Source organism: Leptotrichia shahii, from assembly GCF_008327825.1.
GTDB classification, from domain to species: domain Bacteria; phylum Fusobacteriota; class Fusobacteriia; order Fusobacteriales; family Leptotrichiaceae; genus Leptotrichia; species Leptotrichia shahii.
This window is the reverse complement of sequence record NZ_AP019827.1, coordinates 1730143-1787813: the sequence shown is the minus strand read 5'-3', so window position 1 is coordinate 1787813 and position 57671 is coordinate 1730143. Positions and strand designations below refer to the sequence as shown.

At 28.8% G+C, this 57671-nt stretch carries 64 protein-coding genes (2 of these 64 only partly in view); 41 read left to right on the top strand and 23 right to left on the bottom strand.

Features of this window, described 5'->3' with window-relative positions; all coding sequences use genetic code 11:
* The 13 genes from ileS to F1564_RS08210 all read left to right on the top strand — a co-directional run.
* Positions 1-139 carry the 3' end of an isoleucine--tRNA ligase gene (ileS, locus tag F1564_RS08275; protein WP_018450529.1) on the top strand. The gene continues 2654 nt to the left of window position 1, outside the view, so the window shows 139 of its 2793 coding nt (coding positions 2655-2793); its start codon lies off the left edge, out of view; the stop codon is at positions 137-139.
* 20 nt (positions 140-159) lie between these two features.
* Positions 160-618, top strand: coding sequence for a signal peptidase II (gene lspA / locus F1564_RS08270; RefSeq protein WP_018450530.1), 459 nt, complete (start codon positions 160-162; stop codon positions 616-618).
* 649 nt (positions 619-1267) lie between these two features.
* The gene (gene glyQ / locus F1564_RS08260; RefSeq protein ID WP_018450532.1) at positions 1268-2140 is read left to right on the top strand and encodes a glycine--tRNA ligase subunit alpha; all 873 of its coding nucleotides are present in this window, start codon (positions 1268-1270) and stop codon (positions 2138-2140) included.
* Positions 2141-2274: 134 nt separating this feature from the next.
* Positions 2275-4311, top strand: a complete 2037-nt coding sequence (glyS, locus tag F1564_RS08255; protein WP_018450533.1) for a glycine--tRNA ligase subunit beta — start codon at positions 2275-2277, stop codon at positions 4309-4311.
* A 356-nt stretch (positions 4312-4667) separates the two neighbouring features.
* Positions 4668-5762, top strand: a complete 1095-nt coding sequence (locus tag F1564_RS08250; protein WP_018450534.1) for an OmpA family protein — start codon at positions 4668-4670, stop codon at positions 5760-5762.
* A gap of 209 nt (positions 5763-5971) precedes the next feature.
* Entirely contained in the window at positions 5972-6409 is a 438-nt protein-coding gene (locus F1564_RS08245; RefSeq protein WP_018450535.1) for a CGGC domain-containing protein, read from the top strand.
* A gap of 21 nt (positions 6410-6430) precedes the next feature.
* On the top strand, positions 6431-6751 hold the full coding sequence (locus tag F1564_RS08240) for an HPr family phosphocarrier protein (protein WP_018450536.1): 321 nt from the start codon (positions 6431-6433) through the stop codon (positions 6749-6751).
* Positions 6752-6802: 51 nt separating this feature from the next.
* The gene (locus tag F1564_RS08235; protein ID WP_026231246.1) at positions 6803-8605 is read left to right on the top strand and encodes a S1 RNA-binding domain-containing protein; all 1803 of its coding nucleotides are present in this window, start codon (positions 6803-6805) and stop codon (positions 8603-8605) included.
* Positions 8606-8791: 186 nt separating this feature from the next.
* Positions 8792-9733, top strand: a complete 942-nt coding sequence (locus tag F1564_RS08230; protein ID WP_018450538.1) for an aminotransferase class IV — start codon at positions 8792-8794, stop codon at positions 9731-9733.
* A gap of 293 nt (positions 9734-10026) precedes the next feature.
* Positions 10027-10518 carry a transposase gene (locus tag F1564_RS08225; protein ID WP_051074859.1) on the top strand — a complete coding sequence of 164 codons (492 nt, stop codon included), beginning with the start codon at positions 10027-10029 and terminating at the stop codon, positions 10516-10518.
* A gap of 54 nt (positions 10519-10572) precedes the next feature.
* Positions 10573-11256 carry a transposase gene (locus tag F1564_RS08220; RefSeq protein ID WP_083917101.1) on the top strand — a complete coding sequence of 228 codons (684 nt, stop codon included), beginning with the start codon at positions 10573-10575 and terminating at the stop codon, positions 11254-11256.
* The gene (locus F1564_RS08215) at positions 11150-11602 is read left to right on the top strand and encodes a transposase (protein ID WP_083917102.1); all 453 of its coding nucleotides are present in this window, start codon (positions 11150-11152) and stop codon (positions 11600-11602) included. Before F1564_RS08220 ends, F1564_RS08215 begins: the two co-directional genes overlap by 107 nt.
* Before the next feature lie 283 nt (positions 11603-11885).
* Positions 11886-12113, top strand: a complete 228-nt coding sequence (locus F1564_RS08210; RefSeq protein ID WP_018450539.1) for a DUF1304 domain-containing protein — start codon at positions 11886-11888, stop codon at positions 12111-12113.
* 652 nt (positions 12114-12765) lie between these two features.
* Here the strand turns inward: F1564_RS08210 and F1564_RS08205 are convergent.
* A complete protein-coding gene (locus tag F1564_RS08205; RefSeq protein WP_018450540.1) occupies positions 12766-13047 on the bottom strand; it encodes a hypothetical protein in 282 nt (93 codons plus the stop codon).
* Positions 13048-13532: 485 nt separating this feature from the next.
* Between F1564_RS08205 and F1564_RS08200 the strand changes: the two genes are divergently transcribed.
* The 4 genes from F1564_RS08200 (at position 13533) to F1564_RS10345 (ending at position 14982) form a co-directional block, all read left to right on the top strand.
* Complete coding sequence (locus F1564_RS08200; protein ID WP_018450541.1) at positions 13533-13877, top strand: hypothetical protein; 345 nt, start codon at positions 13533-13535, stop codon at positions 13875-13877.
* A gap of 68 nt (positions 13878-13945) precedes the next feature.
* Positions 13946-14377 (top strand): hypothetical protein, encoded by a 432-nt coding sequence (locus F1564_RS08195; protein ID WP_018450542.1) that lies wholly within the window; start codon positions 13946-13948, stop codon positions 14375-14377.
* A gap of 33 nt (positions 14378-14410) precedes the next feature.
* A complete protein-coding gene (locus tag F1564_RS10350) occupies positions 14411-14593 on the top strand; it encodes a hypothetical protein (protein ID WP_018450543.1) in 183 nt (60 codons plus the stop codon).
* A gap of 56 nt (positions 14594-14649) precedes the next feature.
* Positions 14650-14982 carry a lysozyme inhibitor LprI family protein gene (locus F1564_RS10345; protein WP_018450544.1) on the top strand — a complete coding sequence of 111 codons (333 nt, stop codon included), beginning with the start codon at positions 14650-14652 and terminating at the stop codon, positions 14980-14982.
* Between the two features lie 569 nt (positions 14983-15551).
* Here F1564_RS10345 and asnA read toward each other — a convergent pair.
* Positions 15552-16568, bottom strand: coding sequence for an aspartate--ammonia ligase (asnA, locus tag F1564_RS08185; protein WP_018450545.1), 1017 nt, complete (start codon positions 16566-16568; stop codon positions 15552-15554).
* Positions 16569-16956: 388 nt separating this feature from the next.
* Between asnA and F1564_RS08180 the strand changes: the two genes are divergently transcribed.
* The 21 genes from F1564_RS08180 to F1564_RS08080 all read left to right on the top strand — a co-directional run bounded on the left by F1564_RS08180 (position 16957) and on the right by F1564_RS08080 (position 35640).
* On the top strand, positions 16957-17922 hold the full coding sequence (locus tag F1564_RS08180; RefSeq protein WP_018450546.1) for a thiamine pyrophosphate-dependent dehydrogenase E1 component subunit alpha: 966 nt from the start codon (positions 16957-16959) through the stop codon (positions 17920-17922).
* Positions 17923-18114: 192 nt separating this feature from the next.
* Positions 18115-19107, top strand: a complete 993-nt coding sequence (locus F1564_RS08175) for an alpha-ketoacid dehydrogenase subunit beta (protein ID WP_018450547.1) — start codon at positions 18115-18117, stop codon at positions 19105-19107.
* Positions 19108-19125: 18 nt separating this feature from the next.
* Complete coding sequence (locus tag F1564_RS08170) at positions 19126-20160, top strand: dihydrolipoamide acetyltransferase (protein ID WP_018450548.1); 1035 nt, start codon at positions 19126-19128, stop codon at positions 20158-20160.
* Between the two features lie 52 nt (positions 20161-20212).
* Positions 20213-21985, top strand: a complete 1773-nt coding sequence (gene lpdA, locus F1564_RS08165) for a dihydrolipoyl dehydrogenase (RefSeq protein ID WP_018450549.1) — start codon at positions 20213-20215, stop codon at positions 21983-21985.
* Positions 21986-22006: 21 nt separating this feature from the next.
* Entirely contained in the window at positions 22007-22999 is a 993-nt protein-coding gene (locus F1564_RS08160; protein WP_018450550.1) for a lipoate--protein ligase, read from the top strand.
* Positions 23000-23059: 60 nt separating this feature from the next.
* Complete coding sequence (locus F1564_RS08155; RefSeq protein ID WP_018450551.1) at positions 23060-23284, top strand: DUF6290 family protein; 225 nt, start codon at positions 23060-23062, stop codon at positions 23282-23284.
* Between the two features lie 421 nt (positions 23285-23705).
* On the top strand, positions 23706-23975 hold the full coding sequence (gene rpsP / locus F1564_RS08150) for a 30S ribosomal protein S16 (RefSeq protein WP_018450552.1): 270 nt from the start codon (positions 23706-23708) through the stop codon (positions 23973-23975).
* A gap of 211 nt (positions 23976-24186) precedes the next feature.
* Entirely contained in the window at positions 24187-25500 is a 1314-nt protein-coding gene (locus F1564_RS08145) for a bifunctional folylpolyglutamate synthase/dihydrofolate synthase (protein WP_018450554.1), read from the top strand.
* 260 nt (positions 25501-25760) lie between these two features.
* Positions 25761-26363, top strand: coding sequence for a DUF2278 family protein (locus F1564_RS08140; RefSeq protein WP_018450555.1), 603 nt, complete (start codon positions 25761-25763; stop codon positions 26361-26363).
* Between the two features lie 20 nt (positions 26364-26383).
* On the top strand, positions 26384-27046 hold the full coding sequence (locus F1564_RS08135; protein ID WP_018450556.1) for a DUF4240 domain-containing protein: 663 nt from the start codon (positions 26384-26386) through the stop codon (positions 27044-27046).
* Between the two features lie 124 nt (positions 27047-27170).
* On the top strand, positions 27171-27773 hold the full coding sequence (locus tag F1564_RS08130; protein ID WP_018450557.1) for a histidine kinase: 603 nt from the start codon (positions 27171-27173) through the stop codon (positions 27771-27773).
* 26 nt (positions 27774-27799) lie between these two features.
* Positions 27800-28555: an energy-coupling factor transporter transmembrane component T gene (locus F1564_RS08125; protein WP_018450558.1), complete on the top strand. Its 756-nt coding sequence runs from the start codon at positions 27800-27802 to the stop codon at positions 28553-28555.
* On the top strand, positions 28537-29376 hold the full coding sequence (locus F1564_RS08120; RefSeq protein ID WP_018450559.1) for an energy-coupling factor ABC transporter ATP-binding protein: 840 nt from the start codon (positions 28537-28539) through the stop codon (positions 29374-29376). The genes F1564_RS08125 and F1564_RS08120 overlap by 19 nt, the downstream gene beginning before the upstream one ends.
* A 61-nt stretch (positions 29377-29437) precedes the next feature.
* Complete coding sequence (locus F1564_RS08115) at positions 29438-30001, top strand: macro domain-containing protein (protein WP_018450560.1); 564 nt, start codon at positions 29438-29440, stop codon at positions 29999-30001.
* A gap of 26 nt (positions 30002-30027) precedes the next feature.
* Complete coding sequence (locus F1564_RS08110) at positions 30028-30825, top strand: energy-coupling factor ABC transporter ATP-binding protein (protein ID WP_018450561.1); 798 nt, start codon at positions 30028-30030, stop codon at positions 30823-30825.
* A gap of 329 nt (positions 30826-31154) precedes the next feature.
* Positions 31155-32132, top strand: a complete 978-nt coding sequence (locus F1564_RS08105; protein WP_018450562.1) for a type I phosphomannose isomerase catalytic subunit — start codon at positions 31155-31157, stop codon at positions 32130-32132.
* Positions 32133-32434: 302 nt separating this feature from the next.
* Positions 32435-33109, top strand: coding sequence for a 5'-methylthioadenosine/adenosylhomocysteine nucleosidase (locus F1564_RS08100; RefSeq protein WP_018450563.1), 675 nt, complete (start codon positions 32435-32437; stop codon positions 33107-33109).
* Positions 33110-33186: 77 nt separating this feature from the next.
* Positions 33187-34008, top strand: a complete 822-nt coding sequence (locus F1564_RS08095; protein ID WP_018450564.1) for a cell envelope integrity protein TolA — start codon at positions 33187-33189, stop codon at positions 34006-34008.
* Between the two features lie 51 nt (positions 34009-34059).
* Positions 34060-35076, top strand: coding sequence for a DHH family phosphoesterase (locus F1564_RS08090; RefSeq protein WP_018450565.1), 1017 nt, complete (start codon positions 34060-34062; stop codon positions 35074-35076).
* 43 nt (positions 35077-35119) lie between these two features.
* Complete coding sequence (locus F1564_RS08085; protein WP_018450566.1) at positions 35120-35338, top strand: hypothetical protein; 219 nt, start codon at positions 35120-35122, stop codon at positions 35336-35338.
* Complete coding sequence (locus F1564_RS08080; protein ID WP_018450567.1) at positions 35338-35640, top strand: hypothetical protein; 303 nt, start codon at positions 35338-35340, stop codon at positions 35638-35640. Before F1564_RS08085 ends, F1564_RS08080 begins: the two co-directional genes overlap by 1 nt.
* 151 nt (positions 35641-35791) lie before the next feature.
* Here the strand turns inward: F1564_RS08080 and F1564_RS08075 are convergent, their stop codons facing one another.
* The gene (locus tag F1564_RS08075) at positions 35792-36667 is read right to left on the bottom strand and encodes a TetR/AcrR family transcriptional regulator (protein WP_018450568.1); all 876 of its coding nucleotides are present in this window, start codon (positions 36665-36667) and stop codon (positions 35792-35794) included.
* 104 nt (positions 36668-36771) lie between these two features.
* On the opposite strand from F1564_RS08075, the gene F1564_RS08070 reads away from it, so the two are divergent.
* Complete coding sequence (locus F1564_RS08070) at positions 36772-37968, top strand: MalY/PatB family protein (RefSeq protein ID WP_018450569.1); 1197 nt, start codon at positions 36772-36774, stop codon at positions 37966-37968.
* A gap of 290 nt (positions 37969-38258) precedes the next feature.
* A complete protein-coding gene (gene msrA, locus F1564_RS08065; protein ID WP_018450570.1) occupies positions 38259-38762 on the top strand; it encodes a peptide-methionine (S)-S-oxide reductase MsrA in 504 nt (167 codons plus the stop codon).
* 65 nt (positions 38763-38827) lie between these two features.
* Here msrA and F1564_RS08060 read toward each other — a convergent pair whose 3' ends face one another.
* From F1564_RS08060 to F1564_RS07990, 15 genes are all read right to left on the bottom strand, one after another.
* Positions 38828-40708, bottom strand: coding sequence for an acyltransferase family protein (locus F1564_RS08060; protein ID WP_018450571.1), 1881 nt, complete (start codon positions 40706-40708; stop codon positions 38828-38830).
* Positions 40709-41030: 322 nt separating this feature from the next.
* Positions 41031-41714: an SGNH/GDSL hydrolase family protein gene (locus F1564_RS08055; protein WP_018450572.1), complete on the bottom strand. Its 684-nt coding sequence runs from the start codon at positions 41712-41714 to the stop codon at positions 41031-41033.
* 172 nt (positions 41715-41886) lie between these two features.
* Entirely contained in the window at positions 41887-44151 is a 2265-nt protein-coding gene (gene glgP / locus F1564_RS08050) for a glycogen/starch/alpha-glucan family phosphorylase (protein WP_018450573.1), read from the bottom strand.
* A 343-nt stretch (positions 44152-44494) separates the two neighbouring features.
* A complete protein-coding gene (locus tag F1564_RS08045; RefSeq protein ID WP_018450574.1) occupies positions 44495-44782 on the bottom strand; it encodes a hypothetical protein in 288 nt (95 codons plus the stop codon).
* A gap of 55 nt (positions 44783-44837) precedes the next feature.
* Positions 44838-45953 (bottom strand): hypothetical protein, encoded by a 1116-nt coding sequence (locus tag F1564_RS08040; RefSeq protein ID WP_018450575.1) that lies wholly within the window; start codon positions 45951-45953, stop codon positions 44838-44840.
* A gap of 75 nt (positions 45954-46028) precedes the next feature.
* Positions 46029-46454, bottom strand: a complete 426-nt coding sequence (locus F1564_RS08035; RefSeq protein WP_018450576.1) for a hypothetical protein — start codon at positions 46452-46454, stop codon at positions 46029-46031.
* A 58-nt stretch (positions 46455-46512) separates the two neighbouring features.
* Positions 46513-47280 (bottom strand): hypothetical protein, encoded by a 768-nt coding sequence (locus F1564_RS08030; protein WP_018450577.1) that lies wholly within the window; start codon positions 47278-47280, stop codon positions 46513-46515.
* A 16-nt stretch (positions 47281-47296) separates the two neighbouring features.
* A complete protein-coding gene (locus F1564_RS08025) occupies positions 47297-47959 on the bottom strand; it encodes a DUF6683 family protein (RefSeq protein ID WP_018450578.1) in 663 nt (220 codons plus the stop codon).
* A gap of 33 nt (positions 47960-47992) precedes the next feature.
* Positions 47993-48727: a hypothetical protein gene (locus F1564_RS08020; RefSeq protein WP_232053362.1), complete on the bottom strand. Its 735-nt coding sequence runs from the start codon at positions 48725-48727 to the stop codon at positions 47993-47995.
* A gap of 85 nt (positions 48728-48812) precedes the next feature.
* Positions 48813-49625: a TraX family protein gene (locus F1564_RS08015; protein WP_018450580.1), complete on the bottom strand. Its 813-nt coding sequence runs from the start codon at positions 49623-49625 to the stop codon at positions 48813-48815.
* Positions 49626-49716: 91 nt separating this feature from the next.
* A complete protein-coding gene (locus F1564_RS08010; RefSeq protein ID WP_018450581.1) occupies positions 49717-50499 on the bottom strand; it encodes a DUF6683 family protein in 783 nt (260 codons plus the stop codon).
* Between the two features lie 97 nt (positions 50500-50596).
* Positions 50597-51373 (bottom strand): DUF6683 family protein, encoded by a 777-nt coding sequence (locus tag F1564_RS08005; protein ID WP_018450582.1) that lies wholly within the window; start codon positions 51371-51373, stop codon positions 50597-50599.
* Positions 51374-51463: 90 nt separating this feature from the next.
* Positions 51464-52291: an META domain-containing protein gene (locus F1564_RS08000; protein ID WP_018450583.1), complete on the bottom strand. Its 828-nt coding sequence runs from the start codon at positions 52289-52291 to the stop codon at positions 51464-51466.
* On the bottom strand, positions 52278-52541 hold the full coding sequence (locus tag F1564_RS10340) for a hypothetical protein (protein WP_018450584.1): 264 nt from the start codon (positions 52539-52541) through the stop codon (positions 52278-52280). The genes F1564_RS08000 and F1564_RS10340 overlap by 14 nt, the downstream gene beginning before the upstream one ends.
* A gap of 496 nt (positions 52542-53037) precedes the next feature.
* Positions 53038-53556 (bottom strand): hypothetical protein, encoded by a 519-nt coding sequence (locus F1564_RS07990; protein ID WP_018450586.1) that lies wholly within the window; start codon positions 53554-53556, stop codon positions 53038-53040.
* 235 nt (positions 53557-53791) lie between these two features.
* On the opposite strand from F1564_RS07990, the gene F1564_RS07985 reads away from it, so the two are divergent.
* Positions 53792-54388 (top strand): CPBP family intramembrane glutamic endopeptidase, encoded by a 597-nt coding sequence (locus tag F1564_RS07985; protein ID WP_018450587.1) that lies wholly within the window; start codon positions 53792-53794, stop codon positions 54386-54388.
* A 67-nt stretch (positions 54389-54455) separates the two neighbouring features.
* On the opposite strand, the gene F1564_RS07980 is transcribed toward F1564_RS07985, so the two are convergent.
* The 5 genes in view from F1564_RS07980 to F1564_RS07960 are tightly spaced (at most 2 nt apart) and all read right to left on the bottom strand, a layout consistent with a single transcriptional unit that may run on beyond the window.
* Positions 54456-55067, bottom strand: coding sequence for a PepSY domain-containing protein (locus tag F1564_RS07980; RefSeq protein ID WP_018450588.1), 612 nt, complete (start codon positions 55065-55067; stop codon positions 54456-54458).
* Positions 55064-56428, bottom strand: a complete 1365-nt coding sequence (locus F1564_RS07975; RefSeq protein ID WP_018450589.1) for a sensor histidine kinase — start codon at positions 56426-56428, stop codon at positions 55064-55066. The genes F1564_RS07980 and F1564_RS07975 overlap by 4 nt, the downstream gene beginning before the upstream one ends.
* The gene (locus F1564_RS07970) at positions 56415-57098 is read right to left on the bottom strand and encodes a response regulator transcription factor (protein ID WP_018450590.1); all 684 of its coding nucleotides are present in this window, start codon (positions 57096-57098) and stop codon (positions 56415-56417) included. Before F1564_RS07970 ends, F1564_RS07975 begins: the two co-directional genes overlap by 14 nt.
* 2 nt (positions 57099-57100) lie before the next feature.
* Positions 57101-57322 (bottom strand): hypothetical protein, encoded by a 222-nt coding sequence (locus F1564_RS07965; protein ID WP_018450591.1) that lies wholly within the window; start codon positions 57320-57322, stop codon positions 57101-57103.
* A protein-coding gene (locus tag F1564_RS07960) for a hypothetical protein (protein WP_018450592.1) crosses the window boundary here: on the bottom strand, positions 57313-57671 show its 3' portion. It continues 331 nt past the right edge of the window; the window shows 359 of its 690 coding nt (coding positions 332-690); the start codon falls outside the window, past its right edge — the gene reads right to left on this strand; the stop codon is at positions 57313-57315. The genes F1564_RS07965 and F1564_RS07960 overlap by 10 nt, the downstream gene beginning before the upstream one ends.

Genomic DNA, 57671 nt, shown 5'->3' with positions numbered 1-57671 from the left:
AGGAATAAACATCGCTGTGGAAAAAGCGTCTGGAGAAAAATGTGAAAGATGCTGGAAATACGATGAGGAAGTTGGACACAACCACAATCATCCAGATGTATGTCCAAGATGTGCAAATGTTCTGGAAAAAATGCAATAAAAAAATGTGAGGAGAAAAGAATGCCTTATATAATTATTATTTTGGTTTTAGCTGCATTAGATCAGATTACAAAGCAGTTAATGTACAACATAGCAGGTGGAACGCAAGGTTTTTCAATACCATTAATAAAAAGATTTTTTCATTTGACTTATGTTGAAAATCATGGCGGAGTTTTTGGTCTATTGCAAGGAAAAATCAATTTATTTACAATAGCAAGTGCAGTTTTAATTGTATACGTAATTGCTGCAGAATACAAAAATTTTAAGAACTATAGCAAATGGACAAAAATAGGAGCAGCAGTAGTTGCCGCAGGAGCTATGGGAAATATGATTGACAGAATTTTTCGGGGATATGTGATTGACATGATAGATTTTCGAGGAATTTGGGTTTTCGTATTCAATGTAGCAGATATGTATGTGCATATTGGAATTTATATTATTATAATTGATTATTTGGCGAGAAAATATTTTAAAAAATAAAAAGTAATTTTATAAAATGAATTTTGTTAATAAATGTTATCCCTGTATTTTTATATTTTTTATTTTTTTGAAAGCAAGGGAAATCAATCGCCATTTCCCTTGCAACCCTGGCTTGTCTAAGCATTTTTTGAAAACAAAAACGAAACTTGCTACGTAAAACTTCGCTCAAACAGTCGTTTTCATTTCCAAAAAATCACGACAATTTTTATTTAATTATACAAAGGCAATTTGGTTAAATGAATTTCCAAGCAAAATTTTGTTAGAAGAAAAATAGTTATTTGAGCTTTTGGAAAACACTTTAAATTAAATAAAGTTATTTAGATTAAAATAACTTTTATTCAAAAGCGAGTTCTATTTTTCTTTTATAAGAAAGTTTTGCGTAAAGCGGGAGTAGTTCGTAGAACTTTCGCCATAACTTTTAAGTGATAATCAGTTAAAGATGTTAAAATAATTGTTATTGCGAAAAGGGAGGTATGGCGTTTGATACCTCTGCGTCAAAAAACTAAAATAAATAAAATAAGAGTAATAATTATTAATCAAAATAATCTAAAATGAAAATTTAGTAAGATTAATGTATTATGAGCAGATTTAATTTAGTAAAGATATTTTAGATAGAAAAATAGGAAAAATAGAGAAAGGATAGAGAGAAATGACTTTTCAGGAAATTATATTAACTCTTCAAAAGTTTTGGGGAGATAAAGGATGTATAATATCAAATCCGTACGATATTGAAACAGGTGCGGGAACGTTTAATCCAGACACTTTTTTAATGTCACTGGGTCCTGAACCTTGGAATGTTGCCTATGTTGAGCCATCACGTCGTCCAAAAGATGGAAGATACGGTGAAAATCCCAACAGAGTGTATCAACATCATCAGTTTCAGGTAATTATGAAACCATCGCCAGAAAATATTCAGGAACTTTACTTAGAAAGTTTGGTGGCATTAGGAATTAATCCTAAGGAACATGACATAAGATTTGTGGAAGATAACTGGGAAAGCCCTACACTTGGAGCGTGGGGATTAGGATGGGAAGTTTGGCTGGATGGAATGGAAATTACACAGTTTACATATTTCCAGCAAGTTGGAGGACTGGAAGTTGACATTGTTCCATCTGAAATAACTTACGGACTTGAAAGAATCGCACTTTATTTGCAAAATAAGGACGATGTAAAAGATTTAGAATGGACAAAAGGTGTAAAATACGGAGAAAGAAGATTTCAGTTTGAGTATGAATTGTCAAAATACAGCTTTGAAGTAGCAGACGTTCCAATGCACTTCCAACTTTTTGATATGTACGAAAAGGAAGCCCAAAACTGCCTAAACAACGACTTAGTATTCCCAGCCTACGAATATGTTCTAAAATGCTCACACACATTCAATAACCTTGACGCAAGAGGAGCAATCAGTACCACAGAAAGAATGTCCTATATTTTAAGAATTAGAGATTTGGCTAAGAAGTGTGCAGAGAAATTTGTGGAGGCAAGGGAGAAATTGGGATTCCCATTGCTGAATAAAAAGTAAATGGGAAATATTTTTTCAGTAAAACAAATATTTAATTACTAAAGAAAAATTTCTTAAAAAATATAATATTATAGATATTATTTAGAGAAAAAATAGTTAAAAAAAATGTAAATTTGTAAAGGAGAGAATTAATTATGAATTTTCTTTTTGAAATAGGATTGGAAGAATTGCCTGCACGATATGTGGATAAGGCGGAGAAAGATCTGAAAAAAATAATAGAAAATGAGTTAAAGGCTGAAAGAATCAAGTTTTCAGAAATTGAATCGTTTAGTACGCCTAGAAGAGTTACTGCGATTATAAAGGATTTGGCTGAAAAACAGGATGATTTGGATAAAAAAAGCGTAGGGCCTTCGGTTGAGATTGCTTATAAGGAGGGTCAACTTACAAAAGCTGGAGAAGGTTTTGTGAAATCGCAAGGTGCTACGATTGATGATATAAAGATTATTGAAAATGAAAAAGGAAAATATATTTCGATTGAAAAATTTATTGCAGGAAAGAATACTAAGGAGATTTTGCCTGAAATATTGAAAAATGCGATAAAGAAAATAGAGTTTGAAAAGTCAATGAAATGGGCGGACAGAACATTTAGATTTGTAAGACCGATTAAATGGTTTGTAACTTTGTTTGATAATGGAGAAATTTTGCCTTTTGAGTTTGAAGGTCTAAAAGGTGGGAATAAGACTCGTGGAATGAGATATTTTGCTTCTCAGGACATTGAAATTAACAATCCGCTTGACTATGAGAAAATATTGCTTGAAAATTTTGTTGTTGTAGATGGTGAAAAAAGAAGAGAGGAAATTTTGAAAAGCATAAGGGAAAATGGTGAAAAGGATGGAGATACTGCTATAATCAATAAATATTTATTGGATGAAGTGGTTAATGTGGTAGAATATCCTTATGCAATAAAAGGTGAATTTAGCAGGGATTATTTGCAGCTTCCTGAAGATATTATCACGATTACATTGGAAACTCATCAAAGATATTTTCCAGTAAAAGATAAAGATGATAGATTATCTAATAAATTTATTGTTATAAGAAATGCGCCTGAATATTCGGAAACTGTGAAAAAAGGGAATGAAAAGGTTGTAGAGCCAAGACTTGCTGACGCGAAATTCTTCTTTGATGAGGATTTGAAAAATAAATTTGCAGATAATGTGGAAAAATTGAAGGAAGTTACTTTCCAGAAGGATATGGGAACAATTTTTGAAAAAGTTAAAAGAAGTGAGAAAATTGCTGAATATCTGATTTCAGAGTTAAATTTGAGTGATAAGAAGGAAAATATCATAAGAACTGTGGATTTAGCAAAAGCGGATCTTGTTTCAAATGTAATTGGAGAAAAGGAATTTACAAAATTACAAGGATTTATGGGTTCAGTTTACGCTGAAGAGCAAGGCGAAGAGAAAGATGTAGTACTTGGAATTTTTGAACATTATTTGCCACGTTATCAAGGAGATGAACTACCTACAACTATGGAAGGTGCCATTGCTGGAATAGCTGATAAGATGGATACAATAATTGGATGTTTTTCAGTTGGATTAAAACCGACAAGTTCTAAAGATCCTTATGCATTAAGACGTGCAACGCAAGGAATTATCCAAGTTGTATTAAATTCAAAATTATCCTTTGACTATAAAGAATTAATTGAGAAGTCTTATGAAATTTTTTCGAGTGATAAAAAAGTGCTGGAAAAAGATGTTGTAAAAGACGTGACAGAATTCTTTAAGCAAAGAATAATTAATGTACTTTCTGAAAAATATAAAAAAGATCTTATAAACTATGAGATAAATCTTGAAAGCAATATTGTGGAACTTGATAAAAAATTGTCTGAACTTCTAAAATTATCACAAACTGAAAACTTTGAGATTTTAATTAATCTTTTGAAACGTGTAAAAAATATTGTTAAAGATGAAAAAAATGAAAATCTAAATATTGACAGTACATTATTTGAATTGGATGAAGAAAAGGCATTGTATAATTTTGCGAATCAATTGGAAAGTATGGAAAATAAAGATTTTTCAAGTTATATTGAAACATTGTTAAATAATGCCGATACAATTAATCAATTTTTTGATAATGTAATTATTAATGCTGATGATGAAAAATTAAAAAATAATCGTATCGCATTATTGAAAAAACTAGAAAATTCTATTGATAAAATGATAAATTTATAATTTGAATTTTCGATTCCTATATAAAATATTAAAAATGCTAGAAATTGTTTAGTTTCGATTGTTTTATCGTCAGAGAGTTTAAAATTCTAAATGACTAATAAGTCAGGATAAATTAGTGTTTTGTAGTGAAGAGATGTACTAAATATAAAGGCTGAAGGAAAATATTATTGATTTTTTTATTGACTTTTTATTAAAAAAATGATATCATAAATTGTAAATAAAAATTTAGTTAGAAGATTTAATTTTAGCTAAAGCATTGATTTTTCTTTTAAAATGTTGTATAATCTAAGAGAGGATTAGGAGAAAGAAGTGCTAATTTAAAAAATTTAGAAAATAAAATTTCGGGAGGAATTAAAATGAAAAAGTTAATTATTTTAGGAACAGCTTTATTGGCTTTAAATGCAGTAGCATCTGAAATACAAATTAAAAGTGGATATGATTTCTACAGAAAATTTAAAGCAGGATCAAGCGAATTTAGTAATGATTACAAACTTAAGAATGGACCAACTCTTGGTTTAGAATATATTGTTGATAACCAAGGTGAATTTGAATGGGGATTAGGAACAGAATATAAATTATCATCTCATTCTGGAAAATTAATAAGAAAAGATGATAAAGCTAAATTAATGAGAAGTGTTCCAGTTTATGCATTAGGTAAATTTAACTTAATCACAACTAACAATGGTAATGATGCTTTATACGTATTAGGAAGAGCAGGATATAACTTTGCTCACGAAACTAAAAATGTAGATGGTAAAGTTAAAGGTGGATTATATACTGCAGCAGGAATTGGTACTGAATTTGGACCAGTTTCATTAGAAGCTATTTACGAAAGATCAGGAGTTAAAGTTAAAACATCTGATGCTTTAGGAAATACTGAAAGATCAAGAAATTATAATGATGCAGTAGGAGTTAGAGTAGGATATAGATTTGGACAATTGAAAAATGACAGATCACCTAAAATCATAACTCAAACTGTTACAGTACCTGTACCAACTCCAGTGCCAGCTCCAGAACCAGCACCAATTGTTAAACCAAATACTGCAGTATTACCATTTAGTTGTGAAACTGATACAAAAAAATGTGTAATTAGAGGATTTAAAGTAGACGGTAGAGTACCTAACGAAGGTGAAGCTGCTGACTTGAGAACTATTGCAGGTGTAATTAACCAATTTGCTGATGGTGGATCAATTGATTTCGTTGGACATACAGATTCAACTGGATCAGATGCTTATAACCAAAAATTATCAGTAGCAAGAGCACAAAACGTAGCTAGATTATTAAGAGACTATGGATTGAAAAACTCTATTTCTTACGGAACAATTACTGGTCAAGGAGAAAGCAACCCAGCTGACACTAATGATACAGTTGAAGGAAGATACAACAACAGAAGAGTTGAATTATTCTTCCAAAACGTTGACTTCACTAACGTAAAATTCATTAATCAATAATCTTTAAAATAAAAGGTTTAAAATATAAATTTTGGGGGAGACATTTAGTTATGTCTCTCTTTTTTACTATATAAAAAAATTACTAAATAGACTTAATATTTAATTTTTATTTTTACAGAAAAAAATTAGATAAATATTGATTTTTAATCTAATAAATGATATTATTTAAATAGGTTTTAAGAGTTTCAAATATATTTTGAGGTGGTGTTATGGATTTATCAAAAATTAAACTGGTTGTAATAATTCAATGTGAAATTGCAAAAAGACGTTGCAGCGGATATCATTGCAGCCAGTCATTTTACGAGAGAAGTGGTGGATTTTTAAAATATCCAATGGAGCAGGATATGAGAGTTTTGATGTTTCAGTGTGGAGGATGTAATGGGAAAGGAGTTAATTCTCTTTTGTCAAATGTAAATAAATGTTTGAAAAAAGAAGGGAAGATTACGCCTGAAGAAGTGGCTATACACTTTGCTTCTTGTATTACGCTTGACAATCATCATTCTTCCAGATGTATGTTTTTAAATTATATGAAACAGCAAGTTTCTAAAACTCCATTTAGAGATTCACTTATTTTGGAAGACACCTGGCATTCTAAAACTGCTACTAGAAGACGTGCAGAAGGGATTTACAAAACAAATAAAAACTAGAAAAATCAGGAAAGGAAAGCTATGAAGGAAATCATTGTAGAGATAAAAAACGAACAGGGAGTCCATGCACGACCATCAGGACAGATTGTCAATATTGCAAAAAAGTATAATGTGGCTTTGGAAATAGAAAAAGTTTTGGAAAATAAGCAAACAAAAGATAACAAGGAAGAAAATGAAAAAATTGATGGTAAAAATGTATTTGGAGTTATGATGCTTGGAGCTGAAAAAGGAGAAAAATTAAAACTTAGGGCAATTGCAGAAAATGGAGAAAATCCAGAAGAAGAGGAGAAGTTGCTGGAAGAATTAAGACAATTAATAGAAGTTAATAAATTTTTTGAATAAATATAAAGAAGGGAGAAGAACTGGCTTTTGCAGGCAGTTCTGAAGTACAAAATGAACGAAAAAGAATTTGAGACATTATTAGAGGATTATTTACCTGAAGAAAAGAAATCTGGAGATGTAGTTGAAGGAATTATTACAAGAAAAGAGATGGATTACGGATTTCTTGATTTAAATGCAAAAAAAGAAGGAAGAATTTATGCTAGCGAAGTTAAAGACTTTGAAATTGGAGATAAAATTGAAGTAAAAGTTTTGAGAGAAGATGAGGATAATATCATTGTTTCAAAATTTGTGCTAGATAGGGCTAAAGAATTGGCATCATTTAATGTTGATGACATTGTAACAGGAGAAATTGTTAAGAAAATCAAAGGGGGATATACTGTAAGAATTGGAAAAAATGAGGCATTTTTACCATTTTCTCTTGCTAGATTTGAAAAGGATAAAGATTATGCAGGACAAAAATTTAAATTTATTATAAAAGAAAAAAATAAAAGTAATATAACTATTTCAAGAATTGATTTGATAAAAATTGAAGAGGAAAAATACTTTGAAAGTGTTAATGTTGGAGATGTAGTTGTAGGAAAAGTTAAGGAAATATTTGACTTTGGAATTATTTTGGATTTAGGGGTTACGAGCGGATTTATTCATATTTCTGAAATTTCTTGGGATCAAGTGGATAGTTTACATGAAAAATATAAAATTGGAGATGAAGTAACTGCTAAAATTATTGAGAAAGATGTTGAAAAAAATAGATTAAAATTAAGTATAAAACAATTATCGGAGGATCCTTGGGTTGAATTTGAAAATAGTCATAATGTTGGAGATGTAGTTGAGGCTGTTGTTAAGGACGTGCTTGATTTTGGAGTAGTTGTAACTGTTAATAGAAATTCTGGGTTTGTGCATGTTTCGGAACTTGCTTGGCATAATGGATCTAAAGAATTTAAAAATTATAAGGTGGGAGATAAATTTTCAGCAAAAATTATTCAAATTGAAAATGAAAAGAAAAATGTTAAATTAAGTGTAAAACAGCTTTCAGAAAATCCTTGGGATACGGTAAAGGAAAAATACCATGTAGGAGATATTATTGAAAAGCCAATAACAGAAGTGTTTGATTTTGGATTACTAATCTCGCTTGAAAAAGATATTGATGGACTTTTACATGTTTCTGACTTATCATATAAGAGAGAATCTAATTTGACTTCAAAATATAAAGCTGGAGATTTGATTAAATTTAAAGTAGTTGACTTTAATGATGAGAAAAATAGAGTTACTTTAAGTGCAAAAGCGTTACTTGATGATAAATGGGATGTTCTTGAAGAAACTTATGACTTTGATAAATCATATAAGGGAAAAGTTATGAATGTTCAAGATTATGGAATTTTTGTTGAGCTTGAAAAGGGAATAGAAGTATTTATTCACAAAAATGAATTTTCTTGGGATAGAAGAGAACATAAGGAATATAAAGTTGGCGATGAAGTTGAATTTAAAGTAATAGTAATTGACAAAATTGAGAAAAAATTGTCTGGAAGTATTAAACAGCTGGAAAAATCACCTTGGAAGGAAGTCACTGAAAAATATAAAAAGGGAAATATTGTAAATACTGAAATTGTGGAAATTCAGGAAAATTTTGCACTTGTTAAATTAACAGACAGATTTAATGGAATTATACCAAAAAGAGAATTGACAGAGGAATTTTTGAAGGATATTTCTGAAAAATTCTCAATTGGAGATAAAGTTGAAGCTGTAATCACGGATATTAATGAAAAGAGAAAATCTATTGCATTATCTGTAAAAAAAGTTCAGGAAATGGAAGAAAAAAAAGAGATGGATGAACTTATGAAAGTTTACGGAGTTTAATTTTATAAAATAAATTTAACAATAGTCAGAAAAATGCTGTTTGAAAGGGATAAAGATTTCATATTATTTGTAAAGCATATATTGAATATATAGTTATGTATAAAAAATAAATTTTACATAATTAAAAAAAAGTGCTAAAATATAATAGTAAATATACAATGTTGAAATTATATGGAGGTAAATTTAATGGCAGGTAAAACTGAATTTATGAAATACGCATATTTCGATAAAGAAATAGTGGAATTTGAGAAAGCGACAGTAAGTATTGCAACTCACAGTTTACAATATGGAACAACTTGTTTTGGAGGTGTCAGAGGATATTACAGAAATGGAAAAGTATCAATTTTTAGACTAAAAGACCATTATATAAGACTTATGACAGCTTCAAAAATGCTAGGTTATGAATTTTTTATGGAATGGGATGAATTTAAAAATATCGTGACAGAATTGGTTAAAAAGAATGACATAAAAGAAGATTTTTATATGAGACCGTTTATTTTCTGTAAAGAACCAAGATTATCACCTAAAAAAGCAGGACTCGATTTTGATTTAGCAATTTATATGTTGCCACTTGCAGATTATGTAAGTACAAAAGGTGGATTAAAATTAATGAGTTCAACTTATAGAAAATATAACGATTCATCTATCCCAACTAAAGCAAAAGCAGGCGGATCTTATGTTAACTCATTCCTAGCAACAAGTGATGCACAAAGAAATGGCTATGATGATGCGTTAATGTTTGATGATACAGGAAATGTGGTGGAAGTTTCTGTTGCGAATATCGTATTAATTTACAGAGACCAAGTAATTATCCCTGATACAGGAAATGCAGCTCTTGAAGGAATTACAGTAAGATCAGCATTAGAATTACTGGAATATAACGGATATAAAGTTAATCGTGGAAAAATTGACCGTTCAATGGTATTCACAGCAGATGAGCTGCTAGTAACAGGAACAGCAATGAAAATTACTTATGCTGAATCATTAGACCAAAGACCAATCGGACAATTGGACTTTAATGCAGCACCAAAACCTGGTAAATTCTATGAATTGTTAAAAGGTGAATATGAAAAAGTAATTAATGGAGATCATGAATTATCTAAAGAATGGTTATTTGTTGTTGAATAAATTTATAGTTCTTTCAAAATTAGATGATTATAACAATATAAATATTCTAAAATAAGAGATTTTATCTCTTTAACAAAATAAAAATACACTGAGAATACTAGAAAAAAGTATTGAAGGTGTATTTTTTTATTTATTTATAAGGAAATTAAATTTATATTTTTAGATATTTACTGATATATTTGATAATTTTAAAGGGGCTGTCTCAAAACGTTTAAAATTTTGAGTTCAGCTTCTTTTTTTCTGAAAAAAGAAAAAACCGAGATAAAATCTCGGCAAAATGGTATAATTGAATTATGACAGACAAAAATAACCATTCAACTAATTGTACTACATTTTTTCCAAATTATCAATTGTTTTTTCCTATGGATATTGGAGTTAATATCTCCAAATCAGTACCTGTTAGAGTAATTAGCAAATTATTGGAGGGATTGGACTATAGATATTTAATGCAAGCATACTCTAAAAATAAAGGTCGTGGGCATAAAATTGAAGCTAATAAGATGTTTTTTATCATTGCATATGCTATGTTTGACGGTGTTAATACTACTAGAGCTGTAGAGAAAAATTGTAGGGAAAATATTAATTACATGTGGATCTTAAGGCGAAGCTCTGCCCCTGATCATAACACAGTTGCCAGATTTATTGACAACTATAAAATTCAAATTGAAGATCTGTTCTATCAGCTGATAAATAAATTAATCGAATTAAATGAAATTGATTTGGAAAATGTATTTATTGACGGTACAAAAATTGAATCCAATGCAAATAAATATACATTTGTATGAAAGAAAGCAGTTAATAAATTTTATGAAAAATTAAAAATTAAGGTAAATGATTTCTTGCATTCATTTAATGAAAATAACAATACTGAATTTAATGATATTTATGAAATAGAAAAGTATCTGGAAAAAGAAATCTTAGATAGGAATATTGAATTTGTTTATGGAAAAGGAGTCCGTAAAACTCAACAGCAGAGAGATTATGAAACTGTAACTTCCTACATAGCAAAAGAAAATGAGTATAATATGCACCTTAAAATTTGTGGTAATAGAAACAGTTACTCTAAAACAGACAAGGATGCAACGTTTATGAGAATGAAGGAAGACTACATGAGAAATGGTCAGCTGAAACCGGCATACAATTTACAGATAGGTGTAAATTCTGAATACATTGTAGGTCTGGATTTGTTTCCTAATCCTACAGATGTAAGAACGCTTATTCCATTTTTATCAGGATTGGAAAATAAAAACTTAAAATTTAGAAATATTGTTGCAGATGCAGGATATGAAAGTGAAGAGAACTATGAGTATCTCTTTAACAATAACTATACTCCATATATAAAGCCACAAAATTATGAAAAGCAGAAAAGCAGAAAATTTAAACAGGATATTTCAAGGGTAGAAAATATGTCATTTAATGAAGAAACCGATACATATACATGTGCAAATAATCAGAAACTTGAATTCAGGTATACGTCAAAACAAAAAAATAGAAGCGGATATATCGGAAAAGAAAGTATATGAATGTAACAACTGTGAAGGATGCCCTTTTGCAGTAAAATGTAAAAATACATCTCATAACAAAAAACTTTATGTAGCAGATAATTTTTTAAGGTTTAGAAAGCAGTCACAGGAAAATATAGCGACAGAAAAAGGAATAATGCTTAGGATGAACAGGAGTATTCAGGTAGAAGGGGCATTCGGAGTGTTAAAGCAGAACATGAACTTTAAACGCTTTAAATACCGTGAAAGATCTAAAACTAAAGTTGAAGCTTTACTATTTGCTATTGGATATAATTTAAGAAAATATTTTCATAAAAAAGTGCAGGGACGTGAAGGCATGAAACTTCATAAATTAACTGTTAACTAAGTTTTAAGAGAGAGAAGGTTCTCTAATTTTTTAGTGCAGTTTTTCTTTGATTAGAAAAAATTCTAATCAGATAACTGTAAAAAATTTAGAGAGCTTTTAATTTGGAGAAAAAAAAAGAAGCTGAACTCAAAATTTTAACCATTTTGAGACAGCCCCTTTTGTTAAATACTAGAGAGTGTACAGAATTTTGTGTAAACTCAAAATATAATATATGGTACAGGATGGTAGTTTTATCATCCTGTTTTTAAAGTCTTCCTTCAAAATAAATGGGTGTGTAAAAAAAATGATGTCAAATCAAGGACTATACAATGGTTTTCTTGCTTCAGGATTAATGTGGAGTTTAACCGAAACTGGAGAATTTCAATTTCAGATTGCAATTTTCTTCCTGATTTGTATTGTTTGTGCAGCTATTTATGGTTCTGAAACAGTTTCAAAAAAAATATTTTTACTGCAGGGAATACCTGCTTTACTAGCGATTACGTCGCTATTGCTACCATTATTATTCTGGTAAAAAATACTTTAAATAAAATTTTCCAATACACCTTAAATTTAATGATAAAAATTAAAAGTTTTCAGGTGTATTTTTTTATAAAAAAAGAGAAATAATTCTAATTTTTTAAAATTATTTCTCTATAAAAAAGTTATTTATACTAAACCCCATTTGAAAATAGGAATAAATTTTTATAATAGGGTTATTTGATAGCTATTTCATAATCATTCAACTAATTACTATGTTTTTTTTTATTTTTGTAGGATTGCTCATCGCCGCAAATCCTACAACCTATGGCTAGTCTACGACATTTTTCTGCATTGATAAAAAACTCGCTATACTCAAACAGTTTTGCCAGCACAGAAAAATGCTCCGACGGATCAGTTTATATTAGATTCTGTTTAAAAAGTAAAAATTATATTTTAATTATTTGAAAATATTAGGTTTTTATCCTTTCCTAGAAAAGTTTGTAATAAATTCGTTATTTAAATGGAGTTTAGTATAAGATTATCGTATCTTCTTGCTAATTCTATAGCTCTATCTGCTGTCCATCCTGTCAATCATATCAGTTCTATAACCAGCAAAAACTATCGAACCTCCAATTTAATGTTAAAAGTAAAATCCATTTCTTCATAAACTATTCCTTTTCTTAAAAATTTTATTATTTGTAAATTTATCTTATTTTTATAAGCCTTGGATTGCTCTCGTCAAACAGACTTACCCCATCCACTTCTTCTAACTGCCAGTCATCTCCATCAATTCCAGTTCCTTCTGTTTTTTCAACTATTTTTTTGCCATTTTTACAATAAGTAACAGTTTCTTTATTGACATCATGGATTATCTTATCTGATGTACAAGCCTTAGCTTTATGTCCTCCACTTTTTCTTGTTTTTCCTTTTGCAAAACTTAATGTTCCCATTACGAGAATTAACAATACTAGTAATACTTTTTTCATAAAAATTAATAAATTCCTTTCTTAGTTGTAATATTTTTCGCTAAATTTTATCATACTAAACTAAGATTTTCCTTTTTTTTTTGAGTTTAAAAAATTAAAATTTAATAAATAGAATATACATTAACTGTTTTAAGGAGATAAACAAAAAAATTTCAATATTATTGAAAAAATTTTTATAGGAAAATTTCTTTAACTTCATTTAGGTTTGCTGGTTTAGAATTTTAGGGATTTAGAAGGTTAGGAGGTATATTAAGATTTAGTTTTCGTATATAATAAGTAGCGAATAACAGACATTTATAATATTAACAACTTTTTAATTCGTTTAAAATTGTAATCAAATCAAAATAAGATATAATGTATATTAGATTTTCGATATCAAAAATTGTGAAGAAAATTTGTTTTTTATGATTTTTGATAAAAATTAATCGAAAAATTAGAATTATTGAATGTTTTTATTTGAAAATTTATGAAGGAGTAATTAATTTATGAAAAAATTAGTACTAGGAATATTTTTATTAGGGATAATTGTATTTGGTCGTTCTGGAGAAGTTGGGAAAAAGGATATTGGGGAAACAAACGGGTATTGTCAGAATGGTGTTATTTTAAAGAAATGGGAAATTGAAAGAGGAGATTTTTCACCGATAACAAAAGCGAGAGTAAAATATGAAGTTTGCGTACTGGATGGATTAAGATATAGAAATATTATTGCTGAATTAGAAGGAAGAGATGATTTTCAAAATTCAGAATTGAGAAATTATATTCAAATAGTTGACAGTCCAACGACAGTAGATTACGATAAAAGAATTCTTTATTTAAGAATATGGAATTAGTTAAGTTGTAATTTAAGAATTCGATTGCAGAGTTAAGTATAAAAAATATTTTTAAAAGGAGATTTGAAATGAGAAAAATACTACTATCATTGTTTTTGGTAGCCACTTTGTCATTTGCAAGAAGTGTAAATGAAACAGTTGCACAGATAAGAAGAGATTATAATGAGACTAATAGTTATAAAAATTATCGTGTTGAAACAGATGAGTTTGATATGAGTGAAGGAGCAGTTGAAAAAAGATATTATAGAAATGGTGATTTAAGAAAAGTTGTTACTGAAATGTATACAGGTTGGGGAAATATTATAACGGAATATTATTTAAAAAATGGAAAAACATATTTTAAATATCGTACACAATATGTATATCCAGCAAAGAGTACTTCCAAAGAAAGATTTTACTACAATGAAGATGAAGTTTTAGTAAGATATATTGATGAGAATGGAAGAACTTATGATGATGAAGATGGGTTATATGGTATTGATAATAGTGAAATTTATTAATAGTAGTAATAAAAAATAAAAGGGAGATTACCTATGAAAAATAAAATACTGATTTTAGCCTGTGTTGCAGTATTTGCATTTTTTCTAGGCGGAGCTTTTTTAGTGTACAGTTCGTATATAAAAACGCAGGAATTGCAAGCGAAAGTGAAGCTAGAACAAGAAAAGACAAAACAGGAAATGATAAAAAGTCAGAACGAACAACAACAAATGGCATAAGTAACAACTTCACTGGAAACCTTGACACCAGCGGCTGCTAAAAAAAGGCTGAGTTAATGGATAGAATGAGCTCCGTTCCAGAAAATAATATGATAACTGCAGGTGAAGTATTTGAGGCTTGGGATAAAGAATTGAATAAAATTTATAAACTTATTATGTTTGAATTACCAGAAAGCCAAAAAATAAAACTACGAAATGAAGAAAGAGCTTGGTTAAAAAGAAAAGATAAAGAAATGGATAAAGCAGCGGAAGAAATGGCGATGGGAAGAGATGAAAATGGAGAATTGGTAGGCTGTGGAACAGGTTGTGGACATGCTTCAAGAGCAATGAATATTGAAATGACAAAAGAAAGAACGATAAGAATGTATGATAAGTTGCATGCTAATTAAATTATGGGAAATAGACAAAAGCTAGGAGTGATTCTTTTATAAAAGATTATATTAGATAGTGAGTATAAAGCAATATATTACGATGAAAATACAAGATATGTATTACTGAAAGCTCAAAACGTTCAGAAAGAATAGTAACTATAAGTTGTAGATGTAGCAGGTTATGTTAAGGTTTACGATTTTCCAAATGAATCAAATCAAAGATTGTATAGTTAAAATTAAAAAGGCTGTTTTAAAATTGACAGCCTTATTTTTAGTAAAAGACACTTTAGCTATTTCAAAATTAAATAATATTATTCTCAATTTAAATAAAAGATTTATTATAAATTTCAAATTAATGTTGAAATATTCTCATCATAAACTTATTTTTTTTATTTTAAAAAAAACTTGTAATTGAATAAAATTAGGAGTACAATAAAATTGAAAGAAGGGGGAAAATAGTAATTTAAATGAAATTTGAACGATAATTAAAAATGGACAAGAAAGTAAAGTTACTGGGAAATTAAATAGTGATGTAAAATTTGGGAGAGAGATGGTTATTAAAAATCATCTCTCTTTATTATCTTTATTTAATACCATAAAAGATTAATCCCGTTTTCCTTACATATTTTTACAATTTCAGGTGTCCATACCGAAGCTTGAACTTCTCCAATATGAGCCTTTTGTAATAGAAACATACAGATTCTCGATTGTCCGATTCCTCCACCAATTGTCAATGGTAATTCATCGTTTAGAAGCATTTTATGGAAATCAAGATTTTTTCTTTCTTCTAGGTTTAATTCTTTTAATTGACGTTCTAATGCGACTTTGTCAACACGGATTCCCATTGAAGATAGTTCTAATGATCTGTCTAAAACTGGATTCCACATAATTAGATCTCCATTTAATTCCCAGTCATCATAATCTGGAGCACGTCCATCGTGTCTTTTTCCAGAATTTAACACTTTTCCAATTTGCATAATGAAGATTGCTTTATGTTCTTTTGCAAATTTATCCTCTCTTTCGGTTGGAGTTGAATCAGGATATAAATTTTCTAGTTCTTGTGAAGTAATAAAAGTAACTTCTTTTGGCAAGAATTTTTCAAATTTTTCAAATTTTTCAGTCAATTCTTTTTCTGTATTTAAAAAGGCTTGATATATTTTTTTAACAGTTGCTTTTAAAAAGTCAACATTTCTGTCTTTTTTTGAAATAACTTTTTCCCAATCCCATTGGTCAACATAAATTGAATGTGTATTATCCAAATCTTCATCTCTTCTGATGGCATTCATATCCGTATAAATGCCTTTTCCATTTTCAACACCATACTGCTTTAATGCGATTCTTTTCCATTTTGCAAGTGAATGTACAATTTCCAATGTCACATCTGGCATTTCTTTCATTTCAAAAGCCACAGGTCGTTCAATACCATTTAAATTATCATTTATCCCAGCAGCCCTTCTAACAAACATCGGTGCTGAAATTCTCGTTAAATCCAATGCTTTTGCAAGTTCTTTTTCAAAGCAATCTTTTGTTGCTTTTATAGCAATTTCTGTTTCCATGATTCCATATTTTGGATCATAATTTTTTGGAATTATAGTTTTTGACATATACTCTCCTTCTTTCTCAATTTTTTTATTCTACCTTTAGATGTTATCAAAATTATTATTTATTGTCAAATTTTTTTAAATTTATTCTATTTAATACAGATTTTATAAGAAATAATTCTTTTTTTGCCCCATTTTATAGTAAATTTTTATGAAAAAGATAAAAATCATTATTTGCAACAGTTTCCTAGAAATTTTATTATTTTAATGCTGAGATTAGTAAGTTATAAATAAATATTGTAATGATTATAAAATTATGATAAAATTAAATAAAGAATTCTGAATAATAAATTATTAATGGATTATACATAAAATTATGCGTATTTAGAATTATAGCAAAATTATTTTAAAATGAAACTAAAAAGTTAAAATATAAAAATGGAGGAGAATTATGGGATTATCAAAGGGAAAATTGTTAAATATTTATGAGCGAATGCTAAATATTAGAGATTTTGATTTGAAAGTGAATCAGCTTGTAAAAAGAGGAATGGTGCCTGGAATGACACATTTGTCAGTGGGAGAAGAAGCTGCGAATGTTGGGGCAATTGAGGCTTTAAATGCTGATGATCTGATTACGTCTAATCATAGAGGACATGGACAAGTTATTGCGAAAGGGATTGACTTGAATGGAATGATGGCTGAAATTATGGGAAAAGCTACTGGAACTTGTAAGGGAAAAGGTGGTTCAATGCATATTGCAAATCTGGAAAGTGGAAATTTGGGAGCTAACGGAATTGTAGGAGGTGGACACGGAATGGCAGTTGGTGCGGCTTATAGCCAAAAAGTGAAAAAAACTGGAAAAATTGTAGTTTGCTTTTTTGGAGATGGGGCTACAAATGAAGGGAGTTTTCATGAGGCTATGAACTTGGCTTCGATTTGGAAAGTGCCTGTAATTTTTTATTCGATTAATAATGGTTATGGAATTAGCACTTCAATTAAAAAGGTTACGAATGTAGAACATCTTTATCAAAGGGCTGCTGCTTATGGAATGCCGGGATATTTTATTGAAGATGGAAATGATGTACTTTCAGTTTATGAAACTTTTGAAAAGGCTGTGGAATATGTAAGGGAAGGAAACGGACCCGTTTTTGTCGAAAGCGTAACTTACAGATGGTTTGGGCATTCTAGTTCTGATCCAGGTAAATACAGAACAAAAGAGGAAGTTGACGGATGGAAGCTGAAAGATCCTAATGTAAAATTGAGAAATTATTTACTTGAAAACAATATTGCGACAGAGGAAGAATTGACAGAACTTGAGCAAAAATCGAAAAAACAAATTGAAGATGCAGTGGAATTTGCCAAAAATAGTCCAGAACCTACGCTAGAGTCTGCATTTGAAGATGTATTTGCAGATTAAAGATTAAATTATAAGTGAATATAAAATGAAAGATTATAAAATTTGAATTAATCTAGTAATTGTAAAAACAGAAGTTATGGAAACAGTAAAAAATAGAGAAAAATATCAAAAATTAAAATTGTAAAATGTAGTATTAATCAAGTTTTAAATTTTACAAGTGGCTAAAAAAATTAGAAAAAAGGGAGATAAAGAATGGAAACAAAGTTGATGTCTGTAAAAGAGGCAATTATTACGGCGATGTCAGAGGAAATGAGAAGAGATGAAAATGTATTTTTAATGGGAGAAGATGTTGGAATTTTTGGTGGAGATTTTGGAACATCTGTTGGAATGTTGGAGGAATTTGGGGAAGAACGAATAAAAGATACTCCAATTTCAGAATCTGCAATTTCTGGAACTGCGATTGGAGCTGCAATGACTGGACTTCGTCCGATAGTTGATGTCACATTTATGGATTTTATTGTTTATATGATGGATAATATTGTGAATCAAGCAGCAAAGACAAGATATATGTTTGGAGGTAAAGGTCAAGTACCTGTAACTTTTAGATGTGCGGCGGGTTCTGGAGTGGGATCGGCAGCACAGCATTCACAGTCACTTGAAGCATGGTTTACTCATATTCCAGGAGTAAAAGTTATTGCACCAGGAACACCTGCAGATGTAAAAGGGCTTTTAAAATCGGCAATTCGTGATAATAATCCAGTAATTTTTCTTGAATATAAGGCACAATATAATATGAAGGGGGAAGTTCCAACAGATCCTGAATTTATTATTCCTCTAGGAAAGGGAGAAATAAAAAAAGAAGGGAAAGATATTACGATTGTAACTTATGGAAGAATGCTGGAACGAGTGATGAAGGCGGCAGAAATTGTGGAAAAAGAAGGGATTAGTATAGAAGTTGTAGATCCTAGAACATTGATACCGTTGGATAAGGAGATAATTTTAGATTCTGTCAAGAAGACAGGGAGAGTTATTTTGGTGAATGATGCTCACAAAACAAGTGGATTTATTGGAGAAATTTCGGCGATTATTTCAGAAAGTGATGCATTTGATTATTTGGATCATCCAATTGTGAGATTGGCTGGGGAAGATGTTCCTATACCATATAATCATACTTTAGAAACAGCAATGATTCCGAGTGTGGAAAAAATTGTTGAGGCAATAAGAAAAGTAAAAAATAAACAATAGTAGAAGGTGAAAAATAAGATGGAAAATAGCAAATTGAGAGCTACGCCTGCTGCGAGAGATTTAGCTAAAATGATGGGAATAGATTTGTTAAATGTCAGAGGCAGTGGGGCTAAAGGCAGAATTCATAAAGAAGATGTGGAAGAATTTAATTTTGAGAAAAAAGTGAGAATTACTCCGCTGGCTAATAAAATAGCACAAGAATACAATATTGATTTGAGTACAGTAGAAGGTAGTGGGCATAATGGAAAGATAATGAAAGAAGATATTTTGAATATCATTGCTAAACCGAAAGAAACTGAAGAATTGGCAAGACATGAAAAAGCGATATTGGCTGAAAAAGAACAAGTGGAAGAAGCTGATATTGAAGTTATTCCAATGTCGCCAATGAGAAAAGTAATAGCTAAAAGAATGTCAGACAGTTACTTTACAGCACCTACGTTTACGTTAAACTATGAAGTTGATATGACAGAATTGATTTTATTGAGAAAAAAAGTTATGGATACAATTATGGAAAATACAGGTAAAAAGATAACTGTAACAGATTTAATTTCATTTGCTGTAGTTAAAACACTGATGAAACATAAATACGTGAACTCAGAGTTGTCTGCAGATGGAACACAAATTACATTGCATAATTATGTAAATTTATCAATTGCTGTTGGAATGGATGACGGACTTTTAGTACCAGTAATTAAAGGTGCGGATAAAATGTCATTAAGCGAATTGGTAGTTGCGTCTAAAGATATTATTAAAAAGGCATTAGCGATGAAATTGAGTCCTTCTGAACAAAGTGGAAGTACGTTTACAATTAGTAATTTGGGAATGTTTGGGACACAAAGCTTCAATCCGATTATAAATCAGCCTAATTCAGCGATTTTAGGAGTTGCTGCGACAGTTGAGAAACCAGTAGTTGTAGATGGAGAGATTGTAATTAGACCAATAATGACAATGTGTTTAACAATTGACCATAGAGTTGTGGATGGGCTTGCTGGAGCTAAATTTATGCAAGATTTGAAAAAATTATTGGAAAATCCATTGGCAATGTTAATTTAGAAAATTTGAAATACTATAAATACCATTAAATAAAATAAAGGAAGTGAAATAAATGGCAGTAGAAGTAATTATGCCTAAAGCTGGAATAGATATGACAGAAGGGCAAATCGTGAAATGGAACAAAAAAGAAGGGGAAAAAGTAGAAGAGGGAGAAATTTTACTTGAAATAATGACAGATAAAACAAGTATGGAATTAGAGGCAGAGGCTTCAGGATACTTGATTAAAGTGTTGAAACAAGATGGAGAAACTGTGCCAGTTACAGAAGTTATTGGGTACATTGGAGCTGAAGGAGAAGAAGCACCAACAGGAGCGGCATCTCAAGCAACATCAGAACCAAAAGCAGCAGAACCAGTGGCAGCAGCTCAATCAGCAGCTTCAGCTTCAAATGAACCAAAAGCACCAAAAGGTGACGATGAATTTGATGTAGTTGTAATCGGTGGAGGACCTGCAGGATATGTAGCAGCAATTAAGGCGGCACAATTAGGTGGAAAAGTAGCGATTGTGGAAAAAGTTCATTTTGGAGGAACTTGCTTGAATAAAGGATGTATCCCTACGAAAACATTCTTGAAAAATGCTGAAATTATCGAAGGAATTGAAATGGCAGGAAGAAGAGGAATTATCTTGGAAAATGATAAATTCACAATTGATATGCCAAAAGTTGTTAAATTGAAAAATGATATCGTAAAAACATTGACAAATGGAGTTCAAGGATTATTGAAGAGTAATGATGTTAAGATTTATAACGGTATTGGGAAAATAAATGTCGATAAAGATGTTGTTGTTACAAATGATAAAGGTGAAACTGTGTTGAGAACTGATAAAATCATTTTAGCAGGTGGTTCAAAAGTAGGAAGAATCAATATTTCAGGAATTGACAGTCCAAAAGTATTGACAAGTGATGATATTTTAGATATTCAGCAAATTCCTAAATCATTAGCTGTAATTGGTGGAGGAGTAGTTGGAATTGAGTTGGGACAAGTATTTAATTCATTTGGTTCGGAAGTAACTGTTGTGGAAATGATGGATAGAATTATTCCTGGTGTGGATAGAGAATCTTCTGAAACATTGAGAAAAGAATTAGAGAAAAAAGGAATGAAAATCTTTACTTCGACTGCAATTAAAGAGATCGTTGATAATGGAGATACATTGACAATTAAAGTTGATGGTAAAGATGATATTGTGGCTGAAAAAGCGTTATTGTCAATTGGAAGAGTGCCTGATTTAGAAGGAATTGGGGAAATTGACTTGGAATTGGAAAATGGCAAAGTTAAAGTAGATAAATATATGGAAACTAGCGTGAAAGGCATTTATGCACCTGGAGATATTAATGGAACTAGAATGCTGGCACATGCAGCGTTCAGAATGGGAGAAATTGCGGCAGAGAATGCAATTCAAGGAAACCACAGGGCAACAAGACTGGAAACAAATTCTTCAGCTTCAATTTATACTATACCATCAGCAATTTATACTGTACCAGAAGTAGCAATGGTTGGATTGACAGAAGAACAAGCTAAAGAAAAATATGATGTAAGTGTAGGTAAATTTGCATTTTCAGGAAATGGAAGAGCATTGGCATCAGGAGAATCAGCTGGATTTGTAAAAGTTATTGCAGATAAAAAATATGGAGAAATTTTAGGAGTTCATATCGTAGGGCCTTCAGCTGCTGAAATCATTAACGAAGCTTCAACATTAATGAAAATGGAAATTACAGTTGATGAAGTAATCAAAACGATACACGGACACCCTACTTATTCAGAAGCATTGTTTGAAGCATGTGCAGATGTTTTAGGGGAAGCTGTTCATTTACCTAAAAAAAGAAAATAGAATGAAAGAGGGCTATTTGTTATGATTTATTATATTAGTAAAACTCATGATACTGCGTTTAATATTGCTTTGGAAGAATATTGCTTTAAAAAATTAAAGGATGAAGATGAAATATTTCTGTTGTGGATAAATGAACCTTCAATAATTGTTGGAAAATATCAGAATACAATTGAAGAGATTAATACAGAATATACTAGAGAAAAAGGGATTCATGTGATTCGTAGAATTTCTGGTGGAGGAGCAGTTTATCACGATTTAAATAATTTGAACTATACAATTATTTCTAATAGAGATAAAGGACAGGAAGGTTTCAATTTTAAAGAGTTTTCAAAGCCTATAATTGAAACATTGGCAGAATTAGGAGTGAAAGCCGAATTTACAGGAAGAAATGACCTGGAAATAGATGGTCAAAAATTTTGCGGAAATGCACAGGCTTACATAAAAGACAGAGTAATGCATCATGGCTGCCTTTTATTCAATGTTGATTTTAGTGCTTTGGGAGATGCTCTGAAAGTTTCTAAAGATAAAATAGAATCAAAAGGTGTAAAATCTGTTAGAAGCAGAGTTACGAATATATTGCCTCATTTGAAAACTCCGATTACAGTTGAAGAATTTGGCGATAAAATTATGGAATATATGAAAAAGCAGTATCCAGATATGAAGGAATATGTTTTTAGCAAGGAAGAGCTCGACTATATTGCTAAAAGGGCTGAAGTCAAGAGAAGCTGGGAATGGAACTACGGAGAGTCGCCAGAATTTAATATAACTAGAGGGAAAAGATTTAAAAATGGAAAAATTCAGATCTTTGCCACAGTTGAAAATTCTAGAATTAAAAATATTAAATTTTATGGGGATTTCTTTGGGAAAAATGAGGATTTGAATGAAATTGAAAATCTTTTGAAAAATGTGAAATATACGGCAGAAGATGTTAAGGAAAAATTGGAATCAATTGACATTGGAGAATATTTTTCTAAATTTACTGTGGATGAGATTGTGGAAGTTATTGTGGAATAGGGATTGGTTGTAAAAAATATTTTTTAGAAGCATAAACAAAATTAAGTTATTGAATAATCTATGACAAAAAAAATAAAAAATGTTACTCTTAAAATAGAAAAAGAAAATCTAGAATTTTTTAAAAAATATTCAAAAGAGAATAAAATTGAGATGTCATCTTTTGTTCGTAACTTAATTTTAGATAAAATAGATGACGAAATAACTGAAAAAGATGAAAAACAAATATTGAAAAGACTGGAAAAAACAATTTCTGTTGAAGATGTTTTTAAAAGATTAGAATTATAGCAAAATAAAATTACATTTTAATTTCTTGTCAAGGAATGAATATATAATAGACCTGTTCGATAACTATACAAACTTAGAATTTAATAAAATAAATATCTTGAAGCAAAGGGTCTTGACCCCTTGTATAGATAAAAAAACTTAGGTTATCAAACATATCTAATAATAAAAAAACTAGATTTTTCTAGCTTTTATACTAAACATTAATAGGGAATAGTGTTAGATCTCAATTTTTATTATATTATATTTTTTTAATTGACAATAATTTTTTATTAAATAGTTTTAGTAAAAAATGTAATAAAAGCTGTAAAATAAAAAAATGTAAAGAAAAAAAACTTGACAACTTGTCAAAATTTTTGTATAATCATAGTACATTTAAAATAATAAATTTTAAAATTATTAAATAGTATGGAGGTAACATTTAATGTTAAAATTAAGATTGACTAGATTGGGAAGAAAGAAAGTTCCTTTTTATAGAATAGTAGCTATGGAGGCTTTATCTAGAAGAGATGGAAAAGCTGTTGCTTATCTTGGAACTTTTAATCCGCTTGTTGAAGATGACAAGCAAGTAGTATTGAAAGAGGAAGAAATCTTGAAATACTTGTCAAATGGTGCTCAGCCAACTGAAACTGTTAAAAGTATTTTAACAAAAGCAGGAGTATGGGCAAAATTCCAAGAAACTAAGAAAAAATAGTTATAAACATGCACTTTATAGAATTATATTTTATAATTGCCATAGTATTTGTCCTAAAAGTTAAAAATTAGGGCAAATTTTTTATTGACTTGAAAGATAAAAATGGACAGCTTTGGAATAAAATACAATAAGCAAAAAGGTGTATTTGAAATAAGAGATAAAAATAGAATTTATAAAATATTGACAAAAGAATAAATAAAAGGTGAATGTAATGGAAAAATATAAAACAAAAATAGATGAAATTTTAGAAAAAATTTTTAATATGAGAACAATTAATAAGAGAATAACAAAGGAATCTTTAAATCAGAATAATGAAAAACTGAAAAAAATTTACGAATTATTGGAAAAGCCTTGTGAAAATAAGAAAATCATTCATATTGCAGGAACAAATGGGAAAGGTTCAACAGCGACATTTTTGGAAAATATTTTTTTTGCGGCTGGATATTCAGTTGCTAAATTTACTTCACCGCATATTTTGCAATTTAATGAGAGAATCTTGGTAAATAAAGAGATGATTTCAGATGAGGATGTCGTGAAGTATTGTGAGGCTGTTATGAATGTTTTAGAAAAAAATAGATTGCAAATAAATTTTTTTGAAATAACAACTTTCGTAGCTTTACTTTATTTCAAAGAAAAAAATCCTGATTTTATATTTCTAGAAACTGGACTAGGTGGAAGATACGATGCCACAAATATTGTAAAATCAACAATAGCGGCTATAACAAATGTAAGTTTTGACCATGTCGCCCTTTTGGGAAATTCGCTTTATGAAATTGCAGACAGGAAAGCTGGGATTATAAAGGATGGAGAGCTTTGTATCTATGCTCAGAATTTGGGTGAACTGGAAGAGGCTGTGAAAAGGGAAACTGATAATTCAGTAAATGTTTTGAAAAAATATAAAAATTTGCAGGTTGAATTGGATAATCGAAATTATAAGACAGTTGTGAAAATTACTGAAAATAAGAATTTGGAAAAAACATTTGTGTTGCCACTTTTTGGAAAATTTCAGGCAAATAATTTTTTGATTGCCTACGAGATCGCTAAGATTTATGAGATTGGTGACAAAGCTATTCAAAATGGAGTTAGTCAAATTTCATTGGCTGGACGATTTGAGATTTTTTCACAAGATCCAACTACAATTTTGGATGTTGCTCATAATGAAGATTCCGTAAAGGTTCTGACGGAAAATTTGAATGAACTTTTTAAAGATGATGAAGTGATTTTTATTCTCTCAATACTTGGAACAAAGAATATTGTAACTATTTTTGAAAAGATTTTGGGAAAAAATTATAAAATTTTTATAACTTCACTAAAAGAGGTAACTTACGGACTTTCTGCTGATGAAATAAAGAAAAATCTAGAAGATTCAAATATTTCTACAAAAAATATTATTTTTGAAGATGATATTTTAGAGGCTTATAACAAGGTAAAGGAAATGGTTTTAAAAAAAGATAATTCATATAAGGCGATTGTAGTTTGTGGATCTTTTTATGAAATTGCGAAGTTTAAGAATTTGTTTTTATAATAGATCTGTTTAGAAATCGTACATATTTAAAATTTAATAAGATAAAGATTGTTTAATAAGGGGCTAATGTCCCTTTTTATTTAAATTAATAAAAATATTATCTCTCTTTTATTTTTGAAAAAATATGTTATACTTATAATAGGGAAAATCTATTTTGATAATAAAAGTTTATATAATACTAAGTTCTATTAGAAAAAACAGAAATTTTTGGTAATAGTTTTGCTAAAAAGAATTGACTATGAGTTAAAAAAGAGGAAAATATGGAAAAATATGTTATGTTTAGAGGGAAGATTGTTGATAAATGGTATGATTTTGACAAAAGGGCTCATTATCATATTGTAGCTGTAGATAAAAATGGGAAGAAGTATGATTTGGCGATTAATATTGGGAGCATTTATGAGAAGAAAAATGAGATTATTTCTTCAAATTTGAAGGTATATTACAGGAAAAATTATTTTTGTGAAGAAAGTGTAATTTCTAAGATGTTATTACAAAAATCTGGAATTACAGAGTGTAATGAGAATTTGTGCTTGGATTATGTCAGAATGAAATTATTTTCACATAATAAAATGATTCAGATGAAGGGATTTGATGAAAAGCATGTATATTTGACAGGAATTATTGAAAAATATGTTGAAAAGGCTAAAAATAATGAAAATTATGAGGTATTTGCATTTGGGAGGCTTTATGCTAATGGGAAAGGGTTACATGATATTCATTTAAATCAGGGGAGTACAGACAAATTTAGAAAAAATGATGCCAAATATTCAGATGGTGGATTATTTTTTAGAAATAGAAAAAGCAATAGGATTACAGCCATATTTATTGCATTTATTACTCAAAGTCTAGATGAAAGTTTTTAAAAAGGGGAGTGTGATAAAAAATGCTTATAAAAATAAAAAAAACTGATGAAATAAAACTTAAAATGAAAAGGGAAGACTTTTGGAAATATATTTTTATTTCGCATGAAAAGGCTAAAAATAATAATGAATTTATAGATTATTTGATAGATATTCTATCTAAAAAAACAGATGAAGAAATTTTTGATTTTGAAATAATCACTTTTGAGTTAATGCGGGAAAGCTATAATGAAAAATTATGGTGTGCTTCGTATCTTGTAAATGGTGATACTGCGAGCTGGAGTTTTGATTTTTTCAGACTTTGGCTTATTTCACAAGGGGAAAAGATATTTTATTCAATTATGAAAAATCAGGATAATTTGTCAGAATATATCAATATATCATTTGAGACAAAATTTATGACGAATTATTTTGAAAATGAAAATTTTGCTTTCATTTCAGCTTATGCCTTTGCTAGAAAAAATAATTCACATAATATTTTAAATAAAGAAATTATTAAAATTAACGGTAAAACCATTTTTAGAGATGATTTTATTGACAGTTATAATAAAAAATTAAATGAATATAAAAGAAAAATAGGCTACATAAATAAAAAATATCCAAAAATAACATTTCACTGGTGTACACAATTTCCAAGCAGTATGAAGGAAGTTTGCCCAGTTTTGTTTAAGAAAATGTATTTTTAGCATAAAATAAATCTAATAAAAATTAAAATAATTGTTAAAAAAGTAAAAAAAATTCTTCTTAAAGGTTGAAATATTAACAAATATGTTTTAAAATATAATAAATAAATTTTAAGGAGGCAGAAAAATGAAAAGTTTAAAAGAGGATTTTTCTTTAATGTCAAGTTTGTTGATACCAGTAGCAGTAGCTATTAATTTTACAGGTTTTGGACTTATTAAATTACTACAAGTTCCAATATTTCTAGATTCAATTGGAACAGTATTTATCAGCCTTATAGCAGGACCTTGGGTTGGAATTGTAACCGCTGTTATTACAAGTTTAATTACAGGAAGTTTTTCTCCTGAATATTTTGCATTTATACCAGTGGCAGTAATTATGGCACTTGCTATGGGATTTTTAGCAAGATTTAGAATGAAAAATATTGTAATAAAAACATTAGTATGTGCATTTTGCCTTGTATTTATTGCAATAGTTGTATCTGCACCAATAATAGTAATGGTTTATGGTGGAAATACTGGAAATTCCACATTTGGAGTAACTGCATTTTTCCTAGCAACAGGTCAAAATATTTGGACAGCTGTTTTTAGTACGAATTTTATTACAGAAACAACCGACAAAATTATAACAGCAATAGTTGCAATGGCAATAATTAAAGCAATGTCGCCTAGATATTTGATAAAATTCAAATATGGAGAAAATTATATAAATAATCAAAAGGATAGAATATAAATAAAAACAAGGAAAATAAATAAATTATGAAAAAAGATTTTTTTAAAAAGCTTTACCCGCTGACAAAACTATATTTGGCTTTAACATTGATAATATCAGCATTTATTGCTCCAAGTCACATTTATGATTATTCAATGATAATAATTTGTGGAATTATAGTTTCTTTTGAAAATAAATTGAAAGTTTATAGTAAAAGAATATTTTTAAGTTTATTTTGGCTTTTTACAGCGATATTTATTATTCAAAGCCTTTTTATACCAGCAGGTGAGGTATGGGTAAAATTTGGATTTATTTCAGTTTATAAGGAAGGAGTAATGAAAGCTGTAGGTTTGACATCTAAATTAACGGCAATTGTAAGCGCTTTAACAATGCTGACTTTAATAACTCCAATAAAAGACTTTACTCTTGCACTTGAAAAAAAAGGATTAAATCCGAAAGCTGCATTTATTTTAATGCTTACTTTGCAAACGATACCCGAAATGAAAAAGCAAGCAAATGTCATTATGGATTCGCAAAAGGCGAGGGGAATTGAAACTGAAGGAAATATCCTTGTCAGGGCAAAAGCGCTAATTCCCATATTTATTCCGCTTGTACTTTCTTCCATTGCAAATACAGAAGAGCGGGCAATTACATTAGAATCACGTGGATTTTCTGTTGGAGAAAAGAGAACAATATTATACGATATTAAAGAAACAAAAAATGATAAAATTATGAAAATTATGCTGGCCATTTTTATAGTGCTGTGTATTGTATGGAGGGTGTTATGGGTTATTTCAAAATAGAAAATGTGAACTACAAATATCCGCTTGAAGACAAACAAGCCTTGAAAAATATTAATATCGAGATAAAAAAAGGCGAATTTTGGGCTGTAATTGGAAAAAATGGGAGTGGGAAAACGACATTTTGTAATATGTTAAGGCGGTTCGTGCCTGATTTCTACAAAGGGGAACTGACAGGAAAAATAACGCTGGAAGATAAAGAGCTGAAAAATTATTCTCAAAAGGAACTTGTGCAGAAGATTGGATTTGTATTTCAGAATCCGTTTACGCAAATTAGCGGAGTAAAAGATACCGTTTTTGAGGAAATTGCTTATGGGCTCGAAAATTTAGGATTAGAGAAAGAAGAAATAATTTCTAGGGTTGAAGAAATATTGAAACTGCTTGAAATTGAAAAGCTGCGTGACAGAAATCCTTATGATTTGTCTGGCGGACAAAAGCAAAGAGTGGCACTTGCCTCAATTATCGCAATGAATCCTGATGTTCTAGTCATTGATGAGCCAACTTCACAGCTTGATCCAAAAGGAACAGAAGATATTTTTAAAATTATAAATTTAATGGCAAATGAGGGAAAAACAATAATTCTGGTTGAACATAAACTTGAACTTATTGCAGAATATGCCCAAAATATCCTTGTTCTTGATGAAGGGGAAATAATTTTGAGCGGAAAAGCTAAGGAAGTTTTAAATAATAAAATCTTGCTGGAAAAGGAAATTGGTATGACACAGTATTCGATACTTGCCTATGAACTTGAAAAAACAGGAAAAGTTGAGCTTGAAGAAATTCCTATAACAAAGGAAAAAACAGTGGAGTTATTGAAAAAATAAAGTAATAAAAAATAAAAATTGTTAAGCAAATCTTAAAAATATTTATTTAAAAGGAAAAATTATGAAACCAAAAGATTTAAAAAATAGAATCGTTCTTGTAAAAGGCGATATTACCGAATATCCTGCTGATGTGATTGTTAATGCCGCAAATTCTTCCTTGCTTGGAGGCAGTGGTGTTGATGGTGCAATTCATAGAAAAGGCGGAAGAGAAATAACAGAAGATTGTATGAAAATACGTGATTCTCAAGGGAAATGCAACGTTGGGGAAGCTGTTATTACAAGAGCAGGAAATATGCCATTTAAAAATGTAATTCATACAGTTGGACCTGTCTGGCAGTCAGGAAAAAATAATGAAACAAAATTGTTTGCAGAAAGACTGTTAAAAAAAGCCTATATCTCAAGTTTAGAATTGGCTGAAAAAAATAAACTGAAAAATATTTCCTTTCCAAATATCTCGACTGGAGTGTATAGATTTCCAAAAGATTTAGCTGCAAAAACGGCTATTAACGCTGTGGTAGAATATTTGGAGAAAAGCGATTTTATAGAAAAAGTAAATTTTGTATGTTTTGAAAATGAAAATTTTGAGATTTATAGAAAGTTATTGGAAGAGAAAGGGATTTTATAAATAAAATTTTAAAAGGAGCTATAATTATGAGTTTTATTACTATGAAAAATTTGAATTTTAAATATCCTAATGGTACGGAAAATGTACTTAATGACGTTTCTCTTGAAGTTAAAAAAGGGGAGAAAGTTGCGATTATTGGGCAAAATGGCGCTGGGAAAACAACGATGGTAAAAATGTTGAATGGGTTGTTAAAGCCAGTAAGTGGAGATGTTGTTGTAGATGATTGGAATACAAAGAAGTATACCGTTGCCAAAATGAGCCGAAAAGTCGGATATGTCTTTCAAAATCCAATGGATCAGATATTTCATAACAATGTTTATGATGAAATAGCCTTTGGAGCAAAAAAATTAAAATATTCTCCTAATGAAATAAAAAAGATGGTAGAAAATGCCATAAAATTAACAGAACTTGAAAAATACCAAAGAGAAAATCCATATAACTTGCCATATTCATTGAGAAAATTTGTTACAATAGCCGCAGTGATTGGGATGGGTTCAGACGTTATTGTGATGGATGAGCCGACAGCAGGGCAAGATTTTAGAGGAATGAGAGTTTTGCATAATTTGATTGACGAACTTCAAAAGCAAGGGAAAACGATTATAACAATAACTCATGACATGGAATTTGTAGTAAAGAATTTTGACAGGGTAATTGTAATGACAAATGGAGAAGTTATCGCTGATGGAGATAAATGTGATATTTTTTGGCAATTTGATACGTTGAAGAAAAGTATGGTGAAACAGCCGTATATTAGTGATTTGGCTAGGGAATTGGAATTAGATGAGAAAGTTTTAAATGTTACAGAATTTGTGGAAAATTATTAAAAATTTTCTCAAATTAATAGGTAAAGATTTTTTTATAGTATAAAATTGTAAAGAAACAGACATTTGTAGATAGAAAAATTGGTTAAACTGCCTTAAAATATAGGGCAGTTTTTATATTAATGATTTATATCATAATTCAAATTGTAGTTGTCTATTATTTTTTAAGTCGAGGATAACACACCAAAAATAAAAAAATCTTTTTTCCTTACAGATATCATTTACAGTTTTTTTTTGTAAAATTTTTTATTATATTATTGTAAAATTTAATTCAAAATGTTATCATAAAATAAAGAAATGTAAAGAAATTTATAAATAAGGAGAGATTTTTTATGTTATATCCGATGAAGTTTAAAAAATTTTTTGTGGAAAAAGTGTGGGGTGGACGTGAATTTGAAACAAAATTAGGAATGAAGCTGCCTGAAGGTAAAAAAATTGGAGAGTCTTGGGAAGTATCGGCACATCCTAATGGAATGGGTATTGTAGAAAATGGTGCTTTGGCTGGACAAAGACTGGATGATATTTACAAGGAGTATAGAGGAGAACTTACGGGAAAAAAGGTTTATGAAAAATATCCAAATAAATTTCCGCTTCTTATAAAATATCTGGATGTAAATGACAGACTTTCTATTCAAGTCCATCCAAGTGATGAAACTGCCTTAAAAAAACATAATGAATTTGGGAAAAGCGAATCTTGGTACATAATGGAGGCGAGTGATGATGCGACTTTAATTATGGGAATGAAGCCTGGTATTACAAAGGAAAAATTTTTGGAAAAAGTAGAAAAAAATGATTTTGATGGATTATTTGAAGAAAAGTCTGTAAAAAAAGGGGATTTTATTGATATTACGCCAGGTACAGTTCACGCTTCATTAAAAGGGAGTGTAATTTTTGCAGAAATTCAGCAAAATTCAGATGTTACTTATAGAATTTATGATTTTGACAGAATTGATAAAAATGGGAAGAAAAGGGAACTGCATTTGCAGGATTCGGCTGATGTGATTGATTTTGGAAAAGAAGTAGAAATTAAGAATACTGATTTTGATGAATCTGAAAATAGAAAAGATATTTTGAGAAAGAATATTATAGAAAAAGAATATTATTCAATTGAGAAAATAAGATTTAATAGTTGTTTTGAAGATACAAATGCTGAAAGTATGACGATTTACTCGTTTCTTGAAGGAGAAGGGAAAATTGTGTGGGAAGACAATGGAGAACTTTCTGTTAAAAAGGGTGAAACAGTTTTAATTCCTGTTGGAATTAAGACAAAAACTGTTGGGAATTTTGAAATTTTAAGAACAATAATTTAAGTAAATAAAGGCAAGGATTCTAGTTTGTTTTTAGTCAAAAATTAGATGATTTGCCTTGTTTTTTTAGTAGGAATATGTTATTCTAATATTATACTAATTATGTTTTATAATCAAATATTATATAATATATTGGATTTTATAAAAATATGATTTCTTTAAAATTATATTCAAACCTATTTAAAATTGAACTATTAAAAATCATATAAACTTAGGATTTAAGTAAGATAGTCATAGTTTTTGAGTTTGATTTCAAGAGTATTTAGTATAAATTGGGAAAAAATAAAAATTGGAGGAAGTAGTTAATGATAGGAATTATTGGGGCAGTGATTGAAGAAGCTGAAGCAATAAAAAAGGAAATTAAGGACATTAAGTCAAACGTAATAAATGGAATATCTTTTTTTACTGGGAAATTTAATGATAAAGATGTTGTTTTTGTACAATCTGGAATTGGGAAGGTGAATGCCGCAATTACAGCGACTTTATTAATAGAAAAATTTGAAGTAAATGAAGTTATTTTTTCTGGGGTAGCTGGATCATTGGATGAAAAATTGAAAGTTGGAGATGTTGTTATAGGGTGTGATATTGTTCAGCATGATGTTGATGCTACAGCATTTGGGTATAAAATGGGACAGATTCCACAAATGAAAGAATGGGCTTTTGAATCGGATAAGGAACTGATTGAAAAGACTGGAAATATATCTGATTTTGATCATCATATATTTTATGGAAGAATTTTGACTGGAGATCAGTTTGTGAGTAAAAAGGATTTGAAGATTCAGCTTGGGAAGGATTTTGAAGCACTTTGCGTGGATATGGAAAGTGGAGCTGTAGCTCAAGTCTGTACAAGATTAGGTGTGAAATTTTTAATAATTCGTTCAATTTCTGATTCAATCACAGATGAATCTGGTATGGAGTATGAAACTTTTGTAAAATTAGCAGCAAAAAATTCTACAAAAATATTGGAAAATATAATTTAATAATACTAAGTTTAGTGAAAAATAGAATAATATTGTAATTTATGATATAAAAAATTAGGAAATGAAGGGAGAAAAATATGAGTTTTCGATTAAATCCGTTTAAAGTGATGAGAGCTGTAGGAATTGTTGCAATTGTAGTTTACGGCGTAGTACTTGTTACAGGATATAAGAAATCAAAGGTAACTACAACTGAAAGTGTTACAAAAGATATGAAAATACGGAATAAAGATTTTTATAAATCAAAAGATTATAAAAATAATCTGACTTTACCAAATCAAGTTGTAGAAAATAATAATGAAGCGGTTGCAAAGGAGTTAGAGCAAACTAAACCCGCAGAAACTGTAGATCTACAAAAAGATTCAGATACCAGTAAGCAGCAAACTGATAGCAAAGTGGCAGATAAAAATAAAAAAAAGGAAGAACAGGTAAAATTAGAAATGCAAAAACAGGCTCAACAAAAGCTAGCTGAACAAAAACAACAGGAAAAATCAAAAATTGCAGCAAAACAAGCTGAACTAAAAAAACAGCAACAGTTAGAAGCGGCAAGAAAAGAACAAGCGGCAGCACAAGCAAGGGCAGAGGCGGCTAGACAGCAGGCAAGAGAAGAAGAAAATAAAAAAGCAAGAGAGGAAGCAGCAAAACGAGCTAGAGAAAATGCCAAAAAGCATCAAGGATCTAAAAAATACATTCAAGTAGCTTCAGTAACGACAGAAGCTTCAGCAAGAGGAATAGCCAAGAAACTTGGTGGAAACTTTTATTATAAAAAAACAACTGTAAATGGTAAAACAGCCTATGTAGTAATGTCGAATATGACAGATAATCCTAATACACTAAAAGCGATGGAAAATCAAGCTAAAAGAGCAGGCAGTGGTTATATGATCCGTTCAGTTGGGAAATAGGAGCAATGAAAAAATTATAAAAAATTGAAGAATAGGAATAAAATAAATTTTATGAGTAAAAATTATAAAGGAAATATTACACCAAAAGAAATCGAAAATGAAATAAAAACAGCTAAAAGCATCATTTTGACAGTACACGTTAATCCTGATGGAGATGCACTTGGTTCAGTTTTAGCATTTTATTTTATGATAAACGAGTATTGTAAAAAAAATAATATTGAAAAAGATATAAAAATCATTGTTGATGACAAATTGCCTAAATATATGCGATATTTTGAAGACGCAAAGTTAATTTGGAACTATGAAAAATTTTATGATGAATTTAATAAAAATTTTCAAAATGATGAAAAATTTGATTTGTTCATAAGTTTGGATTGTGCAAATGAGGAAAGATATGGAAGAGCTGTGGAAATAAAAAAATTAAGTGAGAAGTCGATAAATATTGATCATCATATAAGTAATACTGAACATGCTGATTTTAACTATGTGGAAGATATTTGCAGCACAGGTGAGCTTTTGTATCAATTTTTAGAAATTTTTGGTATTGAATTGACAAAAAAAATTGCTGAGTATATGTATCTTGGAATAATTAATGATACTGGAAACTTTAGACATGATAATGTTACAGAAAAAACTTTTCTTGTTTGTTCAAAATTAATTGGAGCAGGTGTAAATAATCATGAAATTGCCAATATTATTTTTCAAGTTAGTGAAAAAAAAGTTGAATTAATTGGTGAAGTTTATAAAAATAAAAAAATTAACGAAAAATATAAGTTTGTCAGTTATTATTTGACACAGGAAAAAATGAAGGAACTGGGAATTGAAAAAGATGATACAGATGGTACGGCGGAAATGCTGTTAAGAATAGAAGGAATGGAAATCTCTCTTTTTGTAAGAGAAAATATTGATGGCTCTCTAAAGGGAAGTTTTCGTACTAATGATAAATATGATGTAAATAAGATAGCTTCAATTTTTGGTGGTGGAGGACATATAAAAGCTGCTGGATTTAAAACAGATTTATCTTTTGAGGAAATTTTGAAAAAGACATATAGGGAATTAGAAAAATAATTTTGAATGAAAATATTTTTTAATTTAAGGAAAGGAGAATTTAATGTTTGATTTTAATATGTTTAATTATTTAAAAATAAAAGGATTCTCAAATAATCAGCTTGCAGCAAATTTTCAGGAAATTGAACAAGCAAATCAAAATATTAACGAAATTTTGGAAAATAATCCAGATGCTGTTTTGAAAAAAATAGAATATAAATATTTAGATAAAGAAAAAAAACAATTACAATTTGAAATTAAAATAGAGGTTGTGGATAAATAATGAAAAATAAAATAAAAAAAATAGTAATGGTTTTATGGTTTGGAATATTGATAAGCTGTTCATCTGTTGGTAAAAGAACAGTTCCAGATTCAGCGGTCGTTTCTAGAGATGTGGTTGTAAATAATAGTATTGCTGAAATAAAACAAAAATTTAGTGAAGATGTAAAATCAGAAGATGTAGGACTTTATAAAAAAGGATTTAGAAACTGGAAGGTAATTTTATATGGTAAACAGGCATATTATCAAGTATTTGTGACAGAAGATGGTAAAATTGTTTCTAGTGAAAGATTTGAATATAAATAATATTTATATAGTAAATATTATTTCAATTTTTAGCAAATTTTAAATTAATTATATTTGAATTATTTTGATTCAGAAATTGAAAATTCAGTTTTAAAAGTAGATTAATAATAAATAGGGAGTTTGTATTCTCCCTAAATTTTTATTTCAAGTTTCATTTTTTATTATTTTCATTGTTGTTATCATTTTTTGGAGTAGTATCTAAATTGTTAAAGACATTAATTAAACTGTCTGAATCAATATCATAATAAATATTTTCATCAAAATGATTATTTTCTTCTATATTTGAATTTCCAATTTCTCCAATTTCCTGATCAATGTTATCGTTTTTTGCTGCATTATCTAAAATATTTTGAGGAAGACTGTCATCATTTTTTTCATTTTGAATATCAGGAATATAATTTTGAGATTTTTTTTCTTCATCATTTTTTTGTTCATTATTTTCATCAATTTCGTTAATTATGAAAATAGAATTAAAAATTACAAAGAAGTCATTAATTGCAGAACTTTCCTTTTCTGTCTTTAATATAAGAATAGTACCTTCTAACATAGCAATTAAGATTCTTGCAGTTGTTTCGGGAATAATTTTATCATATTTTTCGGGAAAAGCATACTTTAACGTTGTTATAAAAAATGAAAATCTAAGTTCGATTTTTTTGTATGACTTTACAAGTTCTTCACGGATATTTTTATTAATATCAGATAGTTCAAGAGCCAGATTTCCAAGTGGGCTTCCACCATGAAATTTGTTATTTTCAATGTTTTCAAAATATTTTTCAAAAAAATAGTGAAATTTTTGAATTGACAAGTCATCTACATTATTGTTGAAAAAATTTATAAGATTTTCAGTATGATATTTTATAACAGCAATAAGAAGTTCCTCTTTACTGGAAAAAAACTTATAGAAAATATCATTAGGCATTTCACAAGCCTTAAAAATATCGGTTAATTCCGTATTTTTGTAACCTTTATAATAAAAAAGTTTTGCACTTTGTTGTATTATAAAATTTTTATTATATTTTTTAGTCATTAAATTTACCTCTTTACAGTATTTTGTATATATTTTATAATTTAATTTGAGGATTGTCAATAAAAATAATTAAAAACTATAAATAAATAAAAGGATGTGATTTTATGAAATACAATTTTGACGAAATAATTGACAGAAAGAGCAATCATTCTGTAAAATACAATGAACTTATGAGAAAATTTGGGGTAGATGATGTAATTCCTCTTTGGATTGCAGATATGGACTTTAGGACAGCACAGCCTATAATTGACGCTCTTGAAAAAAAAGTTCAACATGGAATTTTTGGATACGTGTATCGTCCTGATGAATATTTTGAGTCATTTATAAATTGGCAAAAGAAAAGATTCGGCTGGGAGCCAAAAAAGGAACTGCTTAGCTTTAGTATCGGAATTGTACCAACATTAGGATCGTTAGTGCAACTTTTTTCTGAAAAAGGTGATAAAATTTTAATTCAAACACCTGTTTATTCAGAATTTTATGATATTAACGAAGATAATGCCAGAGTTGTTATTGAAAATAGATTTATTGAAAAAAACGGAAAATATTCACTTGACTTGGAAGACTTGGAAAATAAATTAAAGGAAAATCCCAAATTATTTATTTTATGTAACCCTCACAATCCACTAGGACATGTGTGGACACATGAAGAATTAGAAGCAATTGGAAATTTGTGTATAAAATATAAAGTTCCTGTAATTTCAGATGAAATTCATGCCGATTTGACATTATGGGATAATAAGCACATTCCAATGGCAAGTGTTTCTGAAGAAATTAGACAAAATACGATAACTTGCACTTCGACAGGAAAAGCCTTTAATCTTGCTGGTCTTCAAAGTGCAACAATAGTTTTCAATAATTTAGAAATAAAAGAAAAATTTGACAGATTTTGGAAGGATTTAGAAGTTCATAGAAATAATCCATTTAATTTGGTTGCTACAATTGCGGCTTATTCTGACGGTGGAGAAGAATATGTAAAACAATTAAAAGAATATTTAGAAAATAATATTTTATTCTTAAATAATTTCTTTAAAGAACACATTCCAGAAATTATTCCAAATATTCCACAAGCAACATATTTAGTATGGCTAGATTGCAGAAAATTATGTGAAAAATTTGGATTTAATCAGGAACAACTTGAAAAATTTATGTTGACAAAGGCGAAACTAGGATTAAATGAAGGACGTGTGTATCAGAAGGGATTGGAAGGATTTATGAGATTAAATACAGCTTGTCCTAGGGCGATTTTGGAAAAAGCATTAAATCAAGTAAAAGATGCAATTTCAAATGAAAATAAAAAATAAAATCAATATTTTAAGTGAAATATTAATATTTATTCAATTTAATTTTATTAGTTAAATATTAAAACGATTCAATTATTTATATACATTCATATTTAGATAAGTATATTTAAAGAAATAAATAAGTAATTTCTATTTATTAGACTGTATAATGACAACATACAATTATGATAATACATAAAATTATTTTAAAACTGATTGTTATGATAAAATAAAAACAGAAAGATAAATATGTAGGTAATTTCGTAATTATTGCAACTTTTAAATTGAATTGAAGGAGGTGCTTGCAATTTATGGAAAATATTAAGGAAATTTATTTGGCTGGAGGCTGTTTCTGGGGAGTAGAAAAGTTTTTTGAAATGGCTCCAGGCGTTATAAAAACATCAGTTGGTTATGCAAATGGACAGACTCTCGATACTAATTATGATATTTTAAGAATGACTGACCATGTTGAAACTGTGCATATAACGTATGATGCAAATATAGTATCTCTAAATCAACTTCTCAATTATTATTTTTCAATAATTGATCCAACAAGTATTAATAGACAGGGACTTGATGAAGGACGTCAATATCGAACTGGAATTTATTATGTAGATAAAGAGGAATTAGATACAATAAGAATAAAGGTAGAGGATGAACAGAAGAGGTATTCAAGAGAAATTCAAGTGGAGGTTAGACCATTGAAACATTTTATTCTAGCTGAAGAGTATCATCAGAATTATTTGGATAAAAATCCTAATGGATACTGTCATCTAGATCTTGAAAATGCTGTAAAAATTTTTTCAAAGAAATAAAATTTAAGAATATAAAAAAATAGTCGGGAAGCCCCGACTTTTGCTTTTTTGTTAATTCTTACTTATTAATTACCATTATTTGAATTACTTGAATTTGAATTATTAGAATTTAAAATGTCTTTACTTAAAACAGAATATAAAAGATTTACATATCTTTTGGCTGCGTGAGGTTTTGGATGTGTTCCATCCTTGTAAAAGTATTCTTGTTTTCCTTTTGAATATGAATACCAATCAATTACTTTTATATTCGGGTTTTTAGAACTTACCTTTTTAATTTCTGCATTAACGCTATCTTGCCAAGGATCAGGCATAACTGTATTTATAAAATAAATATCATGCCCTTGCAACGTTTGTAAAACAGACTTCATATCTTTTTCAAAAATAGTACCATTTGTACCAAGAGCGATAACGATTATTTTTTTTAATTTTCCATTTTGAGTATAATTCTTTAGCATGTTTGGCAATTCATAAAATTGACGTCCAACCTTTGTCTCTATGATGGCATTTGGATATTTTTTCTTCAAATCAATTTTTGTCATATGAAGTACCGAATCTCCAATAAATAGAATTTCTCTCTCATCATTTGGATATTTTTTCAGAATTTCATCTTGAATTTTAGATTCTGCTTCAATACCTTTTGAAGGTGTATTTAAAGCTGCCAGCAATTCGTCCATTGTCAATTTTCCATTTTGGGAATTTTGTGTTGCTGCAGGAGGAGTATTTGTTGGATTTACTTTTTTGTTTTCTTCAGTAGATGGTGTATCCAAAGCTTTTTGCACTTCTTTCATTTCTTCCAGATCTTTATTTTTATAAATTGGAGAAAACACTAAGATTGCAAGAATAGAAGCTAAAACTGGATAATTTACGTAATTTATAGCTTTTTCATATTTTTTGCTATTTTTTTCAAGTAAAATATAACATAACTCTGAAATTGTAATTAAAATAATAATTTGAAAGAAAAATTTTTGAATATTTGTAAGTTTTGCCCATTTAAAATATTCACGTGTAAATATCATAATAGGATATTGCCACAAATAGTATTGATACTGATGTTGTCCTAATCTTATAATTGGACTGAAGATTTTTGGATATTTTGAAAGATTGAACTTTTGTAATTCTGACTTTGAGAATAGCACAATTGTAAATCCAATTAAAATGCTAGATAAAAACATTAATCCATAATAGTTATAAGCATTTCTATAGTCTATTCCAAAAGAAAAGAAAACAAGTGATACTAAACCAAGTATTCCCAAAATAAATATAATTTTTTTCTCAATATGATTTTTAATTTCTCTATTTACATAGAAACAGGCTATTCCAGCTGGAATAAAAAATGCAAATGCACGAGTGTCAGTTCCATAATATATTCTTGAAAAATCTGCTCCTTCTGGAGAATTTGAAGTTTTATAAAATATGTAAGCCATTATTAGAGCCGAAACTATCCCAATTCCCAAAAGAATAATACCAATTATATTGTTTTTTAACTTAATCTTTTTCAATCCTTGAATTAAAATTGGGAAAAATATGTACATTTGAATCAAAAAAGATAATGCCCAAATGTGAGTAAGCGGTAAAATAATCCCAAAATTATCAAAATAGGACATTTTTGAAAAAATTTGATAAATATTATTTAATCCTAATATCGAAAATAATGCACTATATTTATATTTATCTTCAAGCCCATTATTTATAAAATATAATGCGATAGTTGAGACTAGAATAACGATTAAAAGGCTTGGGTAAACTTTTTTTAACCTACGGTTAATTACAGAGAATATTGAAAAATCTCTTGAAAGTAGACCACCTGTCATCAGATACCCACTTAATGCAAAAAATATAACAACTCCAATATAAGTTCCCTTGTAGGAAAACCAGTGATAGACGCAAATAAGAACAAGAGCAACAGCTCTTAATATATCAAGACTTTGTATCCTTTGTTTTTTCATAAGTAAAAAAATTCCTTTCTTTTTTCTTTAGATATAATTTATTTGATTTATATAGCATTAAAATTTATTATTGTAAAAAAATTAATACTATTTCCCATTTAAAATGGTTATGAAATTCTTTGCAAGAAGTCTTGATCTCTGTTAACAAATAAGATATAACTTTTATTTTTAAATGAGATTTAGTATAAAATATAAAAATAATATTGAAAAAACTACTTTAAACAAACATTATGAGTTGTTAAATGCTCAACTATTTAAGTTTGAAATTAAAGTAGTTTCTGAAATTTTGTAAATAAACTATGAATGTTTTGAAATTATGAAATTAATAGTTTTGTTCTGTATCTTTTTTTAAATTTTTTAAATCTATTATTTTTTTACTATTTTCGTCATTATTTTGTGAATTTGAAGAATTATTTTTCAAGGTATCATCATTTTTTATATTCTTATTTTCTTCTGCTTTATTTTCTTCAAGATAATGTTTTTTAATTTCATTTGTTAAAAAGTCTGCATAATATCTTTGTCCTTTATCATTTGGATGAGTTCTGTCCTTGTAAAAATATTGATTTTTACCTTTTGCATAAGAATACCAGTCTATAAGATAGGCATTTGGATATTGAGCGACTTTTTCCTTAAGTTTTTTATTTACTTCTTGTTCCCATGGATCTTTATGTGCAGTATTCATAAAGAATACATCTTTCCCATTTGCCATTTTCATAACATAGTCAAAATCGTTATCTGTAAATTTTCCATTTGTTCCAAGGTGAACAACCAATATAGTTTTTAATTTTCCATTTTCAACTAATTTTGTAACAATTCCCGGAAGTGTTGAAAATTGACGTGAAATTTTTGTGTCAAAATATGGGTTTTTAAAATTAGGAGCAATATACTGCTTACTGCTATCCATTATTGAATCTCCCACAAACACGATATCTTCTGGAACTTCGCCAGCAATAATAATTCCAGAACCAAAAATTAATACAACTAGCATAAATAAAATTTTTTTCATAAAATTTCTCCCTTTTTCTATTTTAAATTATAAGTTATTATAAAATATAATTTTGCTTTTGTCAAATATTTCAAAAAGTCTAAATTTGATTAATTATTATTAAAAAAACTAAAAATAAGAGGCTAGTCTTTAAAAAGTTACCATTTAAAGACAGCCTTCCTGTTTAAATTAATTATTTAGTTTTCCAAATTTCATCTTCATATTGTGCAATTGTTCTGTCTGATGAGAAGAATCCTGCTTTTGCCATGTTATTTATTACTTTTTTATACCACAAATCTTTGTTTTCATAATCTTTAAACATTCTTTCTTTTGTATTGTAGTAATCTGCAAAATCAATTAAAGTCATAAACCAGTCTTTGTTTATAAGCTCATTTTGAAGTCTTTCCAGTCTTTCCTTGTTTCCTACTTTTATTAACTCATCTGAAGTTATAAAATCAACTGCTTCTTTTATTCCATCTTGTTTATAATAATCTTTTGAAACATAACCTGAAGTTTCATATAATTTTATTATTTCATCACTTTGTTTTCCAAAAATATAGATATTGTCATCGCCTACAAGGTCATGAATTTCCACATTTGCTCCATCCATTGTTCCAAGAGTTAATGCTCCATTTAGCATGAATTTCATATTTCCAGTTCCGCTGGCTTCTTTTGAAGCAAGTGAAATTTGTTCAGAAATATCTGTTGCTGGAATAATTTTTTCAGCTAATCCTACATTATAGTTTTCAACTAGGTAAACATTTAAGTATTTATTTACTTCTGGATCGTTGTTTATAATTTCTGATAGACAAAGTATCAAGTGGATTATGTCTTGAGCAATGATGTAAGCTGGTGCAGCTTTTCCACCGAATAATACTGTTATCTTTCTTTCTGGTAATTTTCCATTTTTAATGTCTAAATATTTTTTAATTACATACAAAGCATTCATTTGTTGACGTTTATATTCGTGGAATCTCTTAATTTGAGTATCAATAATGCTGTTTTCATCAATAACGATTCCTTGTGTATGTTGTAAATATTTTTTCAATTTAATTTTATTTTCGTGCTTAATTTGTGCTAATTTTTCATACACATTTTTGTCATCTGCAAATTTTAAAAGTTCATTTAATTGTTCAGCATCTTTTAAATATCCTGTGCCAATTAATTCTTTAAAGTAATCTGCCAAGTCTTCGTTACAGCTTTCAAGCCATCTTCTAAATGTAATCCCATTTGTTTTATTATTAAATTTATTTGGGTAAATTTCATAAAATTCTTTAAGTTCACTATTTTTCAAGATTTCAGTATGCAGATAAGCAACTCCGTTTACACTTGAAGAAAAATGAATATCCATATTTGCCATGTGAACTCTGTTTTGCTCATCTATAATTTGTACTTTTTCATCTGAATATTTAGCTTTTATAACTTTATCCAATTTTTTTATAATTTCAACAATATTCGGCACAACTTCTTCCAAGTAGTCTAAAGGCCATTTTTCCAATGCTTCTGCCAAAATTGTGTGATTTGTGTATCCTGTCATTTTTGTTACGATTTCTGTTGCTTCTTCAAAAGAAATATTATGCTCTTCTGTCATAATACGGATTAATTCAGGAATTACCATACTTGGATGCGTATCATTAATTTGAACGAAAGCATAATCTGCTAAATCGTGAATGTTGCTTCCTTTTTCAGTTGCCTCAGCAATAATCAATCTTGCTGCATTTGATACCATGAAATATTGCTGATAAATACGTAATAATTCCCCTTTTTTTGTACTGTCATCAGGATATAGGAATAATGTCAGATTTTCTTCAATATTTTCTTCATCGAATGATATTCCATTTTCTATCAAGTTGTAGTCAATGCTTTTAATATCAAATAAATTCAAGTAATTTTTTGTATCTTTTTCGTATCCTAAAATATCAATTCTTTTTAATTTTGAATGTAAACTGAAGTTTTTGAATTTCACTTCATATCCAATATTTGTATCTCTTAACCAGCTTTGGTCTTCTATCCAGTAGTTTGGTTCAGCTTTTTGCTCATTGTTCTTGAAAACTTGCTTAAACAGTCCGCAGTGATAGTTAAGTCCGACCCCTTCTCCATTGATTCCTAAAGTTGACATTGAATCAACAAAACATGAAGCAAGTCTTCCAAGTCCACCGTTTCCTAATGAAGGTTCAACTTCTATTTCTTCAATATGGCTTAAGTTTTTTCCTGCTGCTTTCAATTCTTCTCTTACTTCCTTATAAATTCCCAAATTAATCAAATTATTTGACAATAATTTACCAATCAGAAATTCTGCAGAAATATAATATATTTTCTTTTTAGATTTGTTTGCAGTTTTTTCATCTGCTCTTTCTTTAATATACTCAAGTAATTTGTAATAAATTTCTTGATTTGTCATTTCACTTATTTGTTTTTCGTTTCTTTTTTGTAAAAAATCTGTAAAATTGTAGTTCACTATTTTAATTGTTTCCTTTCAAATTTGTTTTATAATTTTCGTTATTAAGCTACTTCAAAATTGGAATACTAAAAGTATTAAACTTAATAGCTTGAATAGAATAATTTTAATTTTTGGTATCCAATTTTAAAGTTGTTTTACTATGCGAGGATATTATATAACTATTTTTTTAATTTGTCAAGACATTTACGTAAATGTTAAAAACTAGAGATATAAAAAGACTTTGCGAAACAAACTGGAAAACAAAAAATATACCTTCAATCCCGTATTTGAGATTGAAGGCATAGTAATATTTTTTTATTTATCAATTTAAAATGTAAAAAAATTTATTTTTATAAACCAATTACTGAATGTAGTCAAAAGTTTCCAAAGTCAAATTTCTGTTCCCGCTTCCATAAAAATACACTTTAAATATTGTTCCTTTTGAGAATTTATAATAAGTCTGGTCAACAAGTCCTGTAAAATTAAATGTTTTTCCTGACTGAAGGCTAATGCAGTTTGCGAATTTTTTACCATCTTTTGTTATACCTCTTGAAGTTACACGACATTTTTCTACTGTTCTTAAAGTTTTTTGTGCTGCAAAATTGTAAGCACTTCCTAATATTAAAAATGTAAAAATAATTTTTTTCATAACAAATCAACTCCTATCATTGTAATTTTTAGTTATTTGTGAAAATTTATAAATTCTACCATATTACTCCCAGCCTTTCTGCAAGTTGTACATAATTTGCAGGAGGCATCCAGTATTTAATAATTTTTTTGTTTTTATTGAATACATCCAGTGCTTTTTCTTTTTCGCCTTTTTTCAGATAAACATCTATTATAATTCTGAACAGTTCATTCATCGGATGATTTCTGCTATTTTCATAAACAAATTCCGGATATTTTTTTGTATCGACATTTTTATATGCTTCAATTCCTTTTTGTGCATAATTTAATATTTCTGAATATTTATCAGGATAATTATGATAAATAAAATCTGTCATAATGAGATATCCTTCTGGATAATCAGGGAAATTTTCTATTAATTTTTGCGATATTCTTTTAAAGTTAATGTTATCAGGATTTTTTACCGGCGAGTAAAGCATTAGAAGCAGTTTATAATCATCAATTTTTGCTGTTTTATTTCTTATTTTTTCCTCTTTTTCACTGATTAAAAGTTTTCTATCATCATCATTTCCCGGCGTTCTTACAATTTCTCCTATGGTTTTATCCATTCCTTTTATTTTATAGCTGTCAAGTGAAAGAATATTTATAAACTCTATATTCTCATCATAAGGAATTTTCCATTTTTTAAGCGGATAGAAGTACTCAAATTTTACAATCATTTCTTTTTCGATATATTTTGTGTCATTTTTCTTTAATTCATTTTTCAAAAAAGAAGAGATTTCCTGTTCTATTATTTCTAGCTGTGTAGATCTGCTTTTTCCTCTTACCAACGAATTAAAGTCTTTGTTTTTATAAAATTTAGACATTGTATAGTTTAAATCGGGATATTTTAATGAAACATTTACGTAAGCCAGTTTTATATCCCTTCCGTTTGCATTTTTCTGCTTTGTTAGTTCAATTTTATTTATTTTATATGTAAGATATTTATAACTTTCTTGTGAAGTACGCCAGATATTAAACCACATTAAATGATATTCACTAACTTTTTTTGTATCTTCATTTTTTGCTGCATTGATATAATCTTCAAAAGCCGATGCTACTGCCTTTTTATCATCATTTTCAGAACTCTCGCTAATTCCACAGCTTGTTATAAACATCATTGCCAGTAAAATAAATGATATAAATCTTTTCATGATTCCTCCTGATTTTTCTAATAATAAGTTTTCTTACTTGTACTAAAAAATACTATATTTTAATCAAAAAGTAAACTATTTTTTTATATTTTCTAGAGTAGATGCCACATCTTTGGAAAATGTCATTGAAATTCCTGTATCCTGATTATACTGCACTTTTCCATTTTTTACAATAATTTCATCTGATTCCTTGCCATTTCCTACAAGAATGTATCTCCCGTTGCCCTTACTTTGCATATCATAAGTTCCTGCCTTTGTTATACAGTTCCCATTAACTACATTGTTAAGGCTTATATAGGCAATGTTTCCTTTTATTTCAAAATATGAATCTTCAAAGCATTTCTGCCCTGCCACCTTTACAGTCTGCCCTTTTGTAGTCAGCGTTTCCACATTATATTTTCCTGAAATGCTGTTTTGGGAAGCTTTCCCCTTTGCTTCACATCCCATACTCATTAAAATCATTCCTGCCATCATAGCTAGATTTATTTTTTTATTTTTCATTTTTTCACCTCTGTCTGTATTTAACTATTCAAAATTTCATCAGCTATTTCTTATCCTATTAAAATAAATACATATATGCTTTGCTTTTATACAAAGAAACAAGTATCACAATTGATATAAAAAGTAAAAAAAGAAGTATGCTCTGCATTTTTTTCATTTTAAAAAGTCTGAATTTTACTTTTGGGATCTGTCTTTTCTGGATTACATCAATAATATCATCTATAATTTTAGAAATTCTGTCATCTTCTATTATTATATCTATTTGAGATCTTTTTAACTGTCTTTCAGGTACAAAGCAGATTTCCTTTTTGCCATCAAGAAGATAAATATGGGATTTAAGTCTGATTATTCGAGAGCCAAACAGGGGAAATAATTCAGTACCCCAGTTATAGCCCTTTATATCCAATAATTTTCCATTTAAGTAAAAGTCTTCATTTATTATTTCAAGTGTATTTTTTGTTTTTTCTTTTGAATAATAATATTTATATCCGTATATCATACTTATTACAGCACAGACTATTAAAAGCAATATTCCAATTTTTATTCCCAGAAATATTAATATTAGCATTATGGCAAAGCAAATAAGATTTAGAATAACTGCTTTTTTCAAATCCTTCGGCACTTCATAAAATACTCTTCCTGTTTCTGTTCTTTCACGGTAAACTGTATCAGCTGATAAAATTCCAAGTTTTATTTTCTCTTTAACTTCATCTTCTTGTTTTTGATTAATTTTACGAAGATTTTTTCTGTTTTTTATTTGTTTCATACCAAAAACGATTAATATGACAGCAACTGAAAAATACACTAATGCAATAATTGAATCCATTTCAGTCTCCTCCGTATTAATAAGATATTCCTTGAGCTGTTATACGGACTCTATCAGCATCCACTTTTAAAATAGCTTCAAGTATTTGTTTTCCTGCCTCCCTTAATTGAGCTGTAGTCTGTGAATTAGGATTGCTCTGATTTAAGGACTGTCCCACAGCTAAAGTCATTCCAACCATAACCATCTGGTCGTACATACTTTTTTTCTCCCTGTTGCTCATTCCGTCAAAAAATCCACTGTTTTCAAGATGAACCTTGAACTGATTTGCCATAGGTTTCACATAGTCGTCATTAAGACTGACATTGTTATATGCCATGTATGCTCCTGCTATTACAGCCGCTACTGCTGAAGACAAATCATTTGTCGGTATTCCTACAGAATGGGCTACCTGTGGGAAAGAATCATACAGCTGTTTTAATGATGCCCTTATTTCCTTTTGCTGACTTTTTGGATAAGTTGCAACCAATGTTTCCAGTCCATCAGTACTTCCGTCCTGTGTGAAAGTAAGTGATGATTTTCCGTAAGATTTACCTTGTGAAGATGAAGTTGTATTTAAAAGTTCCTGCATTATTTCATTTTTAAACATATCGCTGTAATCAGCATGAGTTTGTCCTGAAATTCCAAGTCCCAGTGCTAAAATACTTAAAAGAAATATTTTTTTCATAAATTTTACTTTCATAACTGTTCCTCCTGTAATTTTTTTATTTTACTGTTAATTTAAATTAGATAATTTTTTCTTGTTTTCCTCATATTTTTTACTATTAGTAGATTTTAACATTTCATTATCCTTTTTGGCATTTTCTAAAGCTATGTTATACAAAAGGGGATTATAGTTTTCTTTTAGAAATTTTTGGTTAATTATAAAAGTTTCTACTGCTTTTTTATTATTTCCTGATAATCTGTAAGCCTGTATCAAATTTTTTTCAATTATTTCTGAAAGTGCATTATTTAATACTTTAATATCCTTGTATTCTGCATAACTCTGTTTACCATGTTTTAAAATACCTATTGCTTTTTCATAATATTCAGCACTTTCCTTATATTTTTTTTCATAAAAGAGAATATCTGCCATCACTCTGTAACCATAAGAATAATCAGGAGCATTTTTTAAAAATATTTCTGTAATTTCCTTTGTTCTTTTAAATTCACGGTTTTGATAAAATGCCACAGTTACATAATTACGGTATTTCTCAAGATTTTTGCTGTCCTTTAAAAATTCTTCTTCCGCTTTTTTTATAGCTTTTTCTGATGAAATTTCCTTCTGTTTTTCTATTTCAGAGCTGTCTTTTTCTGAATTTTTTTCATTTTCTTCATTTTTGTTTTTATCACTCTGGCTTATATCAATATTATTATCTTTTTTTGTTTTATTTTGTTCCTGTTTCTTATTGCAGCTAAAAACAAGAAAAACTATCATAGCTATTATTAAAATTTTTTTCAATTTTATCACTTCCCCAATGAATACAGAATTTTTTATGTTTTTTATTTTCTTAACAGTCCTTCTTAAACTTTTGCTTTGTAAATATTGGCTTCACTTAATTTCCATAATTCTTACTTATCAAAGAAATCAGATATATCATAAAAGAAACATAAATCGCCACTATCAGTAAAAGGTGTAATGGATAAAAGAAATAAAACATATATTTTGTAAATTTGTTATGAATACCTTGTTTCCCATTATAAAGCCATATTATCGGCAGTGAAAATATCGCAAATATCTGTGTTTTTATAAATATTTCATTTCCAAAAAAGTTAAGCGGAAATTCAAGTCCAGGCATAATAAATACGTTTAGAAACACCATTAATACAGCCTGAAATATTATGTTTTTGTAATTTTTCCCCCTGAAAAAATAGAATATCAGAATAATTGCAATTCCATATCCTAAATAATCACTTCTTGCAAAATGTGCAATTGCGACAGTTAAAATGCTTATGGCAGCTTTTGCAAAAAATTTTATTATTTTATTCAGATTTTCTGATTTTTCCGTTTTTTCCAGTAAATTCATTCCACATAAGGCAATTCCGAAAGTCCATAATACATTGTTATATGGATAAAATACCATTATTTCTCCTCTTAATGCCAGACTTGCAAAAAGATTGAACGGAATTTCCGAAATAGCTGCAAAAATAAAGATACGTATTAAATATTTTTTTCTGTTTTTAGTCCTAAAAAATCCTTCCACGAGCATAAAGGCAAAAATTGGAAAGGTAAGTCTTCCAAGCATATTTAACCATATTTGATTAGGGAAAAATATATTCCATAAATGATCTGCCACCATAAATGCCATTGCCAGAATATGCAGTGTAAAAGAATTTATCCCTTTAGAAAATATAACTTTTTTATCCATTTTCACTCCTAATTTTTTCTTTTCTGTTAATAAGGGGTAAATGAACTGAACCCCTTATTGCATTTTGTGAATATAAAACTATTCTTTTTATTTAATAAACAAGCCCTGATGATGTTATTTTTACTTTGCTTGCATTTACTTTAAGAACTCCCTCAAGTACTTCTTTTCCCGCTCTTCTTAATTGAGCGGTAACTTTTGCATTTGGATTTTGCTGATTTTGGGACTGATTTACAGCCAAAGTCATTCCTATTATTACCATTTGGTCATAAATATACTTTTTATCACTGTCACTCATTTTATCAAACTCAGTTACACTTTCTAGAGCTTCCTTAAATTGTTTTGCCATAGGTTTCATATAACTGTCATTTAAACTGACATTGTTATAAGCCATATATGCTCCAGCTAATATAGCAACCATTCCTGAAGACAGGTCATTTGTAGGTATTCCCACTGAACGTGCTACTTGAGGGAATGAATCATACATCTTTTTCAAATATGTTCTTGCTTCTCCTCGTTGTTTTGAAGGATATTTGTTAACAAGATAATCAAGTCCTCTTGTGCTTCCATCTGATTTAAAAGTTATTTTGGCTTTTTTTGCTGGTTTTGGTTTAGACGATGTTTGGGATGATGATGATTTACTTTTACTGCTTCCTGTACTCTTAGAACTTGAACTTTTTCCACTTGAACTGTTGTTATTTGTATTATTACCAAAAACTCTATTATGATTCTCAAAAGTTCTTCTCATTATATCCTGCTGAATCCAGTCACTGTTATAATCATACCAGTATCCCATAAATGCATGTGCAGGCTGCGATACAAATAATCCTGCTCCAATAACTGTTGTAACAAATAATTTTTTTAAATTTATTTTCATAATTATTCCTCCCAGATTGAATTATATATTTTCATTTTTTTGTTTTTTATTGTCACCATATACTATAATAAAACTTCTTATTTTGTAATTATTTATTTTAAAAAGAAAGTCCTGATGATGTTATTCTTACTTCACTTGCACTTACTCCGAGAAGTCCCTCAAGCACCTGTTTTCCTGCATTTCTTAACTGAGCGGTAACTTTTGCATTTGGATTTTGCTGATTTTGGGACTGATTTACAGCCAAAGTCATTCCTATTATTACCAATTGATCGTAAATATATTTTTTATCGCTGTTACTCATTTTATCAAAGTCATCTACACCTTGAAGCACTGTTTTTAACTGATTTTGCAGAGGTTTCATATAACTGTCATTCAGACTGACATTGTTATATGCCATATATGCTCCTGCTATTGCAGCTGCCATTCCTGAAGACAGGTCATTTGTAGGTATTCCTACAGAACGTGCTACCTGCGGGAAAGAATCCTGAATTTTTTTCAGATATGTTCTTGCTTCCCCTCTCTGTTTTGACGGATAGTTATTAACAAAATAATCAAGTCCTCTTGTATTTCCGTCCGATTTAAAAGTAATATTTGCTTTTGTTGTTTTTGGGGCTGTAGTTGAAGTTGCTGAACTTCCCGTTGTTTTTGTAGTTGTTTTTTTAGAATTTGATTTTTTCTTTGAAGAATAATCTCCTTTTTTAATGTGGCTTATTACTTCACTACCAAGTAAATAATTTCTTGTACTATTTATCACATTGTTTGTATAGTTAAAACTGTCTGACATATCATAATAAAATGCCTGTGCAGGCTGTGATATAAATAAACCTGTCCCAATAACTGCTATAACAAATAGTTTTTTCAAATTTATTTTCATAATTATTCCTCCTAAAAATTTTATTTTTTTATGATTTCTATTATTTAATTATACTGTATATTTTTTAGATTAAAAGAACATTAGAGCTTTTTACTTTTTATTTATTTTTTTAAATATAAGATTGCTTTCAGGAACTTCGATATAAAGAGTTTGTTCATTATCCATAAGCGTTATTACATCGGCATTACTTAAAGCGTATAAAAAATCTTTATCACTGTCACTCAGTTCACTCCCTTTTTTCAGCAGGTTATTCAAATTATCTATTTCAAAAGAAATCCTGTGATTTTTCAGGGAATATTTTCCCGAATATTTTTTTCCATTTTTTCCCGTTATGACAACATTTCCTTTATCAAGTTTTATTGAAATTTTACTGTTTTTAAGTTCAAACCCTGCAATATTCACAAGTGTCCATTCATTAGCCATTATTTTTTTCTCAAAATCTTCGATATTACTAAAAAATGAAAATCTGTCTTTATATTTTTCTTTAGAATATTTTTCCATACCCTTTAGCATGAAGCCGTCCCCTTTTTCAAAGCTGTTTTTCAAAAAATCGGGAATATCCTTTCTGTATATGAGATATACAGTTTCATAATTTTTGTTATCCACATAGACAGGATAATAGCCGTAATCAGAATTTCCTAACGACAGCATAGGCGAAAGGATTGCTTTAACTGTTCTATTTTTGAGATTCTGCACCATAATATCATTGTCCTTATATTCAGTCGCTTTGAAAATAGTATAAGTGGGAGAATGCTCCATTTTTCCGGCAAATTCCCTGTCAATCTCATTGGATACACCTACTTCTAATATATATCCCTTGTCTATTATGTCTTTTTTTAAAGGTTTTCCGCAGGAAATAAATATCATTCCAAAAAGTAGAAAAATCATAAATCCTGTCAATTTTTTAATTTTTATCATGCTGTTTTCTCCTTCCTATCAATAAATTTACACCAAGCCCCACAAGAAATATTACATCCAATAAACCTATGGCAAAATAAGCATAATAAGTTGGTAAAAATTCTTCATCTCCTGCTGATGAAACTAAATATTTATACGATATTAAAGATATTAGTATTTTTAATATTACACCAATTATTGTTAAAATTATCAAAGCCTTTTTTCCTATTCCTGCTTTTGCATAAAAATATGATAAAAATATATTAAGCAAAATTAATATAAGATTTTCCGAGTATATACCTCCCACTAATTTTCAAATTACTTAAAACTGATACTTCTAATACAGCCAGAAAAAATAGTACTAGAATATTAAAACAGAGCAGATGAATAAAATACAGACTTGCAAAAAATATTTTTTTCATTTTTCCTCCTTATTTAAATACTAATTAATTAGTCATTTTTCAATTTTATGATATGTAATATAGATTAAAATAAAATGAGAGTTTTTACTTTTCTTTTTTTAGAGAAAAATTCTGTTGTAATTGTTAAAAGTTTTTTGTAAAAAAGCGTTTAGAAATGTAATCAAAAAATATCTGATAAGGTTATATAGAAAAGATGTAAAAATTTTAGAACAAATATAATTTAAAAATATAATTCCTGTTAAGCAATTATAAATCAATTTAAATGCAGGGATTTATGGAAATGAGTAATCCCTACAAAAAGAAAAAAATAAATAATAAGTAAATTTTAAGAATAAAAATAATAGACTAAAAAACTACTTTCAATCCTTCCTCTTCCAGTTCCTGCTGTCTTATTTCTAGAAACTGAACATTTATCATATAGAGAATTTGAAAAAGTTCATCATTTGTACTGATTGAATTATCTATAAAATCTCCAATAAATAACATATCCTGAAAAGCGAGTGCCTTATTTGTCGGAAGTTCCAGTAAATAATAATCTCCTTTTTCTTTATTTATTGTCTGTTTTGTAAGATATTCGACTGCATAGTCTGAAGCTGTTATATAACGGTACATATCACCGTCATATTTGCATCTCATTTGAAATACGACAAGCCTTCTTTCCTTTAATGCTTTAACAATTTCAGGATTTGCTACTTCAGGTGGTATTTCTTCATCTTTATATTTTTCTGTATCTTCATAAATTAATCTTGCTTTGCTGTTTGTTTTTAACTCTTTCGGAATGTAACATATAATTTTTTCAGACTGTTCTGCTGAAAAACTCAAATTAAAAAATATAAGCACCAGTATAATAATAACTTTTTTCATTTTATTTCCTTTCCTTTCTATAATATACAAGACAGAATAAAAAATTGATTTTAAAGTTGTTTGAATGTATTATATAATGGAAAATTATTTTTTACAAATAAAATCTATATAAAATAACTGAAAGTTATTTTATTATGCAACAGACAAAGATGAAATAAAATATCTCTCATTTTATTTTAATATTTTAATGATAATATGTTTTACAAGAAAAATTCAGGAAAGGAGAACAATCAAAATGGAAAAAAATATTGAAAAATCTAAAATAAAAGAATTGGGGTTACTAATATTAAATACAGCCTGTTATTCAGCAATAGTTATTACATCTGTAATAATTTTACTTGCCGTTTTAAGTTCTTTATTGTCTAAAAAGATAGTTCTTGCCGATTATTCAAAGCAGTCTTTTGCAATTAATGAATTACTTAAATTTCTAGTATTTTATCCTGTTGGAGAAGAATTTTTATTGAGAGGACTGATGCTTCATTTTTTAAAGAAAAAAACAAAATATGCTAATTTAATTCAGGCTATAATCTTTGGAATACTTCATTTGAATCCGATTAAATTTATATACACAACAATATCAGGCATCTTTTTCGGAAATGTGCGGCTAAAACCCAATCCAATCTGGTGGATAATTTTATTACATTCAACATTCAATCTTGTTTCGATCTTTCTATACAAGCCTTTTATGATTATAGTTGAAAAAATATTTTATCTTCAAAATATGCCGATAATAACATTAATTATCGTATTTATTCCACCTTTATTCATATTTGATTATACTCTTAAACAACTTAAAAATAAATTTAATTATGAAAAACTTTACAAAGCATAATTTTTAACAAAAAATATCCTCTTCAGTCTATTTTTTCAGTTTAAACTTTAGAGGATATTTAACTTCACTAATTTTCATTTACTTCCCATTTTATTACTTCACCTGTTGTAGCATCAATGTCAAACTTATATTCTGTATTTTTATACACCATTCTTCCTTCGTAAATCATTCTTCCTTTTTCATTATCTAGCTGAATATTTGTAACGTTTATTTTTTTTGCACCAGTAATTCGTGAAACTGCTATTTCTTTTGCTTTTTCCATTCCGATATATTTTGGTGTTTTTCTTATTTCTGTATCGCTGCCATTTGTATTAATAATTTTTCCGTCATCTCTGATTACTGTTGAAGCGGATGATCGTTCTTTTTCACTGTAACTCAGGACTTTTCCTGTGTTTGCGTCAATGTTGTATTTATATTTTTTCCGTTCTGTATAAAATTCTATTTCATAAATAAATTTTCTATTTTCTTTATCCAGACGAATTTTAGTCATTTTTGCAGAATTTTTTGCCACTTTTGAGTGATTCAATGCAAGTTGTTTTGCCTGTTCAATCGAAATTTTAACATCAACATTTAAAACTCTTACTGTTTTAGTCTTTTTAACTGAATTTTCATTTGCAAAAACTCCTGTCATTGTAATAAAAAATAGTATAAGCAATTTTTTTAAGAAATTTTTTTTCATTTTACCTCCTTTTTCAACTTAAATATAAACGAACTTCCTTTTCCAATTTCACTTTCTACATAAATTTCTCCTTTGTGAGCTTCTATAATCCATTTTACCATTGATAATCCAAGTCCTAGATTTTCAGTTGTTCTGGAACTTTCTACTTGATAAAATCTCCCCCAGATTTTAGGGATATTTTCTTTTTCAATACCAACTCCGTCATCAATAATTTTACATATTGCAAAATTTTTATCTTGTGTTAATTTTATCCAAATATTGCCGTTTTCACGACCATAGTTAATCGCATTTGAAATTAAATTAACAAAGATTCTCATAATCATCATTTCATCACCAATAATAAAAATATCTTCCTCTATTTCAGGATGAATTTTTATATTTTTGCTATCTGCATTGTATAGCTGACTGTCAGCAATAAGATGTGCCATTTCGCTCATATTTATTTTATCAAAATTAAGTTTCTGATTCCCTCTGTCCATTCTTGATAAAGTTAGAAGCTGTGAAATTAATTTTGACATCTTTTTAGTTTCATCAAGCACAGAAAAAATTGTATGTTTGGCATTTTCTATTGAAGTTAGGTTTTCAAGACCGTATTCACATTCGGAAATAATAATTGAGACAGGTGTCCGCAACTCGTGTGAAACATCCGATGTAAACTGTGCTTCTCTTTCAAAGGAGCTTTGCAGTCTGTCAAACATTGTATCAAATGTATTTGCCAAAGTATAAATTTCATCATTTCCTTCTCCAATGTTAATTCTTTGTGTCAAATCGTTTCCCTCATTGATTTTTTCCGCTGCTTCCCTTATTTTTTCTATCGGTTTAAATGCTTTCTTTGTTATAAAATATCCGCTTATTGCTGAAAATAACAGGAAAAATGGCAATACAATCAGAGAAATCAAAACAATTGTTTCGATAATATTTTCAACTTCTGTCGCAGGAGTGATTCCCCGAATATGAACAATACCATAATCTTGAAAATTCTTTTTGCTATCAAAAATATACCATTTTTTATTTTTATGCCTTATAATTCTCACATTGTTTTTATCAGAAAAAGTTTCATCATATTCAAAATCCAGCGGAATATCCCCATAAATAAATCCTGTTTCATCGTTATAAACTGACAGATGAACATTATTATTAAAAATAATAAAATCATTGTCAATCGTAAGTTCACCATCATAAACTTCAATCTCATCAAATGCTGAAACTACAGAGTTTTTTAAATTTTTGTAAGCATTTGCCCGTATAAGATTTTCGCTAATATAAATTATTGTTGTAAGAAATATAATTGCAAGGCTTATCATAAGACCAATATACCAGAAAGCTATTTTGGATTTTATGGAAAATTTATTTATTTTCATTATCAACCCTCAGGACATAGCCCAGTCCACGAACTGTGTGAATGAGTTTTGGGGTATAGCCGTCATCAATCTTTTTTCTCAAATATCTGATATAAACATCTATAACATTGGTTCCACCCTCGTATTCATAATTCCATATATGATCCTCTATTCTTTCTCTTGGTAAAATTTTTCCTTTATTTCGTATTAGATATTCCAAAATCGAATATTCTCTACCTGATAGCTTTATAAGCACATCATCTCTAAAAACTGTTTTAGCATCAAGGTCGACCTTAAGATTGGCTATTGTAATTATATTGTCGGCATTTCCAGAATTACGTCTTAGCAGGACACGGATACGAGCCATAAGTTCTTCAAAAATAAAAGGTTTTACAAGATAGTCATCTGCTCCGTAATCTAGCCCTTTTACTTTATCATCTATATTATCTCTTGCAGTTAAAAGCAGTATTGGAACTTTATTTTTCTTTGCCCTTATTCTTTTAATCACTTCAAATCCATCAAGTTTTGGGAGCATAATATCTAGAATTATTGCATCATATTCAGTCCCTTCCACGTACCTGACTGCCTCTTCTCCATCGAAACAGCTATCAACTCCATAATATTCCTTTTCTAACTTTTTTGTAATAAGTTCGTTCAATTTCTTTTCGTCTTCTACAACTAATAATCTCATTATCACTCACTCTCTTCCGTCTCAGTCAGGACACACTGATTCTCTTCACAAAACAATTTTAATTGTTCTGTTTTCACTATTTTTTCATACTTTTCATCACTTTCTGTAAACAATTCATTTTTATTATACCTCATAAATACAGTTAAAAACAGTGAAAGAAGAAAAATTCTTTTTATAAGATTTCTATAATTTCCAGATTTAATTAAAAATTTTCTTATTTCCATTTTATTTTATCCTTATTTTTTACAGCTAGAAATGCTCCTCCGCCTGTCAGTAACACTCCCAAAAGAATTAAAATAATATTTGCTGTAAAAACTCCTGAAACAAGCGAAACAAGCCCTCCACCAATCAATCTTGCAATAAATTTCTGAATCGCACGGTTTTTATAATTCGTTTTCGGAACATTCGGATTGCTATGATAAGAATTATCAGCATTTACATTATTTTTAATACTATTATTATTTGTATTATTACTGTCATTTTCCTCAAATTCAATAATTTCATTTTTTTCTGGCTGCTGTGTTTCATAAGTTTTAACTTCTTTTATCTCTCTTTCTTTATTATTTTCATAAA

Coding starts and splice junctions, on each gene's coding strand:
- lspA (WP_018450530.1), top strand. CDS start 160: ATGCCTTATATAATTATTATTTTGGTTTTAGCTGCATTAGATCAGATT.
- glyQ (WP_018450532.1), top strand. CDS start 1,268: ATGACTTTTCAGGAAATTATATTAACTCTTCAAAAGTTTTGGGGAGAT.
- glyS (WP_018450533.1), top strand. CDS start 2,275: ATGAATTTTCTTTTTGAAATAGGATTGGAAGAATTGCCTGCACGATAT.
- F1564_RS08250 (WP_018450534.1), top strand. CDS start 4,668: ATGAAAAAGTTAATTATTTTAGGAACAGCTTTATTGGCTTTAAATGCA.
- F1564_RS08245 (WP_018450535.1), top strand. CDS start 5,972: ATGGATTTATCAAAAATTAAACTGGTTGTAATAATTCAATGTGAAATT.
- F1564_RS08240 (WP_018450536.1), top strand. CDS start 6,431: ATGAAGGAAATCATTGTAGAGATAAAAAACGAACAGGGAGTCCATGCA.
- F1564_RS08235 (WP_026231246.1), top strand. CDS start 6,803: ATGAACGAAAAAGAATTTGAGACATTATTAGAGGATTATTTACCTGAA.
- F1564_RS08230 (WP_018450538.1), top strand. CDS start 8,792: ATGGCAGGTAAAACTGAATTTATGAAATACGCATATTTCGATAAAGAA.
- F1564_RS08225 (WP_051074859.1), top strand. CDS start 10,027: ATGACAGACAAAAATAACCATTCAACTAATTGTACTACATTTTTTCCA.
- F1564_RS08215 (WP_083917102.1), top strand. CDS start 11,150: ATGAAGAAACCGATACATATACATGTGCAAATAATCAGAAACTTGAAT.
- F1564_RS08210 (WP_018450539.1), top strand. CDS start 11,886: ATGATGTCAAATCAAGGACTATACAATGGTTTTCTTGCTTCAGGATTA.
- F1564_RS08205 (WP_018450540.1), bottom strand. CDS start 13,047: ATGAAAAAAGTATTACTAGTATTGTTAATTCTCGTAATGGGAACATTA.
- F1564_RS08200 (WP_018450541.1), top strand. CDS start 13,533: ATGAAAAAATTAGTACTAGGAATATTTTTATTAGGGATAATTGTATTT.
- F1564_RS08195 (WP_018450542.1), top strand. CDS start 13,946: ATGAGAAAAATACTACTATCATTGTTTTTGGTAGCCACTTTGTCATTT.
- F1564_RS10350 (WP_018450543.1), top strand. CDS start 14,411: ATGAAAAATAAAATACTGATTTTAGCCTGTGTTGCAGTATTTGCATTT.
- F1564_RS10345 (WP_018450544.1), top strand. CDS start 14,650: ATGGATAGAATGAGCTCCGTTCCAGAAAATAATATGATAACTGCAGGT.
- asnA (WP_018450545.1), bottom strand. CDS start 16,568: ATGTCAAAAACTATAATTCCAAAAAATTATGATCCAAAATATGGAATC.
- F1564_RS08180 (WP_018450546.1), top strand. CDS start 16,957: ATGGGATTATCAAAGGGAAAATTGTTAAATATTTATGAGCGAATGCTA.
- F1564_RS08175 (WP_018450547.1), top strand. CDS start 18,115: ATGGAAACAAAGTTGATGTCTGTAAAAGAGGCAATTATTACGGCGATG.
- F1564_RS08170 (WP_018450548.1), top strand. CDS start 19,126: ATGGAAAATAGCAAATTGAGAGCTACGCCTGCTGCGAGAGATTTAGCT.
- lpdA (WP_018450549.1), top strand. CDS start 20,213: ATGGCAGTAGAAGTAATTATGCCTAAAGCTGGAATAGATATGACAGAA.
- F1564_RS08160 (WP_018450550.1), top strand. CDS start 22,007: ATGATTTATTATATTAGTAAAACTCATGATACTGCGTTTAATATTGCT.
- F1564_RS08155 (WP_018450551.1), top strand. CDS start 23,060: ATGACAAAAAAAATAAAAAATGTTACTCTTAAAATAGAAAAAGAAAAT.
- rpsP (WP_018450552.1), top strand. CDS start 23,706: ATGTTAAAATTAAGATTGACTAGATTGGGAAGAAAGAAAGTTCCTTTT.
- F1564_RS08145 (WP_018450554.1), top strand. CDS start 24,187: ATGGAAAAATATAAAACAAAAATAGATGAAATTTTAGAAAAAATTTTT.
- F1564_RS08140 (WP_018450555.1), top strand. CDS start 25,761: ATGGAAAAATATGTTATGTTTAGAGGGAAGATTGTTGATAAATGGTAT.
- F1564_RS08135 (WP_018450556.1), top strand. CDS start 26,384: ATGCTTATAAAAATAAAAAAAACTGATGAAATAAAACTTAAAATGAAA.
- F1564_RS08130 (WP_018450557.1), top strand. CDS start 27,171: ATGAAAAGTTTAAAAGAGGATTTTTCTTTAATGTCAAGTTTGTTGATA.
- F1564_RS08125 (WP_018450558.1), top strand. CDS start 27,800: ATGAAAAAAGATTTTTTTAAAAAGCTTTACCCGCTGACAAAACTATAT.
- F1564_RS08120 (WP_018450559.1), top strand. CDS start 28,537: ATGGGTTATTTCAAAATAGAAAATGTGAACTACAAATATCCGCTTGAA.
- F1564_RS08115 (WP_018450560.1), top strand. CDS start 29,438: ATGAAACCAAAAGATTTAAAAAATAGAATCGTTCTTGTAAAAGGCGAT.
- F1564_RS08110 (WP_018450561.1), top strand. CDS start 30,028: ATGAGTTTTATTACTATGAAAAATTTGAATTTTAAATATCCTAATGGT.
- F1564_RS08105 (WP_018450562.1), top strand. CDS start 31,155: ATGTTATATCCGATGAAGTTTAAAAAATTTTTTGTGGAAAAAGTGTGG.
- F1564_RS08100 (WP_018450563.1), top strand. CDS start 32,435: ATGATAGGAATTATTGGGGCAGTGATTGAAGAAGCTGAAGCAATAAAA.
- F1564_RS08095 (WP_018450564.1), top strand. CDS start 33,187: ATGAGTTTTCGATTAAATCCGTTTAAAGTGATGAGAGCTGTAGGAATT.
- F1564_RS08090 (WP_018450565.1), top strand. CDS start 34,060: ATGAGTAAAAATTATAAAGGAAATATTACACCAAAAGAAATCGAAAAT.
- F1564_RS08085 (WP_018450566.1), top strand. CDS start 35,120: ATGTTTGATTTTAATATGTTTAATTATTTAAAAATAAAAGGATTCTCA.
- F1564_RS08080 (WP_018450567.1), top strand. CDS start 35,338: ATGAAAAATAAAATAAAAAAAATAGTAATGGTTTTATGGTTTGGAATA.
- F1564_RS08075 (WP_018450568.1), bottom strand. CDS start 36,667: ATGACTAAAAAATATAATAAAAATTTTATAATACAACAAAGTGCAAAA.
- F1564_RS08070 (WP_018450569.1), top strand. CDS start 36,772: ATGAAATACAATTTTGACGAAATAATTGACAGAAAGAGCAATCATTCT.
- msrA (WP_018450570.1), top strand. CDS start 38,259: ATGGAAAATATTAAGGAAATTTATTTGGCTGGAGGCTGTTTCTGGGGA.
- F1564_RS08060 (WP_018450571.1), bottom strand. CDS start 40,708: ATGAAAAAACAAAGGATACAAAGTCTTGATATATTAAGAGCTGTTGCT.
- F1564_RS08055 (WP_018450572.1), bottom strand. CDS start 41,714: ATGAAAAAAATTTTATTTATGCTAGTTGTATTAATTTTTGGTTCTGGA.
- F1564_RS08045 (WP_018450574.1), bottom strand. CDS start 44,782: ATGAAAAAAATTATTTTTACATTTTTAATATTAGGAAGTGCTTACAAT.
- F1564_RS08040 (WP_018450575.1), bottom strand. CDS start 45,953: ATGAAAAGATTTATATCATTTATTTTACTGGCAATGATGTTTATAACA.
- F1564_RS08035 (WP_018450576.1), bottom strand. CDS start 46,454: ATGAAAAATAAAAAAATAAATCTAGCTATGATGGCAGGAATGATTTTA.
- F1564_RS08030 (WP_018450577.1), bottom strand. CDS start 47,280: ATGGATTCAATTATTGCATTAGTGTATTTTTCAGTTGCTGTCATATTA.
- F1564_RS08025 (WP_018450578.1), bottom strand. CDS start 47,959: ATGAAAGTAAAATTTATGAAAAAAATATTTCTTTTAAGTATTTTAGCA.
- F1564_RS08015 (WP_018450580.1), bottom strand. CDS start 49,625: ATGGATAAAAAAGTTATATTTTCTAAAGGGATAAATTCTTTTACACTG.
- F1564_RS08010 (WP_018450581.1), bottom strand. CDS start 50,499: ATGAAAATAAATTTAAAAAAATTATTTGTTACAACAGTTATTGGAGCA.
- F1564_RS08005 (WP_018450582.1), bottom strand. CDS start 51,373: ATGAAAATAAATTTGAAAAAACTATTTGTTATAGCAGTTATTGGGACA.
- F1564_RS08000 (WP_018450583.1), bottom strand. CDS start 52,291: ATGATAAAAATTAAAAAATTGACAGGATTTATGATTTTTCTACTTTTT.
- F1564_RS07990 (WP_018450586.1), bottom strand. CDS start 53,556: ATGAAAAAAGTTATTATTATACTGGTGCTTATATTTTTTAATTTGAGT.
- F1564_RS07985 (WP_018450587.1), top strand. CDS start 53,792: ATGGAAAAAAATATTGAAAAATCTAAAATAAAAGAATTGGGGTTACTA.
- F1564_RS07980 (WP_018450588.1), bottom strand. CDS start 55,067: ATGAAAAAAAATTTCTTAAAAAAATTGCTTATACTATTTTTTATTACA.
- F1564_RS07975 (WP_018450589.1), bottom strand. CDS start 56,428: ATGAAAATAAATAAATTTTCCATAAAATCCAAAATAGCTTTCTGGTAT.
- F1564_RS07970 (WP_018450590.1), bottom strand. CDS start 57,098: ATGAGATTATTAGTTGTAGAAGACGAAAAGAAATTGAACGAACTTATT.
- F1564_RS07965 (WP_018450591.1), bottom strand. CDS start 57,322: ATGGAAATAAGAAAATTTTTAATTAAATCTGGAAATTATAGAAATCTT.